This window comes from Calothrix sp. FACHB-168 (assembly GCF_963889195.1).
In the GTDB taxonomy this organism is placed as follows: domain Bacteria; phylum Cyanobacteriota; class Cyanobacteriia; order Cyanobacteriales; family Nostocaceae; genus Aulosira; species Aulosira anomala_A.
The window spans coordinates 57,672-115,342 of sequence record NZ_CAWPNJ010000096.1; the positions used below are offsets into that span (position 1 = coordinate 57,672).

General features: G+C 42.2%; 44 protein-coding genes (2 of these 44 cut by a window edge). 25 read left to right on the forward strand and 19 right to left on the reverse strand.

Annotation, left to right across the window (positions count from 1 at the left end; translation table 11 throughout):
• The 3 genes from AACW45_RS37285 to AACW45_RS37295 all read left to right on the forward strand — a co-directional run.
• Positions 1–143, forward strand: partial view of a hybrid sensor histidine kinase/response regulator gene (locus tag AACW45_RS37285; RefSeq protein ID WP_190630796.1) — the final stretch only. 2,629 nt of this gene lie to the left of the window's left edge; the window shows 143 of its 2,772 coding nt (coding positions 2,630–2,772); its start codon lies beyond the left edge, outside the window; it ends in the stop codon at positions 141–143.
• Between the two features lie 61 nt (positions 144–204).
• Positions 205–1,491 (forward strand): sensor histidine kinase, encoded by a 1,287-nt coding sequence (locus AACW45_RS37290; RefSeq protein WP_190630799.1) that lies wholly within the window; start codon positions 205–207, stop codon positions 1,489–1,491.
• Between the two features lie 164 nt (positions 1,492–1,655).
• A complete protein-coding gene (locus tag AACW45_RS37295; protein ID WP_190630801.1) occupies positions 1,656–3,164 on the forward strand; it encodes a UbiD family decarboxylase in 1,509 nt (502 codons plus the stop codon).
• A 245-nt stretch (positions 3,165–3,409) separates the two neighbouring features.
• Here the strand turns inward: AACW45_RS37295 and AACW45_RS37300 are convergent, their stop codons facing one another.
• Together AACW45_RS37300 and AACW45_RS37305 are read right to left on the reverse strand one after the other, a co-directional pair.
• Positions 3,410–6,568 (reverse strand): two-partner secretion domain-containing protein, encoded by a 3,159-nt coding sequence (locus tag AACW45_RS37300; protein ID WP_190630804.1) that lies wholly within the window; start codon positions 6,566–6,568, stop codon positions 3,410–3,412.
• Between the two features lie 224 nt (positions 6,569–6,792).
• Positions 6,793–7,869, reverse strand: coding sequence for a PIN/TRAM domain-containing protein (locus AACW45_RS37305; RefSeq protein WP_190550036.1), 1,077 nt, complete (start codon positions 7,867–7,869; stop codon positions 6,793–6,795).
• Between the two features lie 252 nt (positions 7,870–8,121).
• Here AACW45_RS37305 and hemW point away from each other — a divergent pair, with 252 nt between their 5' ends.
• The 5 genes from hemW to AACW45_RS37330 all read left to right on the forward strand — a co-directional run bounded on the left by hemW (position 8,122) and on the right by AACW45_RS37330 (position 14,738).
• Positions 8,122–9,303: a radical SAM family heme chaperone HemW gene (hemW, locus tag AACW45_RS37310; RefSeq protein ID WP_190630806.1), complete on the forward strand. Its 1,182-nt coding sequence runs from the start codon at positions 8,122–8,124 to the stop codon at positions 9,301–9,303.
• A 381-nt stretch (positions 9,304–9,684) separates the two neighbouring features.
• The gene (locus tag AACW45_RS37315) at positions 9,685–11,151 is read left to right on the forward strand and encodes an SLC13 family permease (protein ID WP_190630808.1); all 1,467 of its coding nucleotides are present in this window, start codon (positions 9,685–9,687) and stop codon (positions 11,149–11,151) included.
• Between the two features lie 94 nt (positions 11,152–11,245).
• Positions 11,246–12,493: a glycerate kinase family protein gene (locus tag AACW45_RS37320; RefSeq protein WP_242045481.1), complete on the forward strand. Its 1,248-nt coding sequence runs from the start codon at positions 11,246–11,248 to the stop codon at positions 12,491–12,493.
• A gap of 365 nt (positions 12,494–12,858) precedes the next feature.
• The gene (locus tag AACW45_RS37325) at positions 12,859–13,893 is read left to right on the forward strand and encodes a threonine aldolase family protein (protein ID WP_190630810.1); all 1,035 of its coding nucleotides are present in this window, start codon (positions 12,859–12,861) and stop codon (positions 13,891–13,893) included.
• A gap of 239 nt (positions 13,894–14,132) precedes the next feature.
• Positions 14,133–14,738, forward strand: a complete 606-nt coding sequence (locus tag AACW45_RS37330; protein ID WP_190630813.1) for a DUF2996 domain-containing protein — start codon at positions 14,133–14,135, stop codon at positions 14,736–14,738.
• 58 nt (positions 14,739–14,796) lie between these two features.
• Here AACW45_RS37330 and AACW45_RS37335 read toward each other — a convergent pair whose 3' ends face one another.
• A complete protein-coding gene (locus AACW45_RS37335) occupies positions 14,797–15,288 on the reverse strand; it encodes a TM2 domain-containing protein (protein ID WP_373462017.1) in 492 nt (163 codons plus the stop codon).
• Between the two features lie 877 nt (positions 15,289–16,165).
• On the opposite strand from AACW45_RS37335, the gene acsF reads away from it, so the two are divergent.
• The 8 genes from acsF to AACW45_RS37375 all read left to right on the forward strand — a co-directional run bounded on the left by acsF (position 16,166) and on the right by AACW45_RS37375 (position 24,894).
• Entirely contained in the window at positions 16,166–17,242 is a 1,077-nt protein-coding gene (gene acsF / locus AACW45_RS37340) for a magnesium-protoporphyrin IX monomethyl ester (oxidative) cyclase (protein ID WP_096642836.1), read from the forward strand.
• Between the two features lie 468 nt (positions 17,243–17,710).
• Positions 17,711–18,253 carry a DUF6174 domain-containing protein gene (locus AACW45_RS37345; RefSeq protein ID WP_190630815.1) on the forward strand — a complete coding sequence of 181 codons (543 nt, stop codon included), beginning with the start codon at positions 17,711–17,713 and terminating at the stop codon, positions 18,251–18,253.
• A 62-nt stretch (positions 18,254–18,315) separates the two neighbouring features.
• Positions 18,316–19,602: an FAD-dependent oxidoreductase gene (locus tag AACW45_RS37350; RefSeq protein ID WP_190630817.1), complete on the forward strand. Its 1,287-nt coding sequence runs from the start codon at positions 18,316–18,318 to the stop codon at positions 19,600–19,602.
• 13 nt (positions 19,603–19,615) lie between these two features.
• Positions 19,616–20,023: a hypothetical protein gene (locus tag AACW45_RS37355; protein WP_190630819.1), complete on the forward strand. Its 408-nt coding sequence runs from the start codon at positions 19,616–19,618 to the stop codon at positions 20,021–20,023.
• A 212-nt stretch (positions 20,024–20,235) separates the two neighbouring features.
• Positions 20,236–21,636 (forward strand): collagen-like protein, encoded by a 1,401-nt coding sequence (locus AACW45_RS37360; protein WP_190630821.1) that lies wholly within the window; start codon positions 20,236–20,238, stop codon positions 21,634–21,636.
• 145 nt (positions 21,637–21,781) lie between these two features.
• Positions 21,782–24,418: a chloride channel protein gene (locus AACW45_RS37365; RefSeq protein WP_190630824.1), complete on the forward strand. Its 2,637-nt coding sequence runs from the start codon at positions 21,782–21,784 to the stop codon at positions 24,416–24,418.
• Positions 24,419–24,487: 69 nt separating this feature from the next.
• Entirely contained in the window at positions 24,488–24,748 is a 261-nt protein-coding gene (locus AACW45_RS37370; RefSeq protein ID WP_190630826.1) for a hypothetical protein, read from the forward strand.
• Positions 24,745–24,894, forward strand: coding sequence for a hypothetical protein (locus AACW45_RS37375; RefSeq protein ID WP_190630828.1), 150 nt, complete (start codon positions 24,745–24,747; stop codon positions 24,892–24,894). Before AACW45_RS37370 ends, AACW45_RS37375 begins: the two co-directional genes overlap by 4 nt.
• A gap of 78 nt (positions 24,895–24,972) precedes the next feature.
• On the opposite strand, the gene AACW45_RS37380 is transcribed toward AACW45_RS37375, so the two are convergent.
• Positions 24,973–32,538, reverse strand: a complete 7,566-nt coding sequence (locus AACW45_RS37380) for a LamG-like jellyroll fold domain-containing protein (protein WP_190630831.1) — start codon at positions 32,536–32,538, stop codon at positions 24,973–24,975.
• A 283-nt stretch (positions 32,539–32,821) separates the two neighbouring features.
• Here AACW45_RS37380 and AACW45_RS37385 point away from each other — a divergent pair, with 283 nt between their 5' ends.
• Positions 32,822–36,337, forward strand: coding sequence for an NB-ARC domain-containing protein (locus AACW45_RS37385; RefSeq protein ID WP_190630833.1), 3,516 nt, complete (start codon positions 32,822–32,824; stop codon positions 36,335–36,337).
• Between the two features lie 673 nt (positions 36,338–37,010).
• A complete protein-coding gene (locus AACW45_RS37390) occupies positions 37,011–37,238 on the forward strand; it encodes a hypothetical protein (protein WP_190550081.1) in 228 nt (75 codons plus the stop codon).
• 986 nt (positions 37,239–38,224) lie between these two features.
• Here the strand turns inward: AACW45_RS37390 and AACW45_RS37395 are convergent.
• From AACW45_RS37395 to AACW45_RS37405, 3 genes are all read right to left on the reverse strand, one after another.
• Positions 38,225–39,811: a glucose-6-phosphate isomerase gene (locus AACW45_RS37395; RefSeq protein ID WP_190630835.1), complete on the reverse strand. Its 1,587-nt coding sequence runs from the start codon at positions 39,809–39,811 to the stop codon at positions 38,225–38,227.
• A 108-nt stretch (positions 39,812–39,919) separates the two neighbouring features.
• Complete coding sequence (locus tag AACW45_RS37400) at positions 39,920–40,177, reverse strand: cytotoxic translational repressor of toxin-antitoxin stability system (protein WP_190630837.1); 258 nt, start codon at positions 40,175–40,177, stop codon at positions 39,920–39,922.
• Entirely contained in the window at positions 40,177–40,386 is a 210-nt protein-coding gene (locus AACW45_RS37405) for a hypothetical protein (protein WP_096647639.1), read from the reverse strand. Before AACW45_RS37405 ends, AACW45_RS37400 begins: the two co-directional genes overlap by 1 nt.
• A 247-nt stretch (positions 40,387–40,633) precedes the next feature.
• Between AACW45_RS37405 and AACW45_RS37410 the strand changes: the two genes are divergently transcribed.
• Together AACW45_RS37410 and AACW45_RS37415 are read left to right on the forward strand one after the other, a co-directional pair.
• Entirely contained in the window at positions 40,634–41,767 is a 1,134-nt protein-coding gene (locus AACW45_RS37410; protein WP_190631037.1) for a branched-chain amino acid ABC transporter permease, read from the forward strand.
• Complete coding sequence (locus AACW45_RS37415; RefSeq protein WP_190630840.1) at positions 41,757–42,539, forward strand: ABC transporter ATP-binding protein; 783 nt, start codon at positions 41,757–41,759, stop codon at positions 42,537–42,539. The genes AACW45_RS37410 and AACW45_RS37415 overlap by 11 nt, the downstream gene beginning before the upstream one ends.
• Positions 42,540–42,720: 181 nt before the next feature.
• On the opposite strand, the gene grxD is transcribed toward AACW45_RS37415, so the two are convergent.
• From grxD to AACW45_RS37430, 3 genes are all read right to left on the reverse strand, one after another.
• Positions 42,721–43,044, reverse strand: coding sequence for a Grx4 family monothiol glutaredoxin (gene grxD, locus AACW45_RS37420; protein ID WP_190630843.1), 324 nt, complete (start codon positions 43,042–43,044; stop codon positions 42,721–42,723).
• A 100-nt stretch (positions 43,045–43,144) separates the two neighbouring features.
• Positions 43,145–43,402 carry a BolA family protein gene (locus AACW45_RS37425; protein WP_190630845.1) on the reverse strand — a complete coding sequence of 86 codons (258 nt, stop codon included), beginning with the start codon at positions 43,400–43,402 and terminating at the stop codon, positions 43,145–43,147.
• A 211-nt stretch (positions 43,403–43,613) separates the two neighbouring features.
• Positions 43,614–44,210, reverse strand: a complete 597-nt coding sequence (locus AACW45_RS37430; RefSeq protein WP_190542457.1) for a hypothetical protein — start codon at positions 44,208–44,210, stop codon at positions 43,614–43,616.
• A 173-nt stretch (positions 44,211–44,383) separates the two neighbouring features.
• On the opposite strand from AACW45_RS37430, the gene AACW45_RS37435 reads away from it, so the two are divergent.
• Positions 44,384–46,486: a S8 family serine peptidase gene (locus AACW45_RS37435; protein ID WP_190630847.1), complete on the forward strand. Its 2,103-nt coding sequence runs from the start codon at positions 44,384–44,386 to the stop codon at positions 46,484–46,486.
• A 111-nt stretch (positions 46,487–46,597) separates the two neighbouring features.
• Here the strand turns inward: AACW45_RS37435 and AACW45_RS37440 are convergent, their stop codons facing one another.
• The 4 genes from AACW45_RS37440 to AACW45_RS37455 form a co-directional block, all read right to left on the reverse strand.
• The gene (locus tag AACW45_RS37440) at positions 46,598–47,374 is read right to left on the reverse strand and encodes a lysophospholipid acyltransferase family protein (protein ID WP_373462016.1); all 777 of its coding nucleotides are present in this window, start codon (positions 47,372–47,374) and stop codon (positions 46,598–46,600) included.
• Between the two features lie 114 nt (positions 47,375–47,488).
• The gene (gene tadA / locus AACW45_RS37445; protein WP_190542450.1) at positions 47,489–47,974 is read right to left on the reverse strand and encodes a tRNA adenosine(34) deaminase TadA; all 486 of its coding nucleotides are present in this window, start codon (positions 47,972–47,974) and stop codon (positions 47,489–47,491) included.
• Between the two features lie 521 nt (positions 47,975–48,495).
• The gene (grxC, locus tag AACW45_RS37450) at positions 48,496–48,810 is read right to left on the reverse strand and encodes a glutaredoxin 3 (RefSeq protein WP_190630851.1); all 315 of its coding nucleotides are present in this window, start codon (positions 48,808–48,810) and stop codon (positions 48,496–48,498) included.
• A 499-nt stretch (positions 48,811–49,309) separates the two neighbouring features.
• Positions 49,310–49,882: a DUF981 family protein gene (locus AACW45_RS37455; protein WP_190630853.1), complete on the reverse strand. Its 573-nt coding sequence runs from the start codon at positions 49,880–49,882 to the stop codon at positions 49,310–49,312.
• Positions 49,883–50,162: 280 nt separating this feature from the next.
• On the opposite strand from AACW45_RS37455, the gene glpX reads away from it, so the two are divergent.
• Together glpX and AACW45_RS37465 are read left to right on the forward strand one after the other, a co-directional pair.
• Positions 50,163–51,200, forward strand: a complete 1,038-nt coding sequence (glpX, locus tag AACW45_RS37460; RefSeq protein WP_190630855.1) for a class II fructose-bisphosphatase — start codon at positions 50,163–50,165, stop codon at positions 51,198–51,200.
• Positions 51,201–51,300: 100 nt separating this feature from the next.
• The gene (locus tag AACW45_RS37465; protein ID WP_190630857.1) at positions 51,301–52,587 is read left to right on the forward strand and encodes a glutamyl-tRNA reductase; all 1,287 of its coding nucleotides are present in this window, start codon (positions 51,301–51,303) and stop codon (positions 52,585–52,587) included.
• 430 nt (positions 52,588–53,017) lie between these two features.
• On the opposite strand, the gene AACW45_RS37470 is transcribed toward AACW45_RS37465, so the two are convergent.
• The gene (locus AACW45_RS37470; protein ID WP_190630859.1) at positions 53,018–53,236 is read right to left on the reverse strand and encodes a helix-turn-helix domain-containing protein; all 219 of its coding nucleotides are present in this window, start codon (positions 53,234–53,236) and stop codon (positions 53,018–53,020) included.
• Positions 53,237–53,409: 173 nt separating this feature from the next.
• Between AACW45_RS37470 and AACW45_RS37475 the strand changes: the two genes are divergently transcribed.
• Positions 53,410–54,006 (forward strand): DUF2087 domain-containing protein, encoded by a 597-nt coding sequence (locus AACW45_RS37475; protein ID WP_190630861.1) that lies wholly within the window; start codon positions 53,410–53,412, stop codon positions 54,004–54,006.
• An 84-nt stretch (positions 54,007–54,090) separates the two neighbouring features.
• Here the strand turns inward: AACW45_RS37475 and AACW45_RS37480 are convergent, their stop codons facing one another.
• The 4 genes from AACW45_RS37480 to AACW45_RS37495 form a co-directional block, all read right to left on the reverse strand.
• Positions 54,091–54,885 (reverse strand): Tab2/Atab2 family RNA-binding protein, encoded by a 795-nt coding sequence (locus AACW45_RS37480; RefSeq protein WP_190630863.1) that lies wholly within the window; start codon positions 54,883–54,885, stop codon positions 54,091–54,093.
• Positions 54,886–55,215: 330 nt separating this feature from the next.
• Positions 55,216–56,460 carry an NAD(P)/FAD-dependent oxidoreductase gene (locus tag AACW45_RS37485; RefSeq protein WP_190630866.1) on the reverse strand — a complete coding sequence of 415 codons (1,245 nt, stop codon included), beginning with the start codon at positions 56,458–56,460 and terminating at the stop codon, positions 55,216–55,218.
• Between the two features lie 133 nt (positions 56,461–56,593).
• Positions 56,594–56,758, reverse strand: a complete 165-nt coding sequence (rd, locus tag AACW45_RS37490; protein ID WP_190630869.1) for a rubredoxin — start codon at positions 56,756–56,758, stop codon at positions 56,594–56,596.
• A 64-nt stretch (positions 56,759–56,822) separates the two neighbouring features.
• Complete coding sequence (locus AACW45_RS37495) at positions 56,823–57,017, reverse strand: hypothetical protein (RefSeq protein WP_096642985.1); 195 nt, start codon at positions 57,015–57,017, stop codon at positions 56,823–56,825.
• 519 nt (positions 57,018–57,536) lie between these two features.
• Here AACW45_RS37495 and AACW45_RS37500 point away from each other — a divergent pair.
• Positions 57,537–57,671 carry the start of an SRPBCC family protein gene (locus AACW45_RS37500; RefSeq protein ID WP_190630872.1) on the forward strand. Its footprint extends 420 nt past the window's final position, so the window shows 135 of its 555 coding nt (coding positions 1–135); its start codon is at positions 57,537–57,539; its stop codon lies off the right edge, out of view.

The window sequence follows — 57,671 nt, forward strand, 5'->3', positions numbered from 1 at the left end:
GCTTTATGGCTGACATCCAGCAAGAAGCCAACCGCCTCAAACAACTCAATCCTCAGTATGCGCCCTTCGCTAACAAGCTGCTAGATCTGTGTCAGAAATTTGATGATGAGGGAATAATTAATTTGCTACAGCCTTATATGTAATTATACTTAATAAGCTTAATTATGCAATTTTCTATTTTTCATTGTTCTAAGGAGTTCATCCATGTCAGTTGAAACTACTGCCCGTACCGGAACTATTTTAGTAGTGGATGATAATCCTACCAATATTCAAGTTTTGTTTGATATATTAAGCGAAATTGGCTACCGAGTAGCGATCGCTAAAAGTGGAGAAGCAGCCCTCCAACGTCTACAATCTTACCAGCCAGACCTGATTTTACTAGATGTGATGATGCCGGGAATTGATGGATTTGAAACCTGTCAACGCCTCAAAGCCGAAGCAAATACCCGCGACATCCCGGTAATTTTTATGACCGCCCTTTCCGATACTGTAGATAAAGTCAAAGGATTGAGTTTAGGTGCAGTAGATTATATTACCAAGCCCATCCAACATGAAGAAGCATTAGCCAGAATTCGCGTACATTTACAACTGCACAATTCTCAAAAAATTCTCGAACAACGTACCAGTCAACTTTCGCAAGCGCTAGAAAATTTAAAACAAACACAGGTACATTTAGTACAAAGTGAAAAAATGTCCTCCCTTGGTCAATTAGTTGCAGGTTTAGCCCATGAAATCAATAATCCCATCAACTTTATTTATGGTAACCTCAAGCCGGCTGAAGAATATATCCAGGATTTGATTACCTTTATCTCCTTATATGAGGAATGTCATCCCCAACCCCATCCGAAAATTCAAGCTTGGATGGAAGAAGTAGATGTGGATTATTTAGCAGAAGACTTGCCGAAGTTACTTAATTCTCTCAAACTGGGGAGCGATCGCATTCGCGAACTCGTGATTTCTCTACGAAATTTCTCACGTTTAGACGAAAGCGAATCCAAACCGGTTGATATACATTCAGGTATCGACAGCACTTTATTGATTTTGCAACATCGCCTGAAAGCTAGCCCCAATCATCCCAAAATTCAAATTATCAAAGATTATGGACAACTACCAATGGTGGAATGTTACCCCAGCCAACTCAATCAAGCGATCATGAATCTTCTGAGTAATGCCATTGATGCGCTGGAAGAATCTACCGCTAACACCACACCACAAATTACCATTCGCACCTTTGCTACCAATGATAACTGGATTGCGATCGCGATCGCGGATAATGGCATCGGTATCAGTGAGGAAATTCGTTCTCAACTCTTCGATCCCTTTTTCACCACCAAACCCATAGGTAAAGGTACTGGATTAGGATTATCTATCAGCTATCAAATTATTACCCAGAAACACAACGGCAAAATTGATTGTTATTCCACTCCTGGGCAAGGGACTGAGTTTATCGTGCAGATTCCCGTGCGACAGGATATGTGTAAAATTGCTTAGGGTCAATGGTCAACAGTCAATAGTCAATAGTCAACAGTCAACAGTCAACAGTCAACAGTCATTTGTCCTCCTTGTCTCCCTGCCCCCTGCCCCTTCCCTTCTGCCTTTCTTGATAAGATAAGAGAACGCTTCACAGTTCTTAACTATTCAGCTTTACTAAAACAATGGCGAGAGATTTGCGGGGATTTATCAAAATTCTGGAAGAAAGAGGGCAATTAAAGCGAATTTCTGCTTTAGTGGACTCAGATTTAGAGATTGCGGAGATTTCTAACCGGATGCTGCAACAAGGCGGGCCGGGCTTACTGTTTGAAAACGTCAAAGGCGCATCCTTCCCGGTGGCGGTGAATTTGATGGGAACTGTGGAAAGGATTTGCTGGGCGATGAATATGCAGCAGCCAGAAGAGTTAGAAACTCTGGGTAAAAAGCTGAGTATGCTGCAACAACCCAAACCACCGAAGAAGATTTCCCAAGCCATCGATTTTGGTAAGGTGTTGTTTGATGTCCTCAAAGCTAAACCAGGAAGAGACTTTTTCCCCTCCTGTCAGCAAGTGGTAATACAAGGGGACGATTTAGATTTAACTAAGTTGCCTTTGATACGTCCATATCCGGGTGACGCTGGCAAGATTATCACTTTAGGGCTAGTAATTACCAAGGATTGCGAGACTGGTACGCCTAATGTAGGGGTGTATCGTTTACAACTGCAATCTAAAAATACCATGACCGTACATTGGTTATCGGTGCGGGGTGGGGCGAGACATTTACGCAAAGCCGCAGAACGGGGTAAAAAATTAGAAATTGCGATCGCACTTGGTGTAGATCCTTTAATTATTATGGCAGCCGCTACACCCATACCTGTAGATTTATCAGAATGGCTATTTGCTGGGCTGTATGGCGGTTCTGGGGTGCAGTTGGCTAAATGCAAAACCGTAGATTTGGAAGTTCCCGCCGACTCAGAATTTGTCTTAGAAGGGACAATTACACCAGGGGAAGTATTACCCGATGGCCCCTTTGGCGATCATATGGGCTATTACGGCGGTGTGGAAGATTCGCCCTTAATTCGCTTTCAATGCATGACACACCGCAAAAATCCGATTTACTTAACAACATTTAGCGGTCGTCCACCCAAAGAAGAAGCTATGATGGCGATCGCGCTCAATCGGATTTATACCCCAATTTTACGCCAACAAGTCTCAGAAATTGTCGATTTCTTCCTACCAATGGAAGCTTTGAGTTACAAAGCGGCGATTATTTCCATTGATAAAGCATATCCCGGACAAGCACGACGCGCTGCATTAGCGTTTTGGAGTGCTTTACCCCAATTTACATACACCAAGTTTGTGATTGTGGTCGATAAAGATATAAATATTCGCGATCCCCGTCAAGTTGTGTGGGCAATTAGTTCTAAAGTTGACCCCACCAGGGATGTATTTATCTTACCAAATACACCCTTTGACACCTTAGATTTTGCCAGCGAGAAAATAGGTTTAGGCGGACGCATGGGAATTGATGCTACCACCAAAATTCCCCCAGAAACCGACCACGAATGGGGCGCGCCACTAGAATCAGATTCCGATGTCGCCGCGATGGTTGATAGACGCTGGGCTGAGTATGGGTTAGCAGATTTGCAATTAGGCGAAGTTGATCCAAATTTGTTTGGCTACGACATGAAGTGATCCGTTTTCGTAGGGGCGGGGTTTCCCCGCCCTTATGTGGGTTTCCCCGCCCTTATGTGGGTTTCCCCGCCCTTATGTGGGTTTCCCCGCCCTTATGTGGGTTTCCCCGCCCTTGTGAGGGTTTCCCCGCCCTTGTGAGGGTTTCCGCCCTTGTGAGGGTTTCCCCGCCCTTGTGAGGGTTTCCCCGCCCTTATGTGGGTTTCCCCGCCCTTGTGTGGGTTTCCCCGCCCCCATAATTACCAACATCACGAACCAGCACAATAGGGTGCAGCCTGTTGAGATGTTACATAAGTCACATCAAGCGCTTGTTTAACTAATTCCACCGTGCCATTAGCATTAACTATCCACCCTTGCGCCTCAACTATTCGAGTAGCGTTATCATGATTTTCGGGTAAATTTGCTTTGTTAATTCCCCTGGCTGCTTCTATACCATTATTGCCAGTAGCTACAGCAAAATTACGGAAATCATGCCAAGAATTTTGACTGTTGAGGATGTGAGTAGGATTTTGTGGTAATCCATCTCTCCCTGTAATCACAAATTGATTGTCGCGGTTGCGCTTACAACTAGCAACTACTTGCTGAGAAACATCAATTAAATCTTGCGGTAATTCTTGAATACTAATTTTATTATCTGCATCTGGGTTAGTTACAGTTACAACCCCATCAACGCCAAATTGCGAACTCGCATCAATTTCACTATCGGGAGTTAAAAATATTCCATTAGTGGAAATAAAAATATTACCACCATTTCCCAAAACAGCATTAGCGCGGATATCACTATTATTTGCACCGACAACAAACCGGGAATTAATAAAAATATCACCACCACCCCCTGTACTGTCGGTAACGCTACTACTAATTAAACTATTGTTACGTAATAACAGTAAATTACTATTCAGCCTAATTGAACCACCACCCGATTGAGTGGAAGTAGCGATAACTTGACTTTCATCGGTGCGAATTCGGTTAGCATCAATAAAGATATCACCAGCTAAACCTGAACCAATACTACTAGTACTAATAAATGCGCCGCTATTTAATTCCAACAAATTAGTATTAGCGCGAATTGTACCGCCATTCGCAGTACCTCTAGTTTCGGCAGTAATGGCACTACCATTACTAGCCATAATTGACGATTGAATATTCAGTTGAATATTACCACCGCCACCTTTCCAAGTTGATGCATTAATACTACTGGGGATTTCTGAATTATTATTCAACATTTCTAACCAGATAGCATTAATTTGAATATCACCTGCTGCACCATCTCCTGGCAGAATATTTGGATGACGACTGCGATAATTACTTGCAGCAATAGTTGCGCCATTAGCGATAGTTATTTTTTCAGTATTAATAGTTAATTTCCCACCATTTCCCTGACTAATAACCTGGCTATTAGAGGTATTGCTAGCATTACTAAATATGCCACTACTAGCGCTCGATATAAAACCATCTAAACTAATATCTTTTGCATGAATAATCAATTCTCCAGCGTCACCTTTACCAAAAGTACTAGTGGCAATTTGTCCAGCATCTTTTAAAGATAGAGTATCGGTATTAATCGTTAATTTACCACCATTACCCGTACCGTTAGTCTGAACATCAGCCGCAATAGCTGTCGGTAATGTATTACCTTCTTTACCCTGAATTTCTATATTTTTAGCATCAATTTCTATCTGCCCAGCATTCCCTGAACCGTTAGTTTTAGAAACTATAGCACCACCATCAAATAACTTTAAATTTGCTGTTTCAACTCTTAGCAGTCCACCATTACCTGTGGCATTTTCTTCAACATTGCTAAATAATCCACTAGCAAATTTTCCGGGAACTGTGCCGCTAATTTCTATATTGTTAGCAATAACTTCTATTTTACCTGCATTCCCACCCAGATTAGTATTATTCCCAATCTGCGCCCCATCTTTTACTGCTAAATTATCGGTTTTTAAATAAATATTACCACCATCTCCATTAGAGTAAGTTGTCGCTAATAAAACACTAGCAAATTCATCAAAAGCAGCACCGATTAGTTGAGTTTTTTTGGCAGTAATATTAATATCGCCACCCTTACCGCTACCAAACCAACTAGTAGTTGAAATTTGTGCGCCATCACTAATTAAGAGATTTTCAGTAACAACATTAACTTTGCCAGCATCGCCACTACCAGAATCAGTATTAGCAAATATCCCACTAGGCCCTAAAGGCCCGCCAAAAATTAGTTCTATATCGCTAGCTTGAATATTAACTGTACCGCCAGTTCCGAAGCCAAAGGTACTGCTACTAACTTGTCCGCCATCTGTAGCAATTAATTTGTTAGTAGTAATATCAATGATGCCACCATTGCCTGTTGCGCCTGTAGAAACATCAGTAGAGATAATAGTAGATAATCCTGAATCAGGATTAGAGCCATTTACCTTTAGTGATTCTCTGGCATTAATCTGGATCGCACCTCCATTTAAACTGCCTTCGGTATAGGCTAAAATTGCCGAGCCATCAGTTACATTTACGTTTTTACTAATTACTTGAACATTACCGCTTCCTGCTCCACTAACATCAATAGAAGCGGATTGAGTCAAGTTAATATCTAGAAAATTATTCACACCTGTGTAACTTAAAGATAAACCAGAATTGGTGGAATTAATAGTAACTAAACTATCTTTAACAGCACCAATTTCTACTCTACCTTGAGCGGCAGTCACATTACCACCCACGAGAGAAACTTCACCGCCGACTAATGCTAAGGTTTGCCCAGATGGTACCGCTATTCCTACAGGTCTATTCTTTCTAGAAGTGGCATAAAATTCATCAAGAAATAGTTTATTACCATCTCCATTGACGATAATTGCACCGGGATTTGCGCCATATTGTAAACCTATAGGAGTATTAATAGTTAATAAAGGTGCTGCTTGGGGATTAACTGCACTATAAATACTCCCATCAGCAAATTTAATACTATCAGCAGTGCTAGCAACAAAGGAACCACCAATATTTAAAGCGGCGTTAGCACCAAAAACAATACCATTGGGGTTAATTAAAAATAAATTTGCAGTACCATTAGCCCGAATTAAACCATTAATATCCGAAATAGAACCACCAGTAACACGACTAATAATATTAGAGACATCTACATCATTTTTAAACCAAGCTGTGGTGTCTTTGAGGACAGAAAACTGTGTAAAACTATGAAATAAGTTACTACCTGATTTGGTTCCGCCTGTAATTTCCGTGGTATTACCGACAGTAGCCGTTGTTGATGGGGAAGCGATTGTATTGTCAGGAATAATTTGGGCAGAGGCTAAGGTTGGAGTTAGACAAACTGAAGATAAAATACAAAATAAAAGAATTTTGAATTTAGGATTGTTTACTATCCAGAGATTGTTATTAAAATTTTCTGCCTGATTATTCATAGATCTGAATTAAATCTCTTCCCAAGAATGATAGTGTTATAGTGCCCATAACCGATGTTTAAATAACATCCTCATAGGGAAGCCGGGTTTTTAAATCTTGTAAATGCCATAACTACAAATAACCCCAACTTTTAATCAAAGCTGGGGTTATGAATTTAATCAACAATCGGTGCAGATAACCTACACCGATGGCTAATACGCTTAAATTAAACATTCTATTGTCTTTATGCCAATGCTGAAGCCTGTGGTTTTGCAAAAATCATGCGTCCGGCTGTAGTTTGCAAAGCACTGGTGACTACAACTCGCAGTTCTCCACCTACATAACTACTACCTTCTTCTACGACAACCATTGTGCCATCATCAAGGTAGCCGATTCCTTGGCTGGGTTCTTTTCCTTCTTTGAGAATTTTTAAATCTAGGTTATCGCCAGGTAAGTAGGTAGGACGAACCGCGTTAACTAAATCGTTGACATTCAATACGGGGACTTTTTGCACGCTAGCAACTTTCGATAAATTGTAATCGTTAGTCAGCAGCGTGGCGTTAATTTCTTGGGCAAATCGTACCAGCTTGGCATCGACTGTGGAAATATCTTCGTAATCTGCTGGGTTAATGAGAATGCGATCGGGATAAGCTTCTTTAATGCGGTTGAGAATTTCTAATCCTCTTCTTCCCCTTACCCGCTTTTGGTCTTTACTCGCATCGGCTACTTGTTGCAATTCTTGCAACACAAACTGCGGGACAATAATTTGTCCTTCTAAAAAGCCGGTTTCTAAAAGTGCTTCAATCCGACCATCAATAATACAACTCGTGTCTAAAACTTTCGTATTGGCGGGTTTGAGAGTTCCTTCCGCTACCATAGTTTCTACGGTGTTGGGATTAATAAATCGCAACAAACCTCGCCCGTGGGTATCAGCCAAATTCATCCCAGTCACAGACAGGATAATACTGCCGACAACTGCAACTAAAGGCTTAATAAAACTAAAATCTGGGGGGATAGGTAGCAAAAATAGCGGAGCTATCATGAGGTTGGCTAATAATAGCCCAATTACCAAACCGATCGCCCGCGTTAGAATTACTTCCAGAGGCATTTCTTTGACTTGTGCTTCTAAGCGACGGTAGGTAGTTTGGAAACTCAGCCCCACTGCACCGCCAATAATAGCGGCAAAAACGGCAACAACTAAGCGTAAAGCTTCTATGTTTGTTACTCGGTCTAGCGAACCATTGGGTAGTAGTTCAATGCTATAGAACCCGATCCCCGATGCTGCTAGGATAAATGAGAGAATAATAATTGCATCTAGCATGGTTTTTTGGTTTTTCCTGCAACTGTATTAACCGAAAGAGTTTAAGTATTTTTTATTTCATCTGCAAATGAGATTGATAAATGTTTACTTAACTCTAGGGGTTTAAGCAGGCAATATCTGCAAATATTATAACGAAATAGTTTTACCTTCATATTCTTAATTGTTTTGTTGTAAAACGATAAAACTTGTAAATAAACTACTAATTTTTATTGTCGGTAATTTTCTGGATGATTAATTTGATTATTTCTCACAATGGATAAAAAACTTAATTTTGATAGCCTTCCCAGTTCTGCTTACGTGCATATTCCTTTTTGCAGACGGAGGTGCTTTTATTGTGATTTTCCGATATATGTTGTGGGCGATCGCGCTCGTGGAGAAACATCTGGTACTATCTCCCAATATGTAGAGCTGCTAATTCAAGAAATCAGCATCACCCAGTCGTTTGGTCAACCCTTAAAGACGATTTTTTTTGGTGGTGGTACTCCTTCACTATTGGCGATAGACCAGTTACAGCAAATATTAGCAGCCTTAGACAGGTGTTTTGGTATTTTACCAGGGGCGGAGATTTCAATGGAAATCGACCCAGGGACGTTTGATTTAGCACATATAGCTGGTTACCGCAGTTTAGGGGTAAATCGGGTAAGTTTGGGCGTACAGGCGTTTCAACCAGAGTTGCTGAAAGTAGCAGGGCGATCGCATACAATTGCAGATATTTTTGCAGCTGTAGAGTTAGTCCGCAAAGTCGAGATACCCGAATTGAGTTTAGACTTAATCTCTGGTTTACCCCATCAGTCTTTAGGAGATTGGCAAGATTCATTAACTCAAGCAATTGCGATCGCGCCTACCCACATCTCAATTTATGACCTTACCATAGAGCCAGGTACAGCTTTTGGGCGTTACTATCAACCCGGTACGAGTCCCCTACCCACAGATGAAACCACAGTGCAAATGTACCAAATGGCACAACAAGCTTTAACATCTGCTGGTTACGAACATTACGAAATCTCTAACTACGCCCAATCAGGTCATCAATGCCAACATAATCGAGTTTATTGGGAAAACCGCCCTTATTATGGCTTTGGTATGGGAGCAGCTAGCTACATTGACGGAAAACGCTTCACTCGTCCCCGTAAAACTAAAGAATATTACAAATGGGTAGAAGCTGGTTGTGTAGTCGATTGTGAAGTTACATCAGTTAATGAAGTTTTATTGGAAACTTTTATGTTGGGATTACGTCTAGCAGAAGGGATGAGTTTAGCAGCCTTAGCCGTGGAATTTGGAACCGAGAAAGTAGAACAGATATATCAATTTTTAAAACCCTATTTTGATAAAGGTTGGGTAGAAATTATTAATGGCAGATTGCGTTTAACCGATCCTCAGGGCTTTTTATTTTCTAACGTAGTTTTAGCAGAATTATTTGCCGAATTTGGTTAACGAACAGCGAAGCTCATGAGCAAAATAAACCTATTAATAGCTGCCATTACATGGGTAAATCTCATTGTTAAAAAGCTCATAATCATAGTCAAGATTTAGCTATTTTTCAGTTCGATATATTGCTATTTAATCGACACAAATAGCCTTTGAATATAATCATTCAAGGGCTATTTTTTATTGCTGATAAACTGCACTAATCTCACCATTTCTGTTGATATTTTCATGAGAATTTACTCATATTTTCTTCATTAGATTATCATCAATTCCTGTTTAAAATTAATTTAAGGTGAAGTTAATAAAGATTTTGCCATAGCTTATTTTACCAGGATGCAACCCAAGGCACAAAAATTAAATATACCAAATAGGGCATAAATAAAAGCAATGAAAATAGATGGCGATGAGAGTAATGGGAACACAAGCAAACAGCAATCAGCTAAAATTTTGCAATATTTTCGCCCTGCCAATCCTTGTCAGAAGAAATCACTATTAGCACTGTTTTTAACATCTATATCTAGTGTCATAGTATTTCTCGCTGATGACTTATCTATCAAAGGACAGGTGACTATATTTGTATTTCTGCTGACTGTAATTTTGTGGTCAACAACCTCAATTAATGCTGCTTACATAGCCTTAATTTCTGTGCTTTTACTGCTGTTAACTGGGTGTATTTCCCAAGAACAATTTTCTGCATCTTTGGGTTCAGACGTTATCTGGTTAATGATAGGTGCATTTATTTTGGGAAGCGCAGTTAAGCAAACTGGTTTAGCCACCAGACTAACTCAAGCAGTCGCAGCTAAAGCCCACAATATTAGTAGTTTATTTTGGTTGCTAACTACAGTTTTAATTCCCCTATCTTTTTTGATTCCCTCTACCTCTGGACGCGCTGCTGTCACCCATCCAATTTTTCGCAGCATTGCCAATACCATAGAGGATCAACGTACCCGTCGCGCTCTAGCATTGTTGATGCCTTCGATTATCTTAGTATCTACAATTGCTTCCTTAACTGGTGCCGGTTCTCATTTAGTGGCTAAAGATTTATTAGCAGAAATTTCTGGAAAAGATATATCTTTTAGCCAGTGGTTAATTTATGGATTACCCTTTGGAATTGTTGCCAGTTATGCCTCTTGTTGGGTAATCATGGGTTTATTTCTCGACAAAAAACGCTGTCAACAAAAGTTAAATGCTGAATGTTTGCAACCAACGCCTCTATCTTTACCCGAACGCAAAACATTATTCATTGTTTTATTCATGTTGCTGCTGTGGATTACCGAACAATGGCATGGTTTAGAAATTGCTACCGTCACCATCATCGGAGCCATGATTCTTACCGCACCTAATCTTGGTGTCATAAAGTGGAAAGATGCAGTCAAAGATGTTTCTTGGAACCTGATTATTTTTGTCGGTGCAACCTTGGTTTTAGGACGTGCATTAATTAGTTCTGGTGCATCGGAATGGATTATTGAGCATGTTTTCCGCTTCAGTGAAATCAACAGCGCCAATTCTCAGTTTCTCATTCTGCTACTGCTCACCATCATTAGTCTAACTTCTCATATCTACATGACTTCCCATACAGCCAGAGCCGCAGCGTTAGTTCCTCCCCTGCTGTACCTCGCTAGCAGTCTCGATATCAATCCTGTTGCTGTCTTATTTCTTAGCACCTTAGGAATGGACTATTGTCTCACCTTCCCTGTCAGTTCCAAAGCATTAATGGTTTATCAAGACGCAGACACAGATGGTTTTCAACCAACAGATTTACTCCGGCTAAGTTCAGTGATGATTGTCATTCACCTCGCTTTAGTTCTCTTGTTTTATTACACCTGGTGGCGTTGGGTAGGTTTATCCTTCTAAGTCAGCAATTGTGGAATTTTCAATTTTGAATTGCTGACTCTCCACTCCCGATTTAATGACAAAAAAAGCGGCTGGATTGCCGCAGGAAATTATAATGACACTAAACATTCTAATCGCTCCTTCTGGATTTAAAGAAAGTCTTGATGCCGAACAAGTAGCTGATTGCATAGCTACAGGTATTGCTAGAGTTTTACCCGATGTCAATATTTGTAAAGCACCTCTAGTAGATGGGGGTGAAGGCTTTACCAAAACCCTAGTAGCTGCTACAGGCGGGACATTACATCATCTACAAGTAACTGGCCCTGTGGGACAACAAGTACCATCTCACTTTGGCTTTTTAGGTGGAACCACGAAAAAAACTGCTGTCTTAGAAATGGCTGCTGCGGCTGGGTTACGCCTTGTACCCGCCGATATGCGCAATCCCATGATGACAACTACCTACGGTGTAGGGGAGTTAATCAAAGCAGCCTTAGATGCTGGTGCAGAACGAATTTTAGTTGGTTGCGGTGATTCTGGGACTAATGATGGTGGTGCGGGAATGGCTCAAGCCTTGGGTGTCAAGCTGTTGGATGAAAATGGCGACGAGTTAGGTTTGGGTTGTGGAGAATTAATTAAACTCAAACACATTGATTTTTCTGAGCGCGATTCGCGTTTAAATCCAGTTCAAATAGATGTGGCTTGTAACTGGCATAATGTCCTCTGTGGTGACAAGGGTGTAGCCAGAGTTTTCGGCCCGCAAAAAGGCGCATCTCCAGCCACAGTAGAAGCAATGGCTTCAGCACTAGAACATTACGCCGCAGTCATCAAAACAGATTTAAATCTGGACGTGCGACTCATCCCAGGTGGTGGTGCTTCCGGTGGTTTAGGTGCCGGTTTACATGCTTTAATTGGCGCTAAATTACACTCACGCTATGATATCGTCATGCAGTATTTGGAATTAGATAATCTGATTCCCAACGCTGATTTAGTGATTACAGCAGAAGGCTGTATTGATTTTCAAACCCCACGCGGTAAAATTCCTGCTGAAGTAGCCAAGCGTGCCAAGCGTTATAACTTACCTGTAATTGCCCTAGTGGGAACTATTGGTGAAGGTGCAGAAATTAATTTCCAACAAGGAATTGATTATTTTAATAGTATTTTGACTCATCCTTGTCAATTGAGTGAAGCCCTTTCTCAAACCGCAACATTGTTAACAAATGCTGCCGAACAGGTAGGCAGGTTATTGTTAGTTGGTCGGCAAATTAGCAGTTTTAAAAATCCAAAATTCAAGATGCCATACGAGAAACCAGCAACAAAATTCAAAACTAGAGCTAGTTATCTGGCTAGTTACAATAATGTGTAATCAGAAGTTTTAGCAAGTTTTATTTGGGAGCATCCCAAATGTGCAAAAACGCCCTCACCCTATAAGGGTGGGGCTAGAAATAAGAAGCCTGCCTACCCTTCGGGAACGTCTTCGACGAACGCAGGCTATCAAACTTTTAGCCTGCGAAGGCAGGCTTTGTTGGTATAGCAATACCCTTCTAGGGTATTGCGTCAAAATTGGGATGCTCCCGTTTTATTTTCCTTTAAATACACCTGCTTCCAAGTAATCCATATAGATAGGGGCACAATAATATTGTGCCCTTATAATAATATCTAATCACAAAATTTTCATTGGCTGTAAATTCCTCACAGCTAACAAATGACAAGACCAGCACAGTTAAAATTATGCATAATCAGTCAGAACAATTTGCTAGCGATAATAACTCTGGAATTTGCCCGGAAGCTTTAGAATATATGCTGCAAGCAAATCAAGGTAGCGCTCCCGCTTATGGTAACGATATCTGGACGCAAAAAGCCAGCGATTATTTTCGCGAACTTTTTGAAATAGATTGCGAAGTATTTTTTGCTTTTAACGGTACAGCCGCCAATTCTCTATCTTTAGCTGCACTTTGTCAGTCATATCACAGCGTCATCTGTCATGAAACATCCCATATAGAAACAGATGAATGTGGCGCACCGGAATATGCTTCTAACGGTTCTAAGTTACTGCTAGCTAAAGGCGAAAATGGTAAATTAACAGCCGAAGCTATAGCAGGATTAGTCACCAAACGCACAGATATTCATTATCCTAAACCCAAAGTTATTAGTATTACTCAAGCCACGGAATTAGGTACTTTATATACCATAGATGAACTTTTAGCTATTAAAGAAACTGCAAGCAAATATAACTTAAAAATTCACATGGATGGCGCACGTTTTGCGAATGCAGTCGCCGCCATGAATCTAAGTCCTGCAGAAATTAGTTGGAAAAGTGGTGTAGATGTCTTGTGTTTTTGCGGTACAAAAAATGGTATGGCTTTAGGGGAAGCAATTATTTTCTTTAACAAAGCTTTAGCTGAAGATTTTGATTATCGCTGTAAACAAGCTGGTCAATTAGCTTCTAAAATGCGGTTTATTTCTGCTCCTTGGTTGGGGTTATTAGAAACTGGTGCGTGGCTAAAAAATGCCCGTCACGCCAATCAATGTGCTGCATATTTGGAGGAAAAATTATTAGGTATAGATGGCGTAGAAATGATGTTTCCTAGAGAAGCTAACGCTGTTTTTGCTAAACTACCAGAACATACAATTAAAATTCTCAAAGATAAGGGTTGGCAGTTTTATACATTTATTGGCGTGGGTGGAGTTCGTTTTATGTGTTCTTGGAACACCACACAAGCCAGAATTGATGAATTAGTGAATGATATCAAAAATGGTCAATAGTCAGAGACGCGATTAATCGCGTCTGTACAATATCCTTTTTGTTCACATATCAAATAACATTGCGATAACTCCGGTAGAATTACTATGGTAGGTATCGAAAAATTTGATTGAATGTGGGCTATGGCTGAGGAAATTAGATTTGCTGGCTATAGGGAAGCTCTCCTATGCCAAAATGAAAGTAACTAATACCATAAGGTGAGCGATCGCTCTGAAAGCTAGATAAAGGATTGACCTGAGCAATGGCAGACGAAACCAATCAAAATCAAGCGGGAGAGGTAGCTCCCACCACCGATGAACCAGTAGCAACCAGCCTTCCTACTGCCAACACGCCAGATCCCAAAGCAGCAAACCCAGAAACTAACCCCAATGCTGCTAAAACTACCACTGCACCCAAGCGCGAGAAACCCGCCGCTCAAGCAGATGGAGAAGAAAAGCCAGCCGCCAAAGCCGCAGCTAAAAAAGAAAAAGCTCCCGCCGTGGAAGATAAGCCTTTTGTCGAGTTCATCCAGCAAGAATACTTACCTGCTGTGCAAAAGGCAATTACTCAGCAAGGTGTGGCAGATTTACAACTATCTGTTGCCAAACAAAAAGTTCCCATCACTGGCTTTGAATCTGGTGAAGAATGTTGGCAACTTGTAGGTAGTTGGCAAAACGGTTTACGCCAGTTCAACGTTTATTTTCCCGATGAAGATATTCAAGGTAAAAAGGGATTTTCTTGTAACGAAGGCAAGAAACCCAGCACCTTTGAGTCATTCTTAATTGATGAACGGAAAATCACCCTTGACTTATTGGTATTTGGCTTAGTTCAACGTTTGAACGGTCAAAAATGGCTAGGTAGAAATTAATAATTTGTTAGAGACGCGATTAATCGCGTCTCTACAATTGACCAATGACAAATGACAATTAACTAGATATCTCATGAAAATAATAGGTGACGGCTCCGGTATCGGGGTCGTTATCTATTCTGGCATAACCTGATTTATACATTTCTTTGAGCGCAGTTTCCACTTCCGCGAAGTTAGCGCCTGTAGCTTTGACACCTTGAGTCACACTTAATCTACCACCATTATTTTCCGCAGCTTCGATCAGTTTAATCATCAATTGATTACCATTAGGGCGCTGAACTTGAGTGGCGACTACAGGCTGATTTACTGGTACACCGAAAGGTGAGATACCTGCTCTAGATCTCAGTCTGGCTTCGTATTCCTCAACCATACCAGGCATTAAGAATACATCAACCAACTGACCAACATAAAACAACCCACCAGTACAAAGCCACAACACACCTGTGGCGAATCTGCCATTGTATAATCGGTGCAATCCGCCTATGCCTAATAGGCCGAAAGCACACAAAATGTAAGAAGTACTTAGGCGATTATTGTTGAGAGTTTTAATTTCGTTTGTGAACGAGTCGATAGCGTTAGCAATCTGAGATGAATTAGACTGATTATAATTTGGGGAACTGTAATTACTAGCGGCACGAGGGTTTCTGGAAGCAAAAGCTGCGCCCTGGTAATTATCCATCAGTTGTTGTACAAGGTTAGCATAGGCTTCAACATCAGCACGGGTTCCGGAAAACCGACTACCATGTGCAACCTGCTGACGTAACCTGTTGGCGTTGAGGATACTATTACGTGTTTCTAGACTCACTCCTCCATACTGTTGCATGAGATCGATCAATTCTTTCCATTGCACTTGTTGTTTATCTTGGACTCTGTGGCGAATTTGGGGATCGATAAAATTGTTGTTACTCAACCAATCACGAAAATAGTCTTCTAGCGCGCCGTGAAAACTGATCAGTGCATAACCGAGTAATTCCGGGTCGTTGCCAGCTTTTTGAAATCGCTCCCAGCCTAGTTGCAGCTTATCTGAATGATTACTCATTAAAAGCTCTGTTGCTATCGTGGTTTTACTACAAATTCTAACTAACCTTGTTGCGGAAACAACATCTAGGTTACTTCTGTAGTATCTTGTCTATGCAAATGCGGCTGGTGCTGATGAACTCCAACCATAGAGTCAGTTACAAGGCTGAATCTCATTCCAGATAGACGCGCAAATAATGACTAGCAGTTCCCAATCACCGTGAGCCAAATCTAAAAATATTGTTGATTGTTGCAACTCTTAACTTTTCTTGTACTTGTTTTGATCCAGCAACTTGGTAGACTGAATTTTATACGAATGGTTTATTGTCATCTAGGAGCGCCTAATGACAGCCAACTTCTTGGCTTTGTTGGTGTACTCAAGATAATAAAGACAAAAGAGAAATTAAGACATGGTAGATTCCCTCAAAAAACCAGGCTTTGACGAATTGCGACCAGGGATTAAAGTCCCCGCAAAAGAAACACTTTTAACACCCCGGTTTTACACCACCGACTTTGATGAAATGGCGCGGATGGACATCTCCGTCAATGAAGACGAGTTAATAGCCATTCTCGAAGAGTTTCGTGCAGACTACAACCGCCATCATTTTGTTCGGGATGCCGAGTTTGAACAATCCTGGGATCATATTGATGGGGAAACTCGCCGTTTGTTCGTGGAATTTCTAGAACGTTCTTGTACAGCCGAGTTCTCTGGCTTTTTGCTGTACAAAGAATTGGGACGGCGCTTAAAAGACAAAAGCCCTGTTTTAGCTGAATGCTTCAATTTGATGTCACGGGATGAAGCACGCCATGCTGGCTTTTTGAATAAAGCAATGTCAGACTTTAATCTCTCTTTAGATTTAGGGTTTTTGACAAAAAGTCGCGCTTATACGTTCTTTAAGCCGAAATTTATCTTTTACGCTACTTATCTTTCAGAAAAAATTGGTTACTGGCGCTATATCACCATTTATCGCCATTTAGAAGCACATCCAGAAGACCGGATTTACCCAATTTTCCGTTTCTTTGAAAACTGGTGTCAAGATGAAAACCGTCATGGTGATTTCTTCGATGCAATCATGAAATCCCAGCCACAAATGCTCAACGATTGGAAGGCTAAACTATGGAGTCGCTTCTTCCTGTTGTCGGTATTTGTCACCATGTACCTCAATGACATCCAACGCCAAGACTTTTACGCCTCTATTGGCTTGGATGCGCGGGAATATGACATTTACGTCATCAAAAAGACTAATGAAACTGCAGGAAGAGTCTTCCCGTTGATGTTGGATGTAGATCATCCAGAATTTTATCAACGCTTGGATGATTGTGTAGAGAAGATGGCAAAATTAAATGCGATCGCTAATTCCAAAACTCCAAAATTCCTGCAATTCTTCCAGAAATTACCTCTTTTAACCTCCATTGGTTGGCACATGCTCAAGTTATACCTGATTAAACCGATTGACGCGGTTTCTGCTCAAGGTATGGCTCGTTAATTGATAACGGTTTTGCTAGTTTTTTAGTGGTTCTGTGTTCGCACAGAGCCACTTTTTTATTGTTGACTGTTGACGGTTGACGGTTGACGGTTGGGGAGCATCCCAAATGTGCAAAAACGCCCTCACCCTATAAGGGTGGGGCTAGAAATACGAAGCCTGCCTTCGCAGGCTAAAAGTTTGATAGCCTGCGAAGGCAGGCTTTGTTGGTATAGCAATACCCTAGAAGGGTATTGCGTCAAAATTGGGATGCTCCCGACCGTTGACTGTTGACTGTTGACACACTTGAAAGGCTTTTATCTTAGCTTGATGTCCTAATATATCTGGCTACGACTATAAACAATAATTGGCAATTGCTATATCACCCTCAAGGGTACTATTCACATATATGTGAAAATAGTTAACTTAGAAAAAGTATGCAAAATGTAAATAATCAACATATTTCATGGTTATCTATATAGATAAAAACCTATGTCTAATATCAATAAACCCTATTTACAATGGGCAATAATTATTTGCTTATTATTTAGTGGTGGGATAGCAATTTTTACTAACCGTGCATTATTCATAAATTCATCTACCCACGAACTCACAGCAGCTAAAAAGAAGTGGGAAGCACAAAATATTAAACATTATCAAGTAACGCTCAATTATCCTAGCCACAATTGTCAGCAAGAGGTAGAAATTAAAGATGACAAAATAATTGCTGTCAAGAAAAATACCTGTCAAACAATTCCTCTACATACTATTACTAATTTATTTACGGAGATAGAATCGGCGGCTCATGGCGAAAAATGCGGCCCTAATGGCTGTGCTTGCGATGGGCCAGTAGGTATAGATGCAAACTACGATCCTAAATACGGTTATCCAATTCAACTTGAATTTAAATTAAAGCCAGAACAGCGTTGGCAATATTTTGATTACTGGAAACATCAATTTTCTGGGAGTTATTGCACCTTAGTTGGCTTTGTTGGTCACAAAGTTGAGGTTAGTAGACTTACAACTATAAGATAAGCTCAATAGAAACAATAAGTAGTAGGATTAATTCTGATCAATCAGCGTAAGGGGGAAAGTCTATGCTCCAAAAAACTGTCATTATTGGAGCGGGCCCGGCTGGACTTTTACTTGCTCATTATTTGTTACGTCGGGGCAAGTATAATGTCGAAATTTATGAGCAACGTTCCGATCCGCGTTTGATGGATACATCTCCAGAACGTACCTTTCCTATCTCGCTTCAGGAACGGGGTAGAAAAGCAATCCGCTCTATTGATGGCTTAGAAGAGGCGATCGCAGCTGCTAGCGTATTCTGTAATGGAACTAAAATTTATCGCCAGTCAGGTAAAGCCCGTGAGATTTCTCGTGCAGTACCAATTATGACTATCGATCGCAATCGTCTGGTGATGATTTTGTTGGAACATTTGACTCAAAGTTACACCACAGAACAACTCAGAGTAAAATTTGGCTGTCAATGTCTGCAAGTGGATGGGAAAGCGAAAACTGTAATATTGCAGCCAGAACAGGGTGAAGCTTTTACTCTAACTTACGATCGCTTGATAGCAGCAGATGGGGCGCGATCGCGGATTCGGGAATATTTAGCCCAAGATGCGGATTTGCATTGCGAACAAAGCTATGTGTCTGATGCCTATAAAACAGTAATACTACCGCGATTTAATCCAGCGCTGGGTTTAGAGTTGGAAGCCGACAAAATCCATGCATGGAATCTCAACAAAACCCGGATGATGATGGTACCCCAACCAGGCGATCGCCTCAATGGGGTGATTGTTTTTGATGCCCAGCAAAACCCTTTAGCAGGATTATCTAGTAAAGAGGAGATATTAGCGTTTTTTAAAGATAAATTTCCCCTGATAGGGCAATTAATGTCAGCAGATGAGGCAGAAGCGTTATTACAGCGTCCGGTGGCGCGGTTGGTAACCGTAAGTTGCGATCGCTTTCATGAGGGCGATAGTATTTTGGTTATTGGTGATGCGGCTCATGCAGTATCGCCGTCAATTGGGCAAGGCTGTAATGCTTCCTTAGAGGATGTACTGATTTTTGAGCAATTTTTGGCACAGTATCAGGATGATTGGGCGCAAGCTTTACCCGCCTTTTCTGCCCACCGAGTTCCTGAAGCCCATGCATTGAAGGAATTGTCAGATTATTCGTTCCCACCAACAAAGATACTAGGAATTGAGTTTGTCTTGCGGTTGATGACGGGTAAACTTTTGCATAAATGGTTCCCGCAATGGGTGAAGCCATTTGTTATGGATCTACTGCAAGATGAAAATTTGTCTTATTCCCAAATTTTAAGCCTTAGCCAGGGTTGGATTAACAAAGTTAAGCGATCGCGGCTGCGTACCTCATGACGAACCGTATAATATGACACATGATTATAGCAGTAAAGAAATCGAATCATTAGTCATTGGTAAATGGCAATATGAACATAATGGTTTTTCATATTCTGAAGAATATAAAAAAAATTTCACTTATGAAATAACGGTGAATGGTAAAAACCTGATTACCATATCAGCAATTGGTTTATTAGGTTCAAAGTTTACGGGAAGCTGGTATGTAAAGGATAGTACATTACATCTCATAAATGACAATAACCCCAATTCATTATTGAATTTAGATTTGCTAGGCTTGAACTTCTCATTGATGGATATATTCAAGAAATATTCCCCTAGTTCCAACCTTGTTAAACGGGAGATATTTTCTATCGATCAAAAACATATGTCTCTTCAAGTCAAGAGGAATTCATACATCATTATTTTTCGTAAAAGTTGAAAGTAATTAAACGAATTTTACTTGCAGGAACACTAAAAAATAAAATCGTAAGTTGTCGATAGGAGGTTTTCCCATCTCTACAAGTTTCAACCCTTGGTGGATGATGGGGATGTATTTTATGCGATCGCTCCTCATACCAAGCTCATCGGGAGCAAATACACAAAATTAGCGTCATTTACAGCAATAGTGATAAATATTTGAGATATATAGAAATGAAAAAGGGTTTATTACATAAGCTGCCATTATTATTGATATTCTGCCTATTTACTAGCTTATTACCTGCTTCGGGATCGGTTTTCTGTTCTGCATCTGCTTATGACGACTACAGAAGAACAGATAGAGATTATGGCACAGATGGTAGTAAAGGTAGCGATGGGCGTTCTGGAAGAAGTGGGCGCAACGGTGAAAACCAAACTATTGTGGTGGATGGTTCGCCTGTAAATCTCGATTTGTCTGGTCAAAATGGCGAGGATGGTGAAGATGGTGAAAGAGGCGATCGCCCTTCCTGTCGTAATCAGCCAGATGATGTAAGTCATGATATCCATGCACCAGATGGCGGTGATGGTGGTAGAGGTGGTAGAGGTGGTGATGGGGGAAATGGTGGTTCCCTGACTGTTTATTACAAGAATTTGGAAGATTTACGGAAAATATCCGTCCGGGCGACTGGTGGTGACGGCGGACGGGGTGGACGAGGCGCTAATGGCGCTCAAGGTTGTAATTGTCGCCGCCGCAAATGGGAAGTTAAAACCTGTACGGGAACTCCTGGTAGTCCAGATTATAAGTGTACGGAAAAAACTTATCGCTGTCATGACGGTCAAGATGGACGCACTGGTGAGGATGGTAGCGATGGTAACAGAGGTCGCTTAGGCACTTTGAGTATTGTCAAAGGTAAGGAATCCTTAGCGGCGGACGTTCCCAGTTTACAAGTAGCAGTTTCGGAATTAGCCGCAAAGCAATTTAACCTTTCCAAAAATAAGTGGAATATCAAGACAGGGGCGAATGTTTTACTTGCGCCTGGTTCTGCGATCGCAGATGAGTACCGCGAATTTGACCAACGCTTAGAAGGAACTTTTCAGCTAGTATGGCAAGATAGACAACCAATCAGCAGTTTTGCAGGTCAGGTGGCAACAATAAATTTAAACGATAATAAACAAGTTGAAGTTAGTTTTCCTGAAGATTTATGGGTTGATGGTAACAGTAAAACTGAGGCGAATTTGACTACCTTTACAGTAAATAATGCAATTGCTAAAAAGGATGTAACACGTTTAGCAGTAGCGGAATTTGCAGGCGCAGAACAAAATCTCAATTTAAAAATAGTCGATTTAGCCGCTAAATCTGATGCCCTGCAAACTCAGTTTCGCGTAAAATTCCGGGCACAGGATAATTCTTCCGGTTTCTCTGATTTTCGCACTGTATATGAAGGCGATATCCCTGGTAACCTTGTGACTCGCGACTATAATCGTTTTATTCTCGCTTTAGGTAAACTCCCAATTTCCGCACCCGCCCTCAGTCCTGGCGTTAATGTTGATATTGAAGTCATCGCCACTCGTTCACTAGGAGGACGTTCAGCCAAGCAAAGCATTAATTGGCAAGGTCATATTCGCAAAAGATAGGATTTGTTGACCGTTGACCGTTGACCGTTGACCGTTGACCGTTGACCGTTGACCGTTGACTATTGACCGTTGACCTTTGACTATTTAAAAAATATTACCAAATCTAAATTATGATTTTAGTTATTAATAATTTATTTAGATTTATATGTCGCTTCCTGTTCTGACTCAGCGCATTCGCAGTCTGTGGCAGCCTAGAAGAGGTTTAGCGATCGCAGAAGCTTCTGTTATTGGTATTGTTGCTGCTTTATCGGCAGTATTTCTCAAAGTCGGGTCGGGATGGTTGGGTACTTGGCGAGTTCATAGTACCCAGATTTTACCAGCATGGGTGGTTTTACCCTTAGTGGGTATGGGTTTTGGGTTTCTCTCTGGCTGGTTAGTGCAGCGTTTAGCCCCAGAAGCCTCCGGAAGCGGGATTCCCCAAGTCAAGGCGACGTTGGCGAATGTGCCGATGACGCTATCTTGGCGCGTGGCGGCGGTGAAGTTAATCAGTGCGATTATTGCGTTGGGTTCGGGGATGACTCTGGGACGACAAGGCCCGACTGTTCATGTTGGTGCAGGTTTAGCTGCGGGATTGAGTCGTTGGGTTCCTACTTCCCCAGATCATCGGCGACAGATGATTGCTGCGGGTGCTGGTGCCGGTTTGGCTGCGGCGTTTAATGCACCGATCGCTGGCGTATTGTTTATTGTGGAAGAGTTACTGCAAGATTTATCGGGAATTACTCTCGGAACTGCGATTATTGCCTCGTTTATTGGTGGGGTAATATCTCGATTATTGGGTGGTCGCAGTTTGGATTTAAATTTACCTTCCACCGAATCCCTCAGTCAGTTTTCTCTCCCAGAAATACCCTTTTTCTTACTGTTGGGTATTTTAGCAGGGTTGTTGGCTGCCCTATTTAATCAAGGTCTAGTATTTAGTATTAAAGCATACCGGAGATTACATGTTAGTTTACCGCTAAGAATTGCTTTAGCTGGTTTTGTCTCTGGTTGTGTCGTGGCAATGCTGCCAGCTTCTTTCCGTGATAATACTGGACTGAGAGAATATTTAATTACGGGAGAATCCAATGCGTTATTAGCCGCGATCGCCTTTGTTGCTCAATTCGTTCTCACCTTGGTAGCCTTTGGTTCTGGCGCGCCAGGAGGGTTATTTGCGCCCAGTCTCATTTTAGGTTCTTGTTTAGGTCATATTGTCGGTGTATTTGAATCTCAACTGTTAGGCGGCGATTCCCATACTACCTACGCTTTAGCGGGAATGGGCGGATTTTTTAGCGCCGTTTCTAAAGTCCCAATCACAGCGATTGTGATTGTGTTTGAAATGACAGCAGATTTTAACTTGGTGCTACCTTTAATGATTGTCTCTGTCACCTCATACTTAGTAGCAGAGAAAGTTGTACCGGGTTCTTTGTATGAAAAACTTTTAAAATTAAAAGGCATTACCCTAGCTGCAAACGTCTCTGTAGAAGGAATCATGACCAAATTAACAGCTAACAAGGTAATGCAACAGCGAGTAGAAACTCTCGATGTGGAGATGACTATTGAGGAAGCGATCCAAGCCTTTTCTCGTTCTCATCATCGGGGTTTTCCCGTAGTTGAAGAAGGTAAGTTAGTCGGAATTATTACCCAATCAGATTTATTCAAAGTTCGCGATCGCAAATTACCCAACGATACGCCAATTAGAGAGGTGATGACATCCAAGCCAATCACAGTCACACCGCAACACAATCTGCAGAATGTGCTGTATTTACTGGATCGCTATCAAATTAGTCGCTTACCAGTAGTTGAAGGGCGCAAACTGATTGGGATTATTACCCGTGCAGATATTATCCGCGCTGAAGCCGATCATTTAAATTGCGAAAATGCAACTATGGGGCCGCAACCGGAACCATCTTATGTAGTTTACCAAACGCGATCGCCCAATATTGGCAGAGGCAGATTATTAGTGACAGTGGCGAATCCGGAAACAGCCGGGACTTTATTACAAATGGCTGCAGCTATTGCCCGCGATCGCCATTATGAGATAGAGTGCGTCCAAGTTATTTTAGTCTCGCGCCACAGTTCGCCCACAGAAACCCAAGTCAGAACTGCAAAAAGTCGCCGCTTACTTAGACAAGCGGAAGTCTTAGCGAAAAAGTGGAAAATTCCCCTACATACACAAATTCGCGTAGCTCACGATGTTGCCCAAGCAATTTTAGAAACCATCAGCGAACGCCACATAGATTTAATTTTGATGGGTTGGAAAGGTAACACATCTACCCCAGGTAGGATTTTTGGCACAGTTGTTGATACCATCATTCGCCAAGCTACCTGCGATGTTGTCTTAGTGAAATTAGGTAACCAGTCAACAGTCAACAGTCAACAGTCAACAGTCAACAATCAGTATAGTTTTAATCGTTGGCTAGTACCAATGGCTGGCGGGCCGAATGCAAGGATAGCGATTAAATTACTTCCAGCTTTGGTGACATTAGGAAACGATCCGCAAATTCGCCTTACCAGGGTATTCACACCGTCGGAATTAGCACCAGACATGACAGTTTTAGAACAAGCTATTAGTCAATTAATTCGCCGACGGAAGCTATCTAGCACTGTAGTGGCTTCGCCGGTGAAAGCTGATTCTGTTTCTCAAGGTGTAATTAACCTCGTGAAAACCGAAGGTTATGATGTAGTTGTTTTAGGTGCTTCCAGAGAAGGATTATTACAGCAAGCAATTCAAGGTAATATTCCCGAAGCGATCGCCTCTGGTGTCGAAAGTACAGTGATTTTAGTCAGAGGTGCAGTTAATAGTTAAGGTATATGGGAATCTTATTTGATATTAAGAAAAAAAGGACAAGGAGGACAAAGGGGACAAGGAAGATAGGTGTTTGTAACTATTACAATCGATCTGCCACCGAAAATTGAGGCGCTGCTGCGACAGGGTGCCCAAAGTACTGGACAAGATATTTCGCAAATGGCGATCGTGGTTCTAACTTTGGGGCTGAGTTTGGATGATAGTGATTTTTTTGAGGCTTTAAAGGGAATTCAACGCGGGCTTGATGATTTTGAACGAGGACAATTTTCAAGTTTAGAAGACTTTATTGCCGAGCAGAATCAAAAATACGGGTTGTCTCTGGAAGCATGACCTACCGCATTGATTTTTCCAGCGTTGCAAAAGCCGAAGCGGATGCTGCTTTCTTAAGTTTACCCCAGCTATCGATGATTGCTCATCCAAATCAAGCAAAAAGTGCGATCGCCGATGCGTTATGCTGTTGTCAAGGCATCCGATAAGATCGGCGATCACACTCCCCGTAGTAGAAAAGCGATCACTCTTTTTGCGGAGACTTTAAAAAGTCACGAGATTAGCTCTCAGGCTTTTTTCTCTTCCTTTAGTAGTTTCCAAATTTCATCCAGCTTAAGCTCCATTGCAGCATTCGCCTTTTCTATATTCGCCACTTTTTCTTTGAGCAATGCAATCTGATCCTCTTGTGAGACTGCGGGAGGAAGTTGACGAATATCTCGACCAAAGCCCATCAAGGCTGGACGTTCTACATAGGTAACGCGGTGCAGTACCCGCCAGGCTTTGTTCGCCTTCCCTTTAGCTTGTCGGAGGGCGCGGGCTTCTTCGCTATTACCTGCCAGCCATTCGGGATCAACGACGTAGCTAAAGAAGTCATTGAAGTTGTTAGTGCTACCTTCGAGGTAAAAGCTCATAAAGCGGTAACGATTGACTTTTTCTCCGGGTAAGAGAGGCAAATCGTCATAGTTGGTGATGCCACGGCTTTCTACACCGCTTAAGTCAACATTTAACTGAATGCCCTTGCTTCGAGTTTCGGTTTTACTCATAGTTTGGGTGAGGTTGACCGTTGCTTGGGCTGTTAATTCAATAGCGATCGCACCTACATGGAGCTTCTCTTCCCATCCCAAAGCAGCATTCATGCTAAAAGAACCACCGATGGAATGTTCAGCAGTATTCGCAAAACTTTGGGCTTCGGCGCGTAACCCACCGTCCGCATCCCAAACATAGCTATTGACGATGTTACGCTTGCCGGAACGAATTTGAATAGTTTCCATTCTCTTCTGCCACCGGGCAAAACTCGTAGCGGCATTGGCTCGCAAATTTGGATCTTTAATCTGTTTGTCAATCTCTGCCTGCTTCTTTTTCACCTCTTCTGACTGCTTGTCTTGTGCTGCCTTTGCTTCTTGTTGTAATTTTCTAGCTTTTTCTTGTTCTTCGGAAGTTTTCTTTTGATCGTCTTTAAAACTGTCATCAGGCTTATCTTCTTCGCGTTTGACAGCAATCTCTCCCGGTGTATTACCTTTATCTATTTCTTGCCCTAATGAAGTTTCATCCAGTAAACGGGAATTGAAGTTGGAAAAGTAAGCTTCTCGATCTTTGTCCTGTTGTTCAATTTTTTGTTTGAGATCGTATGCTTCTTGTAGGCGATAATAACTGGCAGGATAAAGGGAGCCAAAGCGCGATCGCATTTCAGGAACGTGCTTAAAAAACCTTTGACTGGTGGCACTGCTGCCCGTCATTCCATCCAGGCTGCCACTCATGGTGTAGGCGGGATTAATCAAAAACGTGATGGTATTGATATCGGGGGGAATATTCTCAACTGGAAGAACCTGATACCCAACCATTTTGCTACTCCGCTTTAGTCGGGTAATAAACACATCCGCTAAGGCCGAAATCACCAATGCATAACCAACATTTTTGGGGATGAACCGTTTGCCTAAGTGAGGGAAGTAAGCTTCTTGTTCTTGAGTTCCCGACAATTGTAACTTGTCGGTCATGCTGAGAGATGAACTTGAGGCAATACTACTCTCGTTTTGGAATTGGTAACCAGTTTCTAGATTACCTTTATAGCCTGAACGGGTACTAAGTATCTTTTTAGTTATTGCAACTCCAGCACTTAGTTCAACATCAAGTCCAGCGAACAACTCACCTTGATACCCAAATCCAGAGTCCTGAGATCGCGTCCACTTAAATTCCACATCTTCCGACAGGGCTAGCTCAACGGATGTTGCACCATTGTAGTTGTCTTCCAGGGTGAGGTTTTCGCTGGGAATCGGTGGTGCGCCTTCGATATAGCCTAACAGGGTGGGAGCAAACTGCCCATTGCCAATCCATTGTAGCTCTAATTGTTCGATGCGTTTGTCGGGCAACAGATGAACGCCCTGAAGCGAAGGAGCCGCTAAAAACCGTCGCATCATGGCGGATTTATCTTTGCTAACTGTGCTGTATTCGCAACTGATCGCAGCATCAGCAATCTCATTAACCAAAGTTGCTCCATTCACTGTACCGTGATTGTTGTTCTTAAGATCGGTAACTTTCGAGGTGGAGCCTTCGAGGGTGATGCCATTGAGCGGATAGTAGGCGATTAATCCTGGTTCTGTGCCCGTCAGGCGCTGATATCTACGTGCTTGAATTTCGGCAGGGGTGAGGGCTTTATTCCAAATGCGGACTTCGGCAATGCAGCCTTTAAAGAATCGCTCACCCAGGGATGAACCTATCTTCAAAGCATCTGTGCCTTGAAAGGGGCTACGGGATTGCTGAGACTTATTATCTAGCTCACCGTTGATGAAGATTGCCTGTTCCTGGTTGGTTTTGCTGTAGCGGAAGGAAATGTGATACCAGGTATCTGCTGAAAGCTCCTTTGTGCCCGTGGTATCGTTGTTATAAAATCCGAAATGAGCTTTTTTATTTCGGATGACCAAGTGCAATCCCTTATTGTTCTGGTCGGTATCGGTGCCCAGGATTGAAAGATCTTTACTTCCTAACTCGCTGGGCTTAATCCAAGCTTCAACGGTAAAGTCAGCGCTCAAGCTGCCGCCTGTTAGGGGGAGACGAATAAAGTCATCCTTACCATCAAACTGGATGATTGGCTCGTTGATTTGCAAGACGAGCGGGGGGTCAGAAAACTGGATCGTTGGAGGACGTAAGCTGCCGATCGGCACTGCACAAACTTCCCAACTCGCGCCCGAAATAGTACCGTCGTTTCCATCGCCTGTTTGGTTTTTGACCGCCGTTCCAGTGGCTTCGTTGAGGGGATAGTAGGCAACTAAACCTGGTTCATTTCCCGTGAGTTGGGTTTTGCTGTTGACTTCAATCTCTTCTTTGGTTAGGGCAACCTTCCAGACCCGTATTTCGGCTAATTTACCCCAAACTAATGCTTTTTGAGTCATGAATGAATTACCAAGACTGTCGATCGCGATCGCAGCAGAGGAACTTTCAATTCTTGGATCACCCTTAAAGCTTGCTGTCGCATTTTGGGCAGAGCGATCCCTCACTTCAGCTTTACCCTCTTTGGCGCTAAACTGCCACCAGCCCAGTAAGGCTGAATCATTACTGGTTAGGGTCTTGTCCCAGTTAGCCGCAATTTCATCTTCAGTGAAGGGGCGATTCCAAATTCGCAGTTCATTAATCTGACCTTTAAAGTGCGGATTGTTCCATGATTTGCCAGCAAAAAGATTCCCTGTGCCGCTGTATTTATTCGTCAGTCGAGTTGGATCTTCAGTAACTTTTTTACCATCACAATAAATCTGCCGCTTTTGGGTTTTGTCATCATACACACAAGCCCAGTGGTGCCAGCCAGTGTCTGTGTAGGAGTCGGGTGTATCTAAATTGTTGTCATAAAAAGAAAACCTAAACTTATTGTTGCTTGAAAAGCCAATATTGAGTCCTTTATTTTGCTGTTCTGAGCCTTGAAAAAGAATGATTTGATCCTGATTGGGAGTCGTAGGAGCGGTTAGTTTTGCCCACAATTCGATTGTGAAACTTTTGCCGTTGAGGTCGATTTTGTTGCCACAATCGAGAACATCATCGGTTCCATCCAGCACTAAAGCGGCTGTAGATACGGTTTTACCAACTTCTTTGCCGTCAATATAAAACACAGTCGTGGTGTTTGTGTCGCTGCCTTTGCCCACTGCCGTCAGATGATGCCAGCCCACTGCTAGATTTTCCAGATTATAGCCGCTGTTATAAAACCGATCGTCAACAGTAGTGCCCAGATACTTACCATCTCGGATAACAATGGGTTGTCGTATACTATATTCCGAAAAAATGGGAAAATATAGAGTAATCCATTTGTTGTGGCGCGACACGTAAACTGTTATCAAGTCGTCATCTAGTGTCAAGAAGGGGTAAAAAAACCAGGCTTCGATCGTCCATTCTGTATTTAGGTGGATGGGTTGCTTGAGGCTGACAACACAACTGGACCTTAGCCTAATGGAACCGTCGGCACTGGGGACAGGGGAACCACTGTCAAACATCAAGCCAAACTTCAGGCAGGTTCGCTGGGTGTCAGGAAGCCATTCTTCAAAGGTTGTATTTTTGCTGTCAGCCGTTGCATCAAAATTCGTTTGACGCATCCGCCCCTGTTCGTCGAAATAGCTGAGTTGAACGTTGCCCTCGCAGGTTTCGATCGCACTCAGTCGGCTAGCCGGCCGCACAAAATCCAACACTGCCCCTTGAGTGGTCAACTTGCGATCGTCGGTGGCAATCACTCTCATTTCTACAGGAGCAGAGCTAGCCAGGTTTAAGCCCTGAATTTCATTCCGGACAACTTGCAGTTGATTATTTACAGCCGTTAACTTCGTCTCATTGTCCTGTCGATCCTTCAATCGTTGTAAATTCGTCTTCTCATTCTCAAGTTCAGCGTTTTTTGCATTACGTTCTCTTTTTTTGTCTTCAGTTTTGATATTCTCGATACGCCAATTACAGCTATCAGCTAAAGACCAAGGATATAGCTGAATCACTCCACCATCATCGTAGCTAATGCCTGATACATCAAACCCCTTAGTCGGGACGTGTTTTGAGCAGATGCTGTACGAGCCATCACTATTCCGATTAACTATCCATCTTTGCCAATTAACATTAGCATCTGTGTACTGGTCAATCCGTGCATGATTTGCATTTTTATCGGAGCCACTGATGTGTAAACATAGCTTTGTGTTGTAACCTCCGTAACGATTTACAATTTTGTAACCATTATCTCCTGGCTCAAACTTCCACTGTATAGTCCACATCCCTCGCACTACTAAGGATGAGGGGTCATATATAACCCCCTGTTTGATACCCGCGCCATTTGACTGCTGATTGTCCAATGCTTGTATGCATCTTTCACTGTGTTTGGCAACGATATAGCACCAGTCACTAAAGGGGTTATTTACCAAATTGTTATATTGACTCTGTAAAGTGTTAACCTCGTTTTGCAAGTTCTGAACTCTTGTCTCGGAAGCGGCGATCTCTGCGCTTAGGTTGGTTCCTGCCACAGCGGAGGATTGATTTTGACGCTTTGCTCGTTCTAGAGCCTGCTGACGCAGCAGTAAAACTGCTTCTGCTTGCTCTAGCGATGTCAATCTTTGCAAGCTAGTTCTCTGAATCGATTGGGGAGTTGCCGATCCCTGTAACTGAAGTTTGTCATTGAGGTTGTCATTATAGGTTTCTACGGTAATGCTGTCACAGACCAGGGTAATCCTGTGCTTGCGGATCTCTAGCTGCGTCCAATTTCCTTGAATATTGCCGATGCCAAAGGAGCGCACTAGCGAAACGCCATCCGGTACTGTAAAACTGGAACTCGCTTTGTACCAGTTATTATCTAGAGGTGTTATCTGCGTCGAGCTTGCTGTAATCTCGATCCAATCCTGAGAACTCCGGCTTTTCTTGCCTTTGTAGATGAAGGTCAGCGCAGACACGGTACCGTTAGGTTTAAATTCAAATTCTTCGGTGTAGGTAGCTCGTTCAGAAACTGCAAACAAGTCCTCGTTTATGTATTCAATGGCTGTTGCTGTTCCCTGTAAATTCCGCTCCAGAGTGCCAGAACTTACATAGGCTCCTCCTTTAACCGTGCCATCATTGCCATTGGGGGAAAAATCGATGAATTTTCCCTCTGCGATCACATCAAGCCGCCAATATCCCACTAAACCTGCTTCGTTCCCCCTGAGTGGCAAGCTATTTTTGATTTCATCAGCAGTACAAGCTCTGTTCCAGAGCCGTACATCACTCAATTTGCCGTTAAAATAGCCATCTGACCCGCTGTTGCTCTTGCCAATATAGTTTTGGGTGCGGTTAACGATCGGCGGCAATTTGAGGGTTTCGGTCTTAATTTGCTGACCATTTTTGTAGAGTGTGGTTTTTCCATCTGCATCGATCGTGGCTGCTACATGAATCCATTTACCAGATTCTAATATACCAGGGGCATCAATGTTTTGCCGATCTTGAGTGAGGATGGGAGAGGTTTGCGTAGGCAGAATGGCTCTGACAGCAGCGACAATTCTCTTGTTGTCTTCTTGAGGAATCATCGATTCATGGGTATTCCAGTAGGATTTAAGAATCGTTTTCAGTGCTTCAATCTTTAGTGAATCTACCTGTAATGCTGTTGCTTCTTGCCAATTAAACACAGAGCCTTGAACATCAAAAATTCTCAAGCTCAATTGATTTTTATTTTGATTATCTTTGGCGATCGCAATCAATCGTTTTCCTTCTTTTGGCAAAGCACCTGCCCCGCCAGAAGCGATCAATTTGAGATCGTAGTCTCGACCAATAGAAAACCGTAGATCGGTGGCAGTATTTCCACTACCAAATACGATATTTTCCGCATCAGCACCGTTACCAAAGTCAATGATTCTAGACTTTGGTTTCAAACTGTTAAAACAGATCCACGCTTCTACTGTCAATCCTTGAGAAAAATCATGATTCATTGGGGGTAGAGCAATATAATCGTCTACGCCATCCAAAGTAATTCCTTCTCGATTCCTGTTTTCTTGGCTCTTTTTCTGTAAGTCTTTTAAGGTATTGGGAGGCAACAAGACTTGACGACTCATGCTGCGGCAAATCTTTTTCTCAGATTCCCGATCGGCAATTTTTGAGAGCGTACCATCCGGCGCTACTGCAAAGCTCAAAGTGACTATATTGCCGCGACTGGTACCCACCACTAGCATGACTCGAACCGATTCTCTCAGTAATTGCCGGATGAAGTTACCGTCCTTGTCCTTTGCCTGAGTATCTCTTTCCCGTTGTACGTTGTAGCGGGTTGCCGCGATCCCTTTGGAAACGGTAATATTGCTGCCTAGATTCAAAGTCCGCTTAATGATCCCGGAAATATTACGCGGTTCGGGATCAAGAATTGTATAGTCTTTGACATCAAATAAACCCTCCTCGGAAGCGCGTAGAGTGGTGACTTCAACGGTTTGAGTTTGGCTGTTATAGGCAAAAATATGCCAGCGATATTTATCTTGTTCCTGGGTTGGCAATAGAACCACTGAAAACCAACCATCTTTCAAATCCCTGATTAGACTCAATTCGGTGGTCGGTTCATAAAAGGGATTGCCCTGAATATCCACGAAATCCAAAGCATCCGCGTTGAGCAATCCGCTTTCCCCTTGGCGCTGTTTTTGAATTGGTTTATGCTTCTGCCTGCTGCGTTTAAAGCGCACGTCTAGCTTACGGTTTAAGGTATTGGTTAAGCCGTCCAAAACAAAGCGATCGACGAACAAAGTATTAGACTTAGACTGACGAAAAACATAAATATAGCCTAACCCTGAAACCAACTGCACCGGAGCAACTGCTGATTGATCGTGAGTCTTGTAGCGCGATCTCAACAAATAAACACTTTTTGCTTCATCAATCGTGAATTCTTCTTTTTCTTTATCAATTACTGACTGATCATTGTCTTCATTAGGTAACTCTAGCAATTGCCAATTTTCCCACCCTGTTCTAGCTTCTGGTTCTTGATTGAGGTAACTGTCTTCAAAACCATCTTGTTTAATGGTGTACCATAACTTCCCACCCTCATCAGTTCCAACCAGAACCACTTTCCCCTCATGGGTCACGCAATTGATATGCCGGATTGATCCTTGAATAGACGGTGGTACTGAATTTGAACGGGTATTGTCGCTGGAGGTGCTTTTAGTACAGTTAGGCAGTAACATATTTTTTCCTTGTCAGATTTTTAGAAAAAAGTTAAATGTTTCCACTAAATAAGCGTTGGTATTAATCAAGTCCATCGTCAATGGTGATTCTAGGCGATGGCTTTATTCTTTTGAACAAAGGTTTTCCTATGCCTAAGTATTGAATTAATTTTTCAATGCTTGTGATACTTTTAAACAATTATCAAAACTCCTTGATGCTGTCTTTACAGAAAAGTATGGAGTTAAAGTATGTAAAGTATGGTTTGATAAAGATTAACACTTAATTATATTTACTTAAAAGCGTATGGAGTTTGCACAGGCACAGGCGATCGCTAACTCTGCTGTCAATCAAAAGCTCGCTAGAACCCTGACTGAGGTGGAAATTGCTCTGTTGTTCGGTGCTTGTAATAACTTGACCTATGAGGAAATTGCCGATCGCTCTGGGTATTCTATTAACTACTTACAGCGAGATATCGGCCCTAAGTTCTGGAAGCTGCTCAGTGATATATTTAGTCGCAAAGTTAACAAAACAAATCTGCGCGGTATTCTGTCTCAATTTACTCCCCCAATCACAGATAGCCAACCGCAAATTCCCCGTTGCGTAGATTGGGGTGAGGCCATTGATGTTTCTCACTTCTGCGCTCGTGAAGAGGAAATAGAAAACCTGAGTCAGTGGATAATTGCAGAACGCTGTCGCCTCATAGCTCTGGTGGGAATGGGTGGGATGGGTAAAAGTGCTTTAGCTGCTAAAATTTCGCAATTGGTACAAACAGACTTTGAATTTGTAATTTGGCGCAGTCTCCGTAACGCCCCACCCTTAGAAACTTTGTTAGCTGAACTGGTTACTTTCCTTTCCCAACAGCAAGACAGCCAAGGAAAGTCAGAACGGTTGCTGCACTGGCTACGAACTCATCGCTGTTTAGTGATTTTGGATAATCAAGAGACAATCTTACAACCAGGCGATCGCGCTGGCTACTATCAGCCAGAATTCAACAACTATAGCGATTTGTTGCGATCGCTAGGAGAATCGAGTCATCAAAGTTGTATTTTACTCACCAGTCGCGAAAAATCTGCGGAAATTGCCATTTTGGAAGATTTGCACGGCCCAGTGCGATCGCTTTCTCTCAAAGGTTCCTGGGAAAGTTCCCTCAAATTAATTGACTCTAAGCAACTTGTAGGAACTGAAGCCCAAAAACGCCAACTGTGTGAATTTTATAGTTGCAATCCCCTAGCAGTAAAAATGATTGCGGCTTCGATTCAGAGTTTGTTTGCTGGAGAAATTACCGGCTTTTTACAGACAGAAACCCTCGTATTTAACGGTATCCGTCGCTTGTTAGAGCAGCAATTTGAGCGGTTATCATTTCTAGAGCAGACAATTATGTATTGGTTGGCAATTAATCGCGAATGGACTGCGATCGCGGAACTAGAAGCAGATATTGTCCCTGCGGTTTCTCGCGCTAGTTTGTTAGAGTCCCTAGAATCCCTCACTTGGCGCAGTTTCATCGAAAGGCGATCGGGTGAATATACCCAACAGCCGGTGATTATGGAATATGTCACAGATTGTTTAATTCGCCAGTTTACCAGTGAATTATTAATACTTAAAACATCCTTCTTCAACCATTATGCAATTCTGAAAACAACAGTTTTAGACTATATCCGCGAAAGTCAAATTCGCTTAATTATCAATCCACTAATTGAAAAATTAAAAGCGGCATTTCAGCATAATTTTGCACAGTTAGAGCAGCATTTAAAATCGGTATTGCTGGCATTACGTAACGATCCAGAATCAACCTTTGGTTATGGAGTAGGGAACTTTATTAACCTGTGTCTGCGCCTAAAAATTGACCTCACCGGCTATGACTTTTCCCATCTGCAAATTCGCCACGCAGATTTCCGGGGTGTGACCTTAAAAGATGTCAATTTTCAATTTGCTCATTTTGCTGAATCTACCTTTACTCAAGTCTTCACCAGTGGAATGTCGGGAAAATTTAGTCCTGATGGGCAGCAATTTGCTGTTGGCGATACCAAAGGAGAACTGCATATTTGGCAGATAGAAGGAATGCAGCCATTAATGTCGATCCAGGCACATCAAGGCTGGGTTTTGGGCGCTGATTGGCATCCTGATGGCACAATGTTAGCTAGCGGTGTCGATGGCGTAGTTAGCCTTTGGGATGCCCGCACGGGTCAAAAACTGCGGGACTTGCACGGCTATAACAGTTCCATTTTGGCATTAGCCTGGAGTCCCGACGGTAAATATGTAGCCTGTGGCGGGCAACAGTCCTTACTTGTGGTTTGGAATGCTACAACGGGAGAGCGTTTGACTGAGTTGGGAACCAACAAATCTGGCGATCGCAGTAGCTGGATTCCAAGTCTGGCATGGTTACCAGATAGGGCAGTGCTGGCAGCAGGCTATACAGATGGCACAATTAAATTTTGGGATGTAGTGACTGGCGATTGCATTCGCGTCATTTCCGACAATAACAATTGGATTTTGTCTGTAGCAATGCATCCCAATGGCAGAATCCTCGCCAGTAGTGGGTACGATAAAACCGTCAAACTTTGGGATTGGCAAACAGGGGAATGTTTGCAAGCCATTAACACCGAAGAGCCTTTTAATCACCTCACCTGGAGTCTACATGGTGAGAGGCTAGCAGGTGCCAATATGAATGCTTATGTTGTCAACCTGTGGGATTGCTCTCTGCAATGTCTAAAAGTGTTGCAGGGACATGAAAACTGGATTTGGTCAGTGTCTTGGAGTCCTGATAGCAGAACCCTAATCAGTTCATCTTTCGATCAGGTGATTAAATTGTGGAATACACAAACAGGGCAATGTGTCAAAACCTTGCGCGGCTACAGTAATTCCTCCTGGTGTGTCCGGTGGAGTCAGGATGGCAATCGTCTATTGACCGCTAGCACTAACCATACTGTGCAACTCTGGGATGGTCAAACCGGGGAACGTCTAAAAGTCTTTTACGGACATAGCAACGAAGTGATATTTATTGCCTGGAGTCCAGATGAACGCTGGATGGCAAGTGGCAGTGCAGATACCACTGTTCGCATTTGGGATGTGCAGACGGGGGAATGTTTACAGGTGTTGCAGGGACATCAGGGTTGGGTAAGGGGAGTCACCTGGGGTCGGGATGAAAATTGTCTGATTAGTGGTGCCAGTGATGGAACGGTGAAACTTTGGGATACTCATTCTGGGCAATGTTTATTAACCTTGTCAGGACACAGTGGTCTGGTAAATTCCATTGCTGGGTTTTCTCTAGGCGATTTGGTTGCTAGTGGTGGTTTAGATGGAACTATTCGGTTTTGGGATTTAAGCAGGGGTGTTTGTTCTCGCGTCATTTCTGTGGGTCGTTTCGTTGGTAGCGTTGCTTTTAGTCCAGATGGCAAAACCTTGGTCAGTGGAGACTACGAAGGTATAGTTCAACTTTGGGATGTGGCCTCTGGAGATTGTTTAAAAACCTTCCTGGGGCATACAAATGGCCGTGTTTATTCAGTGGCGTGGAGTGCCGATGGCAACAAAGTTGCAAGTACCTGTACTGATAAAACAGTGAGAATCTGGAATGTTAGCACAGGCGACTGCGAACAGATTATCCAGGGCGAAAATCACGGATTGTCGGTGCATTGGCATCCAGTCAAGGACTTACTGGCGATCGCATTTTTAGAACAACCAATTCAAATTTACGATCTGCAAATCGATGAAACTGTGCAAACTTTAAGCAGATATCTTCCCTATGAAGGCGTGAATATTAACGGGGTGACAGGCATTTCTGAGGGGCAAAAAATGAACCTCAAAGCATTAGGAGCTATTTAATACTAATTTCCCATGAAGATGCATATAATTAGCCTGCCTTTGCAGGCTTTGTTTGTTTAGCCCCACCCTTCTAGGGTGAGGGCGTTAATGTGCAGCCTCACATAAAATTTGTATAAGCTTAATCAAAATAATTTACGCTTTTTGCAATCTAATTCAGCTTGAAAAGAACCTAGCAAAAATTATTTTAATTGGTAAATTAACCGCTTCTCTCACTTTGGCAATAAAAAATAAATTCGGTTTAGGTTGACTATTTTAAAAACCAAAAATTATAATATAACACTTTAATATTTTGGGTTTTATTCCTCAATTCAATATACATTAATACAGCAATTTTAGGTAAATGAGGTACGCGCTTTGGGGCATGGCAGTGCCAGTGCCCCTACAATTAACGATTATCTGTACCTCACCAATTTGCAATTCGCTGTGTCATCTCAGTACTTACGCAAAAATGACGTTATAACTTTGATTTACCGTAGGGGCAATTCATGAATTTCACTTACATTCCGTACTTGCTGCGTATGTCATACATATTTTTGTGTAATGGTATTACTTTCACTTTGCCAAAAATTCATGATGCTATCTTTAAGCTATCTCAAATAGTATGAAGATATAGTTATTGGCAAAAAATATCGATTAAAATATGAATCAAATATTACTACTTAACTTATAAAAAATGAGTCGCAAAAAAGCTAATACATGGTTTATTTTGTTGTCCTTGATATTTATAGGCTTTGGCGATAGCTTCCTCCCCAAACCTTTAAGTACTGCCAGCTTCCAAGCTCGGACAAAAATCAACGAATTTATAATTGGCTTGTTTCCCGATTGGGAGCCAAAAACTAACCCTTATTCGCGTACAGAAAGGGCTTTAGAAGAAACTGAAAAAGGTGGTTCTCGGAGGTAGAACGGGATAGCAGGGGGCAGGGAGCAGGGGGATAATTATCAAAAAATTGGTTCTAAAACCCCGTCCTTCCAGGACGGCTTCTGGTAGAATGGGAATTGTGGCAGGGTAATCAACCACTTAAAAAACCCTATTGCTACCTAACAAGTAGACGAGGCAGTGCGGTCTTGGGGTCTCCCCAAATGGATCGACTGCCGTGCTGCACCTTGACAACTAAATCTAGCGGGTTCTACTTCGTAGTTTTAGTATCACCTGGAAGTAGGTAAAAGATTTACAGGTACTAGACGAACAGCATTAAACTTCAAACAAATATTGCTCTAATGCAACTATGGTCGGGCAGACCAAAAGTTAAAGCTTGGGAGCCAGTGCGTTGGGCGGCTTTGCCGACTTGAAGCAACTGGCGTGGAGAGAACCACCTCTTTTTTAGATACCGCAAGGGGTCTAAGTTAAGTGGACTCGTTGAACCAAGAATCCTCAGCATGACGGCTGAGGAGTGTCAACTGTAGCCAGGATTTAGAGAAATAGTCTAAATTCTCATCCCAATTTCAAAAAACAATGCGACAGATGGTAGGGGCATGGCACTGCCCATTGGTGTCAACTTAACCTGAAACCTGCTTGGTTGCAAGGTTTCGCCCTCACCTCCAGCCCCTCTCCCTCAGGAGAGGGGAGCAAGAGATTCAATTCCCCTTCTCCCTTAGGGAGAAGGGGTTAGGGGATGAGGGCGCGAGGGTTTTTGTATAACACGCGCCGTATATAGCTTTTAGCTTAAGTTGACACGTATGGGCACTGCCATGCCCCCAAGCGCGTACCTCATTTACCTGAAAATAGCTGTAAATTGGTATCAATTTCAACAACAAGCAGGGGCACGGCATTACAAACTTGCAGTAAAATCACCTTTGATAGTGCCGTGCCCCTACAATTTGGGTATTTTTAATTGAAAATCCCTTACGGATATAAAATTGTTGCATTGGCAACAACCAGGGTATCCATTAGCCGAGAGAAACTTTTAAACTGCTGGGTTGTGCCAGATTACCATGCAACACCACACCTCGCTGATTGGCATACAGGTGACGCAGAATTATGTAAATTGCCTCAATTTTTTCGGTTGCGCCTGCTTTTTCAGCAATTTCTGCTAAAGTCAAGGCAGATTTTTCTGTTTGCAGTACTTCAATGACGCTTTTTTGTAAATCAAGAATAGCAGCTGCGGCTTTTTTACCAGCTTCTACCCCTGGTTGGTGGTAAGCGTTGATGTTGACTAAGCTAGCATACAATCCAACTGCACGCTCATATAAAGCAATTAAAGCGCCAACAGTACGCGGATTAACTTGAGGAATGGTAACTGTGATAGAATCGCGGTGATTTTCGTAAAGTGCTTGTCTGGTTCCTTGGAGAAAACCAGAGAGATAATCGCCTGATGTTACTCCCGGATCGATTTCTGGAGATGGACTTTGACGATCTTCTAAAACTTCAATTAAGGTAGCAAAGAAATTGGGTACACCTTCACGTAACTGCTGTACGTAAGCGTGTTGATCTGTCGAGCCTTTGTTACCATAAACGGCGATACCTTGATATACAGTATTACCATCTAAGTCTTTTTCTTTACCCAAAGATTCCATTACTAGCTGTTGCAGATAACGGCTGAATAATAGCAGGCTGTCCTTGTAGGGAAGCACAACCATATCTTTTTCACCCTTACCATTGCCAGCATAGTACCAAGACAAAGCGAGTAGGGCGGCGGGGTTGTTTTTGATATCTGCTACGCGGGTAGCATCATCCATTTCTTTTGCACCTTCTAGGATGGCGCGAATGTCAATGCCTTGCAAGGCGGCTGGTACTAAGCCAACTGTAGACATTTCGGAAGTGCGTCCTCCCACCCAGTCATACATGGGGAATCTGGCTAACCAGCCTTCAGCTTTGGCGATTTTATCTAAGTTGCTATCAACGCTGGTAATAGCGACTGCATATTGAGCAAATTCTAAATTTTGCCCAGCGTAGGCTTTTTTAACTTCAATCATGCCATTGCGCGGTTCGGGCGTGCCGCCAGATTTGGAAATTACCAAAACTAAGGTGCTGGCGAGACTGTTGCGCAATTGGGTAAGAATCCGATCGATTCCTGCGGGATCTGTGTTGTCAATAAAGTGAATTTTTAGCGGTGGAAAATCGGGGGACAGGGCTTCAGCAACAAATTGGGGGCCTAAAGCAGAACCACCAATGCCAATGGAGATAATATCAGTAAAGCGATTAGCTCTAGGAGGATGAATAGCACCTGTTTGGATTTTTTCGGCAAAGGCTTCGATTTGTTCTAAGGTTTGGGCAATTTCTTGGGTAAGTTCTGGAGTTGGGGCTAAATCGGGATTTCGCAGCCAGTAATGTCCAACCATGCGATTTTCGTCCGGATTAGCGATCGCACCCTTTTCCAGTGCTACCATATCCGCAAACGCCTTTTCAAACTTCGGCTGCAACGAATCTACAAAGGTATCATCAAACCGCATCCGACTCACATCAAGATACAGCCCTAATCCCTCGTGGAAATATAACCAATTTTGGTATCGTTGCCAAAGTGCTTTAGCATCCATAAGGGAAATCTCAACTTTAAAGTGTTTTTCAAAAACCAGTTTAATGTAAGGTTACAGCGATCCCTGCTTTGCCTTATACAGTTTTAAGTGTTGATCTAAGCTTTAGCGTTAGACATCCGGCATAGGTATGACACATAAAAATTTCACAATTTCACCTCTGACTTCTATCCCAATTAAATAATTATCAACGGTGAAGCGGTGAAATATACCATCATCATCAAGTTGCCGCAGTTGGGGAAGAGTACGCATTTGCCAGTGGTGCGGAAACTCGTAAAATATAAAATTATACACCTGCTCGTAAGCAGATGTTTCTAAACTCTTCAGGTCGTGTAAAAAAGACCTAGTATAACGCACTTCTACAATCACTAAGTTTCACTTCCCCAATACATTAACTGTCGAATTGCCTCGTCTTGAGTTAAGATGTCCCACGGTTGCTGCGATCGCTTGGTTTCTTCTATAGCCTTGAGCATACAAAAGTCACAATAGAGATTGTGGACAACTTCCCAAGTAGTTGGTAAATCCTCATCCGCCAATTGATCGATTAAGTGATGAATTCTCGTTCGTAATAAATTCATAAATTTATTTATTACCCTTAACACAACCATAGTATGCCCAGAATTTAGCCAATGATTAACCGCAAGCCTGCACGATCCTTTAAACTACAATCTATTCACTTAGCATAAGCACGAGAAGGGACAAGGGAGACAAGGGAGACAAGGAGGACAAGGAATTTTAGATTTTAGATTCAAACCCAATCCAAAATCGCAAATCCAAAATCCAAAATTGAATTGCCCCATGCCCCATGCCCCATGCCCAATTTATATGTTTGAATATTTAATCTTTTTAGCGATTTCTACAGCCACCTTTGCCCTGTTCAGTTTGGGACTAAACTTGCAATGGGGTTTCACGGGGTTAATTAACTTTGGTCATATTGCTTTTATGACCTTGGGAGCCTACACAACGGTATTGTTGACCTTAAAGGGCGTTCCCATCTTATTATCGGCAATTGTCGGTGCTATTGTTGCCGCTTTGTTAGGCTTGGTAATTGGTTTCGCTACTCTCCGCCTGCGAGAAGATTACCTGGGGATTGTCACCATTGGCGTAGGCGAACTAATTCGCTTGGTGGTGAATAACCAAGATTTACCTGTGGGTAATACCTGGATTTCCGGCGCTTTTGGTGTGCAAAGTTACCCCATACCTTTCGCGACTACGCCAAATTTATTTTTCAGATTTGTGCTGATGGGTTTACTGACAATGCTTTTAGGCGTTACAGTTTTCTCCTTATGGCGCTGGATAAATACTACGAGGGTATCTAGCGGTACTGAGAATTTAACGAAGAAAACTAGTAAACAGGAATTCGTATCTCGGTTGATTGTCGGGCTTTTCTTGGGACTATTGGCGGTAATTGTTTATATTTCTGGTATCGTCACCCTGTATAACTACATCCCCAAAGCTGGGTTAATGGTGGTAGCGCTGTTAGTCTTAGCTTTTGTTTTCTGGCGGTTGGAAATGTTAGTGCGATCGCCTTGGGGTAGAGTTCTTAAAGCCATCCGCGAAGATGAGGAAATTCCCAAAGCTTTAGGTAAAAACGTCTTTTGGTATAAACTGCAATCATTGATGTTAGGCGGTGCGATCGCGGGAATAGCTGGTGCGTTCTTTGCTTGGCAACTCAGCGCCGTTTATCCCGATAATTTCCAGCCACAGCTAACTTTTGACGCTTGGATCATGGTAATTTTAGGCGGTTCAGGAAATAACATCGGCACAATTTTGGGTGCTGTGATTTTCTTTGCCTATGATGCCATTACCCGCGAACTTTTACCAAAAATTATTCCTCTGGATGAGGCGCGGTTGGGTGCATTTCGCATCATGGTAATCGGGTTAATTTTGATGGTACTCATGATTTGGCGTCCACAAGGTATCTTAGGGAAAAAGGAGGAACTTACTCTTGGTAAATAACCAGTCACCCCAACTTCCCTTACTGGCGGCTACTGGACTTTCTAAAAGCTTTGGTGGAATTAAAGCCGTCAATGATGCCAGCATTGAGGTAGCTAAAGGTAGCATCACAGGTTTAATTGGCCCTAATGGTGCTGGTAAAACTACCTTTTTTAACTTACTTTCTAATTTCATTCGTCCAGATAAAGGGCGCGTGATTTTTGATGGGGAACCAATTCATCACCTCCAACCACACCAAATTGCCCAACAAGGCGTAGTCCGCACCTTTCAGGTAGCCCGGACTCTTTCGCGGTTGTCGGTGCTAGAAAACATGCTGCTAGCGGCGCAAAAGCAAACTGGCGAGAATTTTTGGCAGGTACAATTCCAACCCCATGTAGTAGCGAAGGAAGAAAAGCAGCTGAAAGAACAGGCGATGATTTTGTTAGAGTCAGTGGGGTTGGCAAAAAAAGCCCATGATTACGCCGGTGGTTTATCTGGGGGACAGCGCAAGCTGCTAGAAATGGGGCGGGCGCTGATGACGAATCCTAAGTTAATATTGTTGGATGAACCCGCAGCTGGGGTGAATCCGCGATTAATTGATGATATTTGCGATCGCATTCTTCACTGGAACCGCCAAGATGGCATGACTTTTCTGATTATCGAACATAATATGGATGTCATCATGTCCTTGTGCGATCGCGTTTGGGTGTTAGCTGAAGGTAAAAACCTCGCTGACGGTACACCCGCAGAAATCCAAACTAATCCCCAGGTTTTAGAAGCTTATCTAGGTACATAATCAAAACCCCTAACCTGTTTTAGGTTGGGGTTGTAAGGGCGGGTTGAGAGATATCCTTGGTGATTAACGAAAATCATCCATCAACCCGCCCCTACTTCTGGTTTAATTACGAATTACGTAGACGCCTAGCGGCTTCCCGAAGGGAATTACGAATTACGAATTACGAATTACGAATTACGAATTACGAAGCTAAGGCTACTTCCACTAATTGCTGTAATTCACCACTTTGATACAATTCAATTAAGATATCTGAACCGCCAATAAATTCGCCATTGATATAGACTTGGGGAATTGTCGGCCAGTTAGAATATTCCTTAATTCCTTGACGAATTTCTGGATCGGAGAGAACATCACAAGTCTCGAAAGGAACGCCCAATGTATTAAAAACCTGCACGGCGTTGTTAGAGAAACCACATTGCGGCATTAACTTGTTTCCCTTCATGAAAACAAAAATCTTGTTTTGTTTTACGTAGCTGTCAATTTTTTGTTTTACTTCTGGCGTCATGGTTTTTCTGTTTCCTAGTTTTGCTTATAGTCTAGAGGAGCCAGCGCCTGTAGCGAGCGCAACTTGAGGCGACTGACATTTAACAGTCAGTATTAAACGACTAAGAAGCGGCTGTAGTTTGCCAAGCTTCGGGAGTGTAAGTCTTGATGGCTAGTGCATGAATTGCTTCTGTTGACATAGCTTGTCGCAATGCACCGTAGATTAACTGATGTTGTTGCACCAGTCTCTTACCTGCAAACTGCGATGAAACTACTGTCACTTGATAGTGGTCGCCACCACCAGTCAAATCTTGCACTTTAACCAGTGCGTCTGGCAGTTCCGCTACGATCATTGCCTCAACCTGCTGCGGACTAATCATCGCAATTCCTGAAAAAACTTCTTTTCTATTATTAACAGATAGAGCGCGATCGCTTTTTTTACCCTGGCAGTGGTTACCAAGCTAAAAAAAACTAGGCACTCTAGGCACTTGTGTTTGAGAATGCCTCAACAGACAATAGATATTTAAATCCTACCATTAAGGCATTGCCCAGCATAGCATTCCATCACAGGGAATATTGGCATTTGTGAACTTATTTTTGGGAAGAAGAACTCCCACCTTGTCGGGGATAGGGTGCATCTACAAAGCCTAATTCATACAGCTGTTGATAAGCTTTTTTGCCCAATTCCCTTGTGGGGTTTTGACTTTTGATAATTTGGATTAGCAAAGGTACAGCCAATTCTGATTGATTTTGTGCCCGATGCACTAATGCCAGTCTATAGGTAGCTTCATCTCTAAGCTGGGCTGTATCTCGCGCTTTTTGGCGCTGAGACTCAGAAACTCTGTTGTCAATTCCCGAAAAACTGGCGTTGAGATCTTGGTAAAAATTAGACAGCTGATTAAAAACCTGGCGTGCTTCTTGAAGTTTTTTGGCAGCTACATCATATTTTTGGCCAGATACAGCATCCTCGGCTTCTTTGAGCAAGCGCTGTCCGTTTTCAATGCTCAACAACGTAGTGTTTTGCGCTACCGGACGCAGATTGTTGGGATTGTTGGGGTCTATAGGTTGTGCTTGATTGTTGCTTGGTAAATTGTTTACCTGAGCATAACTAGGTGATAGCAGACTGAGGGTTGCTATGAGTGATAAAGAAGTGAAGCTAATCCAGGGAACAGCAACGGCTAGGTTCATGGGATCAATTCGTGCGACAAAATATATAAAAAGCAAATGGAAACTTCGGGTATCTTAACTCTGTTTTTGTCTTTAACCAAGCAAAGTCACATTCTCAGTTTCTCTGTTTTAGACTGAAAATCAGGCTAATTGAGTTCCCTCAGCTTTTAATCATAATATCTAAAAGTGTTTCTATGAACGATCCCATGAATTCTGCCAACTCTCCCAATCCAGGTATACCAGTTAACAATCTGGGGTTAGTATTACAACGCGGTGGGGAAGAATTGATTTTAGAAAAGGTTTTAGATCGTTTCACTGTTCGTCTGCTTCGAGATTTAAATTCCCAGGAATTATCTCAAATAAATTGGGGTACTTGGCAACGCAGCATTCCCCAAGCCAAGCTAGAACTTTTTACTATAGCACCCAATCAGTTAGAAACGGCAATGTCCCAAGCCCGTGCTGACAATCGAGTTGCTTTTGCTAGCCATATTTACAAGCTCAAAAATAATCCGGGAACTTTTGTTTATCTCAATGACCAAATCACTATTCAATTTGCTACTAATATTGATGCTGCTCAGATCAATGCGCTCGCAACTGCATTTAACCTAGTGCAAGAAAAACCAGTACCAGGTTTACCAAATACTTTTGTTTTTGGTGTCAGTAAACAAGCTACAGACAATCCCCTGAAAATTGCCAATCAATTGCAATTTCGCCCAGAAGTATTAGCTGCTGAACCAAATATTTTGGTACGTCAGGAAACCCATTATAAACCCCGCGATCCTCTGTATGCCCAGCAATGGTATCTTAACCACAATGGCGGTAATCAATTAACAGTTGGTTCCCATATTGCTGTCGAAAAAGCTTGGGATATTACTCGCGGTGTCCGTTCTGTAGTTGTCGCTGTAGTTGATGATTCTTTTGATTTAAATCATCCCGATTTTCAAGGTAGCGGTAAGATTGTCGCCCCTAGAGATTTAAAAGAAAATGATTTTTTACCTTTACCTGATGAAGAAGAAACTAGCCACGGTACAGCCTGCGCAGGAATAGCTGTGGCTGAAGAAAATGGTAAAGGAATTGTCGGGGTTGCACCTGGTTGTGCTTTAATGCCAATTCGCACCACGGGATTTTTAGATGATGAATCGATTGAAGATATCTTTAATTGGGCAATAGATAAAGGTGCAAGTGTCATTTCTTGCAGTTGGGGGGCATCGGCTGTATATTTCCCTTTATCTATGCGTCAACGTGCAGCAATTACGCGGGCGGCTACTAAAGGGCGGAATGGTAAAGGTTGTGTCATTTTATTTGCGGCGGGAAATGCTAACCGCCCAATTGACGGGACTATTTTTGAGCGCAAGTGGCCGAAGAATTTATTATCAGGTAATACAGATTGGTTAAGTGGTTTTGCGGTACATGCTGATGTGATGGCTGTCGCTGCGAGTACGAGTTTGAATAAGAAATCAGCCTATAGCAATTGGGGTAATAATATTGCTGTATGTGCCCCTAGTAACAATGCACCGCCGGGGATGTGGTTTCAAGAAGCTGGGTTTATGGAAACCCAACCTGCGATCGCTACTTCTCTTTCTGGTTTAGGTATGCTCAGTACCGATCAATTAGGAGACGCAGGTTACGATCGAGGAGATTTTACCAACAACTTTGGCGGTACTTCAGCAGCCACACCTGTAGTTGCTGGTGTCGCTGCCTTAATTTTGTCAGCAAACCCTGACTTAACTGCCCAACAAGTCAGACGAATATTACAAGAAACCACTGATAAGATTGTAGACACCAATCCTGACCCCCAATTGGGTTTTCGGGAAGGTACTTATGACAGTAACGGACATTCCCAATGGTTTGGTTATGGCAAAGTGAATGCAGCCAAAGCCGTGCAATTAGCGCAGCAAATGCGTACAGGGGTATCAACTCCGAGTAAGCAAATTAAGGGGAGAAATGATAGTGCGTTAGGTATTCCCGATAATAATCGCCAAGGAATTAAAAGCGCGATCGCGATTTCCGAGGCCAGTATCATCCAAGATATACAAGTTACAGTTAATCTCACCCACAATTTTTTAGGCGATTTAGAAATTTATTTAATTGCACCCAATAATCAACAAGTTTTATTACAAAATCGCACTTTAGGAAGGCGGACAACATTACAAACAACATATACAGTGCGATCGCACCCAGCACTCAAACAATTGCTTTCCATCTCAGCTAAAGGACGTTGGCAATTGTGGTTAGTCGATTATGTCGCGCAAGATGTTGGTCAATTGAATAGTTGGGAATTAAGTTTGAGTATTTAGTCAATGGTCAATGGTCAATAGTCAATGGTCAAGGGTCATTAGTCATTAGTAAAGGTGAGTTACTCTGAAGTTGAGACTAACTATTGACTCTGGACTATGGACTTTTGACATTTAAGAATTAGGAATTTCTGCAAATGTATGATTAGGAATTTCTGTTTCTTGGTGGCTGAGTTGTTGTAAAACTTTGGTTAAATCGCTAGTTAAAGATTTAGCATTTTGTTTGAGAGAACCATGATTGTAATCTGCAACTGTGATGGGTGAGCCGATGTTAATAATTACATCAGTACCCCAGTTAGGATAGCTTTGACTGTAATTGATACTAATAGGAATGATTTTTACGCCTAAATCTGGCTGGCTGGCTTCTGCACTCAAAGCTAAACGGGCGATTCCTGGCTTTAAGGGGTGAACTTCACCATCACGGTAAATTCCGCCTTCGGGGAAAATAACCAAGGTTTTTTTCTGCTGTAGTAAATCGACACCGTGGCGTAAGGTTGTAATTGATGGATGCTTCGGATCTACAGGAAAACCCCCTAAGCGTCTCACAAACCAACCTTGCAATCCTTTGCATTCGCTGCTGGTGACCATAAATCGTAAGTCCTTTTTGCAGTGACAAGCGATCGCCGCATAAGGTACAAGTAAAGCATCCCAACGGGCGCGGTGGGTAGGTGCCAGAATCATCGGCCCGGTTTCGGGAATATTTTCTTCACCGATAATTTGAATATGTCCAAAAAACGACGGTATTAAAAAGTACCGTCCTAAGAGATACGCTAAAGGTGCTAACCAAGCAGAAACCCGTGAAGTATCAGAGGTAGTATTAGCCACCTGGTTATGGCTGCGGGTGTTTGCGAGTTTTTGCTCAGAGGTAGTAGTAGCAGAGTGAATGTCCATCATGCTCGTGACTGCCGATTGCCTAGTAAAATGTGACGAAACCTTGATTAGTTACACCGTAAATTTTCTTTCTTCACTTGTGTCATACCTATTGGACAGTTTCGTCTCTGTCTGCTAATTTCGCTTATGCCGTTTGGTAGCAAACCAAGCTTGCAATTGCTGACGGCAAGCCGACTCTAAAACCCCGCCAATGACTTTCAGGCGGTGATTAGAGGCTGCACTATCGGGGATGTTGGTAACAGTACGAATTGCACCAGTTTTGGTATCGTCTACTCCATACACCAGCAATCCCACACGGGCGTGTATAATGGCACCTGCACACATTGGACAAGGTTCCAAAGTTACATAAAGGGTGCATTGATTAAGATGCCAATTTTGTAAATTTTGAGCCGCTATTCTCAAGGCAACAATTTCTGCGTGAGCTGTGGGGTCTTTGTCACGTTCTTTGCGGTTTTCACCTTCTGCAAGCAGATTTCCTGCTGCATCAATTATTGCTGCTCCTACAGGTACTTCTCCAGCTTCACCAGCTGCTTGTGCTAATTCCAAAGCACGACTCATCCATTTTCGATGGATAAGATATTCTGGGTATGCAATTAACATTGGATTATTGCTAATTCTGATTGAGAACCCAAAGCTTGACCGCGCCAATTTTAGATTTTAGATTTTAGATTTTAGATTATTTCGGTTCATGCCCCGCCTCCGAAGTTCAGAGCGCCGGCTTCCGGCGCTCTGACTTCTCTCCTTGTGGGTGGAACAAATCCAAAATCGTCAATTTAAAATCCCCAAGCTGCATCCCGGAATCGGTGCAGTCAATCCAAAATCGTAAATCCAAAATCCAAAATTGATTGACACAATCAAGTTTTTACGCGCCTAGATCGAAACATATTCGCGTTCAGGTTGTCCAGGAGCGAGCAGAGCCAGTGCTGTAGGCGGGTTAAGAGACTGGTAGCAACTGCCGTTAACTGGCGTTCAAAAGTCCAGGTTAGCCTTTAACTCTGGATTCTGGACTTTTGACAACCTGAGTGCAAAATATCCGATTTAAATGCGTAGGGCTAATTTAATGTTTATTTTTGGTTCTAGCTGGGAAGTATTTAAATAGCCTGGAGGCGATGATTTTGAGTTTAAACGGCTGTTTGCGCTAATAGTGGATCGAGTTGACCTTGGGTATCTAATTGATAAAGGTCATCACAGCCACCAATATGTTGATTATTAATAAAAATTTGGGGAACTGTGCGGCGTCCGTTAGCTCTTTGTGCCATTTTGGCTCTAGCTGTCTCGTCGCCGTCTATTTTGTATTCTTGGAATTGAACACCTTTCCACCAAAGTAGCATTTTAGCGCGGATACAGTAAGGGCAAGTTTGCCAAGTATAGATTTCAACTTGAGCTTTAACTCGCTCAGGATAACGGTTTAATAAAGGATTGAGAAAGTTCAGCATATTTGCATATTATCGCTTTTTCTGAATTTTCTCTAGATTGAGTTATTTGTTCTAGGTAATTTTTTATCATCTGGAGAGTGTAAACCAATTTGCCAAGGTTTTGAGATGATTATCGCTAGATTAATAATCAGTGAATGCCTATATGAGGGCTGCTACAATTAACACATTTATAGTTATTAATTAAGCGCCAATTTTACTGTATTTTGCACTACAGAGTTTTGCAGTAAAAATGCTGCTTATACTTTACCTTAATGACTTCCAGAAAATAAATTATCTCATTTTTAGTGCGGCAGATTCTTTGTTTTGGGGCTTCCTCTGGCTTGAAAATAGGGGTTAGGAGCTAGGGGCTAGGAACTAGGGGAGAGATTTTTTCATGATTTGTTATATGCTAAACAGCAATCATTCACCTATTGGCGAAAGTCGATAAATATGTTGCATTTTTAGATACATAATTAATACTTAAAAAATGGGTAATAGCATTAACTCAATCCAGAATTATTCAACGCATAGGGATGGGAACCCACTTTTGGAAAGTTTCGAGATGATTCCAATAGGCTAAATAACCAGTAAATGCCCAAATCAGCGCGGCTGCAATCAGCACTATTACCCCAATTAATCGCCAAGTACGGTTTGTTTTCCAGTAAAGAGTTGGTGCTGCACAAACGCCACTTAAACCTGTAAGAATAAAGCCTATCCCTGACATTAATGGTTGTTTTGTTATCCCTAAGTTAATAATTCTCATACCGATGACAATTGCTACTAAGCCTGCAAAGAAAGCATAAATAGCTATTGTTAATAAATCCCAGCCTAGAGAAAGAGCGATCGCGCTACTCATAAATAAGATACCAAATAAAACGGTAGTTTCCCCAAATGCGATATTAAAGCTACCGCCAACTGGCCAGGTAAAAGTCATGTGTAAGCCTGTTGTGAGTGCGATCGCGCCTGTAATCCCAAAACCAGGAATCCAGCTTTTCTGGCGATCGCTATCTATTCCGCGATATACGTAATCAGCGAGTAAAAATAACCCGGCTACCATATTAATTAACATCAGTGTGATGTAGTCAATAAACATGTTCCACTCAGAAAAACACACTTAATAGAAGCGTACAATATTACCTATGTAATTGCCTATACTTTCTGTTTGATGATTAATAAAGACTTCTAGCGGTTTAATATTAGTGTAAATACGCAAAAATTGGTATATTGAAAAACAATAGAAAATTAATAGCAGCAAAACTTAACATAGAGTAGTAGCAATAGTATTTTCCAGGGGTATCCGCCCTTTGGTAGACTTGAAGACTGGAACAGCTAGATAAAACGACGCTAAGTCAAGCAGTTTAGAGGGCGACTCTGTGGAAAATACACTTGGATTAGAGATTATTGAGGTAGTAGAACAAGCCGCGATCGCATCCGCAAAGTGGATGGGTAAAGGCGAAAAGAACACTGCTGACCAAGTGGCAGTGGAAGCAATGCGCGAACGCATGAATAAAATCTATATGCGCGGTCGCATTGTGATTGGAGAAGGTGAACGCGATGACGCCCCTATGCTATATATTGGGGAAGAGGTGGGTATCTGCTCCCGTCCAGATGCTAAGGACTTCTGTAACCCAGACGAACTCATCGAAATTGACATTGCCGTTGACCCTTGTGAAGGTACGAACTTGGTAGCATACGGCCAACCAGGCTCGATGGCTGTATTGGCAATTTCCGAAAAAGGTGGTTTATTTGCTGCGCCTGACTTCTACATGAAGAAATTAGCAGCGCCTCCAGCAGCTAAAGGCAAGGTAGACATCAACAAATCAGCAACAGAAAACCTCAAAATTCTCTCCGAGTGTCTAGATCGCTCTATTGAAGAACTTGTGGTAGTAGTCATGAAGCGCGAACGCCACAACGATTTAATTAAAGAAATCCGCGACGCTGGAGCGAGAGTACAACTGATTTCTGATGGTGATGTGGGTGCAGCTTTATCTTGTGGTTTTGCTGGAACCAACATTCACGCCCTGATGGGTATCGGTGCTGCACCTGAAGGTGTAATTTCCGCCGCCGCTATGCGTGCTTTAGGCGGACATTTCCAAGGTCAGCTGATTTATGACCCGGCTATCGTCAAAACAGGGTTAATTGGCGAAAGCAAAGAAGCTAACTTGGAGCGTCTGCAGTCAATGAATATCACTGACCCAGATAAGGTCTATGATGCTCATGAACTCGCATCTGGTGAAACCGTGCTGTTCGCTGCTAGCGGTATTACCAGTGGTAATCTCATCCAAGGTGTACGCTTCTTTCATGGAGGAGCTAGAACTCAAAGCCTAGTTATTTCCAACCAGTCAAAAACTGCGCGCTTTGTGGATACTATTCACATGTTTGAACAGCCGAAGTACGTACAATTGCACTAAGCAATAAATAGTCAGGAGTTAGGAGTTTAAATCCCCTACCTAACTCCTGACTCACCATTCACCACTTACCATTTACCATTTAGCAATTACCAATTAGCAGATGAATATAGCAGTGGTGGGGTTAAGCCATAAAACAGCCCCAGTAGAAATCCGGGAAAAGTTGAGCATCCCCGAACCCCAAACAGAAAATGCGATCGCTCAACTGACTAGCTATCCCCATATTGACGAAGTGGCAATTCTCAGCACTTGTAACCGCCTGGAAATTTATATCGTCACAGGCGAAACAGAACATGGTATTCGCGAAGTCACGCAGTTTTTAGCTGAATATAGTAAATTGCCTGTCACATCTTTGCGTCAACACCTGTTTATGTTGCTGCATGATGATGCTGTGATGCATGTGATGCGCGTAGCAGCAGGTTTAGATAGTTTAGTCCTGGGAGAAGGACAAATTCTGGCTCAAGTGAAAAATACTCACAAATTAGGCCAGCAATATAACGGTATAAAAACAATTTTGAATCGGTTATTTAAACAAGCTTTAACAGCAGGTAAGCGAGTTCGTACTGAAACTAGCATTGGTACTGGCGCAGTTTCCATCAGTTCGGCGGCGGTGGAATTGGCGCACATGAAAGTCGAAAATTTAGCGGCTTCGCGGGTGGCGATTCTTGGTGCTGGTAAGATGTCGCGCTTGTTGGTACAGCATTTAATTTCTAAAGGTGCCCAGCAAATTAGTATTTTAAATCGCTCTCGCGATCGCGCTCTGGAATTAGCCAAACAATTCCCCGAACAAGCTTTAGATATTCAACCACTCTCGGAAATGATGAGAGTAATTTCCCAGAGTGATTTGGTATTTACTAGTACTTCGGCTACAGAACCAATATTAGATCGTGCCAAATTAGAAATGGTTTTAGAGCCTAGCCAGTCTCTAATGCTATTTGATATTTCCGTACCCCGTAACGTCCATGCTGACGTAAATGAGCTAGCTAACGTCCAAGCCTTCAATGTGGATGATTTGAAGGCGGTTGTGGCGCAAAATTACGAAAGTCGGCGGAAGATGGCGCAGGAAGCGGAGAAGATTTTGGATGAAGAAGTAGAAGCTTTTGATATTTGGTGGCGCAGTTTAGAAACTGTCTCCACTATTAGCTGTCTGCGCAATAAAGTCGAAACCATCCGCGAACAAGAATTAGAAAAAGCCTTGTCGCGCTTAGGTTCAGAATTTGCCGAGAAACATCAAGAAGTAATCGAGGCACTTACAAGGGGAATAGTTAATAAAATTTTACACGATCCGATGGTGCAATTGCGAGCGCAGCAGGATGTAGAAGCCAGAAGGCGATGTATGCAAACTCTGCAAATGCTCTTTAATTTAGACGCAGAAGAGCAATTTAGCTAAATTATTGGGGAATTTTGGAGTTTATTTAGCTAAAAATCTCACCAAATACCTTTTAATAAGCCTTTATTCGGTATTGAATAGGCGATCGCTTTAATGTTTTGTTAAGAAATATTCAGGCGATCACCTAAAATTGTCCTACTAACATTATTAAATAATTACTATAAAATTTACCAGCAAATTAATTATGTGGGATGAGGCATAAAGGTATAAATATTAATATTACCAATATCAAATAAGCAAGTTGCTATAAATAAACCAAACTATATTACGAAACGTAAATAGACTTGAAACTCTTGCCAATGACTAATGACTAATGACAGCCCTTGCCAGCTATATTTAATTACAGCAACCTACTGATTAACAACAGCATTCCTATCCTGTAGAAATTAGGGATAAGAATGCGGTCAGGTTTTGTTAGAATGACATCTGCTTATAACAGAGGTCTAGTTCTAGCGCGATAATCCATTAAAGCGCCTTGACTAATAAAAGTGCGCCCATTTCTCCTGCTAGTAGGAATTTGTCCTTTTTGCAAAGCCATATACAGAGTACTTTGGTCTACACCTAAAAATCTCGCCGCTTGTACCAAGGAAGTACCCTGTTTGGTTTTACTTCCTCTGCATCTGCTTCTATTTGAGAATGGTCTGAACATAGCAAAATGTAAAGAACAACTTAAGAAATCTCAACTTTGGACAGAACGAGTCGCAGAATTAACAATAATTCACAATCAAGCCAAACAACCCCTCTGAATGCTCAGAGGGCAACAACATAGCTAATTCGATTTCTCTCTAATTAGATCGGAGTCGAATTTGATTATAACAAATTATGAGGAAAGAACAATTTCAGACTCTACTGCAATTTTTTAAAGCCTTAGCGGATGAGAGCCGATTAAAAATTGTAGGTATTTTAGCGAACCAGGAGTGCAGTGTTGAAGAGTTAGCGGTGCTATTACAACTTAAAGAACCGACAGTATCCCATCATTTATCAAAACTCAAGGAACTAAATTTGGTAACTATGCGCCCAGAGGGTAATAACCGCTTCTACCAATTAGATAGCGAAGCCTTGCAAAATATTAGCAAGGAAATTTTTACCCCAGAGAAAATAGCCTCCTTAATCGAGGATGTAGACACGGAAGCGTGGGAAAGCAAAGTCTTGAGTAACTACATAGAAACTAATACCAACAATCTAGAGGTAGTACAACGTCTCAAAGAAATTCCCGCTAGTCGTAAAAAGCGCTTAGTCGTTCTTAAGTGGCTAGCAAGTAAATTTGAACCGGGAGTTCAGTATCCAGAACTCACAGTGAATGAAACACTCAAACGCTATCATCCTGACTACGCTACTTTACGCAGGGAGTTAATTGGTTACAAGTTAATGCAGCGAGAAGATGGAGTTTATTGGCGAAATAACATAGAGCTAATTTAACCTTCGATACACAAAATTTTTACCTCACCCCCAACCCCTTTTTGGCGCAGAGACGGAAACTGGGTAGGTGAGGTTTCATCGAATTCAACGTTGTGATTGCAATAACCAAAAGCCACTGTAAGTCATACCGGAATCATCTGGTTGCACTAGCAAAAAGTGTAGTCCGCGACTGAGTTGTTGACGCTGTTGATAAAGTTTAGCAGCCGTAGCCACTTCTGAATCGGCAAAAGTGGCGACAATCCACCTATCGACTAAACCGGCTGCTAATACCAAGCCATCGGGTGCACCAGCCACATAATTTAACTCTACAGGACGAGCTTCGTGTAACCACCGGGCTAAACGCATCGATTGTCTTCCACCATAGATGACTACACCGGGAATTGGGGCGGTTGATGGTAAACCGAGATTGAGGGGTTTAAGATATTCTGGCAGATGGAGGATCGGAATCGGGCGATCGCTAAATGCTGTTTCTACATCCCCAGCCGTTAAAGTAGCAAATCGCCATTGTTCGCCCCAAAGATTCTCTGGTAAAGGTACAGGCGGTGGTTGATCGACAACTGTGGGATATTGTTTTTCTTGTAACCACTGCTTAAGTGCGAAAGTCCGGCGGGTAGGTTCAACTGTAATCCCTAAATTCCGTCCAGCCGCCTCAATTAAACTTAAAGATTGCGGGCGAAATACTTGAATTATATCTGGCATTTGTTCGCCTGCTGCTAGTTGAATTTGATTTGTTAACCAAGTTGAATTTGCTTGTTTTTGCGGACAGCTAGCTACATATTCTAAGCTGCGAGTTGCATCGCAAATTAACAACTCCCAGATATTTTCTTTGGTAGTATTTTGTTGGGGAATTCGGTAAAAATCAGCTTGCCAAATTTTCATTTTTAGAAACAACCAAATCAGACTTTTAGGGAATTATTAAATTTACAGCAGATTGCCCGTTAATCAGGTACAGATTATCGTTGATTGTAGGGGCACTGGCATTGCCATGCCCCAAAGTGCGTACCTCATTTACTTCTGCGTTTTCTGTGGTTCAAAAAAAGATTTTAACCGCAGAGGGCACAGAGTACACAGAGTAAAGAAATTCCTTCATTAATTAATTCAGTAATTGCACCCAACTATATTACGAAACGTAAAGATGCTGGAAACCCTTACCAATGACCAATGACCAATGACTAATGACAGCCCTTGCCAGTATTTTCATTTCGCGCCCTACTTACTCGATGTAATTCCCATAGCGCTACCAGCTAAATAGGCGGTAGTCCAAGCACTCTGGAAGTTAAATCCACCAGTCACACCATCAATATCTAAGACTTCGCCAGCAAAGTACAAACCAGGAACTAACTTACTTTCCATCGTTTTAAAGTTGACTTCTTTGAGATTGACACCGCCACAGGTAACAAACTCTTCTTTAAAAACGCCTTTACCTGTAATTGTGTATTCTCCTTGAGTTAGTTCTGCTACTAATTTATTGAGCATTTTATTAGGCAATTCTGCCCAACGATCCTCTGTGGTAATTCCCACACGGGTGAGAATGTATTGCCAGAGGCGATGAGGTAAGTCTACACCTCGATGTAACATAATCGGTCGCTTTCCCCATTCAGTCTTTACAGCGAGGATTTTTTGCCTGACTTCTTCTTGGGAGAATTCCGCTAACCAATTAATCAATAATTTAGTTTTGTAGTGATTTTGATGTAAAACTCGCGCACCCCAAGCGGAAAGTTTGAGAACAGCAGGGCCGCTTAAACCCCAATGGGTAATTAATAATGCTCCTGTTTGTTCTAGTGGTGGTTTACTATTAGTTAATAACCGTAACTTGACAGGGTTAACACTAATCCCTGCTAATCCCCGCAACTGAGAATCGGGAATATTAAAGGTAAACAAAGAGGGTACGGGTGGTTCAATTTTATGCCCTAAATCTTGGGCGATTTTATGACCTGCGATGCTGCTACCTGTGGCGAGTAAAATGCGATCGCACTTTAACACCTCTTTTGATTTCAGCACAATCTCAAACCCTGCTGTCTCGGTTTGGCGTTGGACTTTAACTACAGCTGTACCTATACGCAGTTCTACCCCAGATGCTTGTGCTGCATTCATTAAACAGTCAACTATCGTTTCCGAACTATCGGTGATGGGAAACATCCTGCCGTCAGCTTCGGTTTTTAGCTGGACTCCCTGAGCTGCAAACCAAGCTATAGTATCTTGAGCTTGAAAACGAGTAAAAGCGCCTAATAGTGCTTTTCCACCTCTAGGGTAGTTTTGCACTAATCTTTGAGCTTCAAAACAAGCGTGAGTCACATTACAGCGTCCACCGCCAGAAATCCGTACTTTCGCTAGTGGTTGGCGGCTAGCTTCAATTAAAGTAACCTGAGCATGAGGATTAACTTGGGCACAAGCGATCGCACCAAAAAATCCCGCAGCCCCACCCCCAATCACAACAATCTTCAATGGCAACAACTTAACAATTATCTCAATAGCACCTACTTTAATAGGCTAACTTGAAAATGGGCATGGGGCATGGGGCATGGGGCATTGGACATGGGAAGAGAGATTTTTTTGTGTGGTTGTGGAATTTACTGGTTACCGTCTACTATTCGTCGTATGGTTCAAAGTCCTGTTTTGATGCTCCGCAAACTGGACATACCCAGTCTTCGGGGATATCTTCAAAGGCTGTTCCTGGTTCTATTCCGCTATCTGGATCGCCGTTTTCTGGATCGTATACATAGCCGCATATAGTACATATATACTTTTCCATTGTACTTCCCTTAAAAGAGTTGGTGATTGGCTTGAGTAGTTATTGCTTTCTCAGTTCGCGAATGTTAAAAACGCCACCAGGTTTTTTGCACATAACCGAGAATGCCAACAGCGATCGCGCCTAGTAATAATAACCAAATAATGCCACCGGGAATAAAAGTAATCAGACCGAAACCTCTCAGTAACCATACGGCTATGCCTATGCCTAAGAGAATACCGAAAAGTTGGGTTAATCGCCGATTTAAAGAAGACTGACTCACTTATTTTACCTCTAATCTCAGTAATTAACGAATCTAACTTGCATAGTTGATGATGTTTGTGCCATTCTAGCTTGGAGAAATTCAGTTTTTTACAGAAATTTCTCATTAATAGGAAAGTTTTTCTGCTACTTGTAAGCGTTGCAATCTAGATACTATCAGTAGTTAGTAGCTAGTTCTACACAATCAAAGTACTAATATGCTACTGACGACAAAGGATAGGAGACACACAAGGGTATAAAGGAAAAAAATAAGATAAATGCCTATTGCCTATTTCCTATTGACAGCTGACAATAACACAGTTAACGAGTAAAATTAGTCAAAGTTTTTACTTTAAAGTTCTTTCATAATAAGCACAAAATTTTAAAGATTTTCATCAAATATTTACGGAAAAATTACCACTTCCGGAAATTTAATTTGATTAAGTGGAACTAAAATTTAAGGGGCTAGACTCGATGCAATGAAATGCTTCGTAGTTTAAACCTTTTTTAGGTGGTGATTTTAGGAGTAATAGCAATCAATATGTCTGCGTCTCATATCTCAGACTCAATTAATAAAGGTAAGGATATGCCTTGGAGTCAACAAGAGCAACAATTGCTCATGCAGGGTGAAATTTTAGTGAAAACAGAATCGCACACAGCTTGGGGTGGTGCGGTG

Excerpts from the sequence above, each read along its gene's own strand:
- AACW45_RS37290 (WP_190630799.1), top strand. The coding sequence starts at position 205 with ATGTCAGTTGAAACTACTGCCCGTACCGGAACTATTTTAGTAGTGGAT.
- AACW45_RS37295 (WP_190630801.1), top strand. The coding sequence starts at position 1,656 with ATGGCGAGAGATTTGCGGGGATTTATCAAAATTCTGGAAGAAAGAGGG.
- AACW45_RS37300 (WP_190630804.1), bottom strand. The coding sequence starts at position 6,568 with ATGAATAATCAGGCAGAAAATTTTAATAACAATCTCTGGATAGTAAAC.
- AACW45_RS37305 (WP_190550036.1), bottom strand. The coding sequence starts at position 7,869 with ATGCTAGATGCAATTATTATTCTCTCATTTATCCTAGCAGCATCGGGG.
- hemW (WP_190630806.1), top strand. The coding sequence starts at position 8,122 with ATGGATAAAAAACTTAATTTTGATAGCCTTCCCAGTTCTGCTTACGTG.
- AACW45_RS37315 (WP_190630808.1), top strand. The coding sequence starts at position 9,685 with ATGAAAATAGATGGCGATGAGAGTAATGGGAACACAAGCAAACAGCAA.
- AACW45_RS37320 (WP_242045481.1), top strand. The coding sequence starts at position 11,246 with ATGACACTAAACATTCTAATCGCTCCTTCTGGATTTAAAGAAAGTCTT.
- AACW45_RS37325 (WP_190630810.1), top strand. The coding sequence starts at position 12,859 with ATGCATAATCAGTCAGAACAATTTGCTAGCGATAATAACTCTGGAATT.
- AACW45_RS37330 (WP_190630813.1), top strand. The coding sequence starts at position 14,133 with ATGGCAGACGAAACCAATCAAAATCAAGCGGGAGAGGTAGCTCCCACC.
- acsF (WP_096642836.1), top strand. The coding sequence starts at position 16,166 with ATGGTAGATTCCCTCAAAAAACCAGGCTTTGACGAATTGCGACCAGGG.
- AACW45_RS37345 (WP_190630815.1), top strand. The coding sequence starts at position 17,711 with ATGTCTAATATCAATAAACCCTATTTACAATGGGCAATAATTATTTGC.
- AACW45_RS37350 (WP_190630817.1), top strand. The coding sequence starts at position 18,316 with ATGCTCCAAAAAACTGTCATTATTGGAGCGGGCCCGGCTGGACTTTTA.
- AACW45_RS37355 (WP_190630819.1), top strand. The coding sequence starts at position 19,616 with ATGACACATGATTATAGCAGTAAAGAAATCGAATCATTAGTCATTGGT.
- AACW45_RS37360 (WP_190630821.1), top strand. The coding sequence starts at position 20,236 with ATGAAAAAGGGTTTATTACATAAGCTGCCATTATTATTGATATTCTGC.
- AACW45_RS37365 (WP_190630824.1), top strand. The coding sequence starts at position 21,782 with ATGTCGCTTCCTGTTCTGACTCAGCGCATTCGCAGTCTGTGGCAGCCT.
- AACW45_RS37375 (WP_190630828.1), top strand. The coding sequence starts at position 24,745 with ATGACCTACCGCATTGATTTTTCCAGCGTTGCAAAAGCCGAAGCGGAT.
- AACW45_RS37380 (WP_190630831.1), bottom strand. The coding sequence starts at position 32,538 with ATGTTACTGCCTAACTGTACTAAAAGCACCTCCAGCGACAATACCCGT.
- AACW45_RS37385 (WP_190630833.1), top strand. The coding sequence starts at position 32,822 with ATGGAGTTTGCACAGGCACAGGCGATCGCTAACTCTGCTGTCAATCAA.
- AACW45_RS37390 (WP_190550081.1), top strand. The coding sequence starts at position 37,011 with ATGAGTCGCAAAAAAGCTAATACATGGTTTATTTTGTTGTCCTTGATA.
- AACW45_RS37395 (WP_190630835.1), bottom strand. The coding sequence starts at position 39,811 with ATGGATGCTAAAGCACTTTGGCAACGATACCAAAATTGGTTATATTTC.
- AACW45_RS37405 (WP_096647639.1), bottom strand. The coding sequence starts at position 40,386 with ATGAATTTATTACGAACGAGAATTCATCACTTAATCGATCAATTGGCG.
- AACW45_RS37410 (WP_190631037.1), top strand. The coding sequence starts at position 40,634 with ATGTTTGAATATTTAATCTTTTTAGCGATTTCTACAGCCACCTTTGCC.
- grxD (WP_190630843.1), bottom strand. The coding sequence starts at position 43,044 with ATGACGCCAGAAGTAAAACAAAAAATTGACAGCTACGTAAAACAAAAC.
- AACW45_RS37425 (WP_190630845.1), bottom strand. The coding sequence starts at position 43,402 with ATGATTAGTCCGCAGCAGGTTGAGGCAATGATCGTAGCGGAACTGCCA.
- AACW45_RS37430 (WP_190542457.1), bottom strand. The coding sequence starts at position 44,210 with ATGAACCTAGCCGTTGCTGTTCCCTGGATTAGCTTCACTTCTTTATCA.
- AACW45_RS37435 (WP_190630847.1), top strand. The coding sequence starts at position 44,384 with ATGAACGATCCCATGAATTCTGCCAACTCTCCCAATCCAGGTATACCA.
- AACW45_RS37440 (WP_373462016.1), bottom strand. The coding sequence starts at position 47,374 with ATGGACATTCACTCTGCTACTACTACCTCTGAGCAAAAACTCGCAAAC.
- tadA (WP_190542450.1), bottom strand. The coding sequence starts at position 47,974 with ATGTTAATTGCATACCCAGAATATCTTATCCATCGAAAATGGATGAGT.
- grxC (WP_190630851.1), bottom strand. The coding sequence starts at position 48,810 with ATGCTGAACTTTCTCAATCCTTTATTAAACCGTTATCCTGAGCGAGTT.
- AACW45_RS37455 (WP_190630853.1), bottom strand. The coding sequence starts at position 49,882 with ATGTTTATTGACTACATCACACTGATGTTAATTAATATGGTAGCCGGG.
- AACW45_RS37465 (WP_190630857.1), top strand. The coding sequence starts at position 51,301 with ATGAATATAGCAGTGGTGGGGTTAAGCCATAAAACAGCCCCAGTAGAA.
- AACW45_RS37470 (WP_190630859.1), bottom strand. The coding sequence starts at position 53,236 with ATGTTCAGACCATTCTCAAATAGAAGCAGATGCAGAGGAAGTAAAACC.
- AACW45_RS37475 (WP_190630861.1), top strand. The coding sequence starts at position 53,410 with ATGAGGAAAGAACAATTTCAGACTCTACTGCAATTTTTTAAAGCCTTA.
- AACW45_RS37480 (WP_190630863.1), bottom strand. The coding sequence starts at position 54,885 with ATGAAAATTTGGCAAGCTGATTTTTACCGAATTCCCCAACAAAATACT.
- rd (WP_190630869.1), bottom strand. The coding sequence starts at position 56,758 with ATGGAAAAGTATATATGTACTATATGCGGCTATGTATACGATCCAGAA.